The organism is Micromonospora sp. RTBAU3-60, from assembly GCF_054963695.1.
On sequence record NZ_JBUEGB010000033.1, the window covers coordinates 1 to 55191 of the forward strand.

The 55191-nt window shown below is 73.5% G+C and carries 58 protein-coding genes (1 of these 58 only partly in view); 23 read left to right on the forward strand and 35 right to left on the reverse strand.

Annotated elements, in window-relative coordinates:
* Positions 1-225 precede the first annotated feature (225 nt).
* Positions 226-1851, forward strand: coding sequence for a tetratricopeptide repeat protein (locus tag ACY34I_RS26065; protein WP_462757653.1), 1626 nt, complete (start codon positions 226-228; stop codon positions 1849-1851).
* A gap of 46 nt (positions 1852-1897) precedes the next feature.
* Here the strand turns inward: ACY34I_RS26065 and ACY34I_RS26070 are convergent, their stop codons facing one another.
* On the reverse strand, positions 1898-2638 hold the full coding sequence (locus ACY34I_RS26070; protein ID WP_462757654.1) for a hypothetical protein: 741 nt from the start codon (positions 2636-2638) through the stop codon (positions 1898-1900).
* Complete coding sequence (locus ACY34I_RS26075; protein ID WP_462757655.1) at positions 2635-3384, reverse strand: hypothetical protein; 750 nt, start codon at positions 3382-3384, stop codon at positions 2635-2637. Before ACY34I_RS26075 ends, ACY34I_RS26070 begins: the two co-directional genes overlap by 4 nt.
* Positions 3385-3470: 86 nt before the next feature.
* Between ACY34I_RS26075 and ACY34I_RS26080 the strand changes: the two genes are divergently transcribed.
* From ACY34I_RS26080 to ACY34I_RS26090, 3 genes are all read left to right on the forward strand, one after another.
* Positions 3471-4616 carry a sensor histidine kinase gene (locus ACY34I_RS26080; RefSeq protein WP_462757656.1) on the forward strand — a complete coding sequence of 382 codons (1146 nt, stop codon included), beginning with the start codon at positions 3471-3473 and terminating at the stop codon, positions 4614-4616.
* Positions 4613-5269: a response regulator transcription factor gene (locus ACY34I_RS26085; protein WP_462757657.1), complete on the forward strand. Its 657-nt coding sequence runs from the start codon at positions 4613-4615 to the stop codon at positions 5267-5269. The genes ACY34I_RS26080 and ACY34I_RS26085 overlap by 4 nt, the downstream gene beginning before the upstream one ends.
* Positions 5270-5463: 194 nt before the next feature.
* Positions 5464-7299: an ABC transporter ATP-binding protein gene (locus ACY34I_RS26090; RefSeq protein WP_462757658.1), complete on the forward strand. Its 1836-nt coding sequence runs from the start codon at positions 5464-5466 to the stop codon at positions 7297-7299.
* On the opposite strand, the gene ACY34I_RS26095 is transcribed toward ACY34I_RS26090, so the two are convergent.
* Positions 7263-10256 (reverse strand): AfsR/SARP family transcriptional regulator, encoded by a 2994-nt coding sequence (locus tag ACY34I_RS26095; RefSeq protein WP_462757659.1) that lies wholly within the window; start codon positions 10254-10256, stop codon positions 7263-7265. The two genes, ACY34I_RS26090 and ACY34I_RS26095, sit on opposite strands and share 37 nt — an antisense overlap.
* A 163-nt stretch (positions 10257-10419) precedes the next feature.
* Here ACY34I_RS26095 and ACY34I_RS26100 point away from each other — a divergent pair, with 163 nt between their 5' ends.
* Positions 10420-10605, forward strand: a complete 186-nt coding sequence (locus ACY34I_RS26100; RefSeq protein WP_148794309.1) for a hypothetical protein — start codon at positions 10420-10422, stop codon at positions 10603-10605.
* 82 nt (positions 10606-10687) lie between these two features.
* Positions 10688-11275 carry a peroxiredoxin family protein gene (locus tag ACY34I_RS26105; RefSeq protein WP_462757660.1) on the forward strand — a complete coding sequence of 196 codons (588 nt, stop codon included), beginning with the start codon at positions 10688-10690 and terminating at the stop codon, positions 11273-11275.
* On the opposite strand, the gene ACY34I_RS26110 is transcribed toward ACY34I_RS26105, so the two are convergent.
* On the reverse strand, positions 11228-11680 hold the full coding sequence (locus ACY34I_RS26110) for a S26 family signal peptidase (protein WP_462757661.1): 453 nt from the start codon (positions 11678-11680) through the stop codon (positions 11228-11230). The two genes, ACY34I_RS26105 and ACY34I_RS26110, sit on opposite strands and share 48 nt — an antisense overlap.
* A gap of 124 nt (positions 11681-11804) precedes the next feature.
* Here ACY34I_RS26110 and ACY34I_RS26115 point away from each other — a divergent pair, with 124 nt between their 5' ends.
* Complete coding sequence (locus tag ACY34I_RS26115) at positions 11805-12422, forward strand: MauE/DoxX family redox-associated membrane protein (RefSeq protein ID WP_462757662.1); 618 nt, start codon at positions 11805-11807, stop codon at positions 12420-12422.
* Positions 12423-12454: 32 nt separating this feature from the next.
* Here ACY34I_RS26115 and ACY34I_RS26120 read toward each other — a convergent pair whose 3' ends face one another.
* Positions 12455-13801, reverse strand: coding sequence for an ROK family transcriptional regulator (locus ACY34I_RS26120; RefSeq protein WP_462757663.1), 1347 nt, complete (start codon positions 13799-13801; stop codon positions 12455-12457).
* Between the two features lie 159 nt (positions 13802-13960).
* Here ACY34I_RS26120 and ACY34I_RS26125 point away from each other — a divergent pair, with 159 nt between their 5' ends.
* The 5 genes from ACY34I_RS26125 to ACY34I_RS26145 all read left to right on the forward strand — a co-directional run bounded on the left by ACY34I_RS26125 (position 13961) and on the right by ACY34I_RS26145 (position 17436).
* Positions 13961-14569: an ArsR/SmtB family transcription factor gene (locus ACY34I_RS26125; protein WP_462757664.1), complete on the forward strand. Its 609-nt coding sequence runs from the start codon at positions 13961-13963 to the stop codon at positions 14567-14569.
* Between the two features lies 1 nt (position 14570).
* Positions 14571-15029 (forward strand): DUF6069 family protein, encoded by a 459-nt coding sequence (locus ACY34I_RS26130; protein ID WP_462757665.1) that lies wholly within the window; start codon positions 14571-14573, stop codon positions 15027-15029.
* 101 nt (positions 15030-15130) lie between these two features.
* Complete coding sequence (locus tag ACY34I_RS26135) at positions 15131-15889, forward strand: SRPBCC family protein (protein ID WP_462757666.1); 759 nt, start codon at positions 15131-15133, stop codon at positions 15887-15889.
* 234 nt (positions 15890-16123) lie between these two features.
* Positions 16124-16567, forward strand: a complete 444-nt coding sequence (locus ACY34I_RS26140; RefSeq protein WP_462757667.1) for a hypothetical protein — start codon at positions 16124-16126, stop codon at positions 16565-16567.
* Positions 16568-16677: 110 nt separating this feature from the next.
* On the forward strand, positions 16678-17436 hold the full coding sequence (locus ACY34I_RS26145) for a peptidylprolyl isomerase (RefSeq protein ID WP_462757668.1): 759 nt from the start codon (positions 16678-16680) through the stop codon (positions 17434-17436).
* A gap of 76 nt (positions 17437-17512) precedes the next feature.
* On the opposite strand, the gene ACY34I_RS26150 is transcribed toward ACY34I_RS26145, so the two are convergent.
* The 6 genes from ACY34I_RS26150 to ACY34I_RS26175 all read right to left on the reverse strand — a co-directional run bounded on the left by ACY34I_RS26150 (position 17513) and on the right by ACY34I_RS26175 (position 22957).
* The gene (locus tag ACY34I_RS26150; RefSeq protein WP_462757669.1) at positions 17513-18826 is read right to left on the reverse strand and encodes an MFS transporter; all 1314 of its coding nucleotides are present in this window, start codon (positions 18824-18826) and stop codon (positions 17513-17515) included.
* On the reverse strand, positions 18823-19419 hold the full coding sequence (locus ACY34I_RS26155; protein WP_462757670.1) for an ArsR/SmtB family transcription factor: 597 nt from the start codon (positions 19417-19419) through the stop codon (positions 18823-18825). The genes ACY34I_RS26150 and ACY34I_RS26155 overlap by 4 nt, the downstream gene beginning before the upstream one ends.
* Before the next feature lie 71 nt (positions 19420-19490).
* The gene (locus ACY34I_RS26160) at positions 19491-20381 is read right to left on the reverse strand and encodes a DMT family transporter (protein ID WP_462757671.1); all 891 of its coding nucleotides are present in this window, start codon (positions 20379-20381) and stop codon (positions 19491-19493) included.
* Between the two features lie 141 nt (positions 20382-20522).
* On the reverse strand, positions 20523-20834 hold the full coding sequence (locus tag ACY34I_RS26165) for an STAS domain-containing protein (protein ID WP_148794288.1): 312 nt from the start codon (positions 20832-20834) through the stop codon (positions 20523-20525).
* Between the two features lie 127 nt (positions 20835-20961).
* Positions 20962-21612, reverse strand: coding sequence for a hypothetical protein (locus ACY34I_RS26170; protein ID WP_462757672.1), 651 nt, complete (start codon positions 21610-21612; stop codon positions 20962-20964).
* A gap of 313 nt (positions 21613-21925) precedes the next feature.
* Complete coding sequence (locus ACY34I_RS26175) at positions 21926-22957, reverse strand: hypothetical protein (RefSeq protein ID WP_462757673.1); 1032 nt, start codon at positions 22955-22957, stop codon at positions 21926-21928.
* 150 nt (positions 22958-23107) lie between these two features.
* On the opposite strand from ACY34I_RS26175, the gene ACY34I_RS26180 reads away from it, so the two are divergent.
* Both ACY34I_RS26180 and ACY34I_RS26185 read left to right on the forward strand, forming a co-directional pair.
* On the forward strand, positions 23108-23545 hold the full coding sequence (locus ACY34I_RS26180; RefSeq protein WP_148794282.1) for a phage holin family protein: 438 nt from the start codon (positions 23108-23110) through the stop codon (positions 23543-23545).
* Positions 23546-23609: 64 nt separating this feature from the next.
* The gene (locus ACY34I_RS26185; RefSeq protein WP_255471765.1) at positions 23610-24044 is read left to right on the forward strand and encodes a ChaB family protein; all 435 of its coding nucleotides are present in this window, start codon (positions 23610-23612) and stop codon (positions 24042-24044) included.
* A gap of 25 nt (positions 24045-24069) precedes the next feature.
* Here the strand turns inward: ACY34I_RS26185 and ACY34I_RS26190 are convergent, their stop codons facing one another.
* Both ACY34I_RS26190 and ACY34I_RS26195 read right to left on the reverse strand, forming a co-directional pair.
* Positions 24070-24816, reverse strand: a complete 747-nt coding sequence (locus ACY34I_RS26190) for an ABC transporter ATP-binding protein (RefSeq protein ID WP_462757674.1) — start codon at positions 24814-24816, stop codon at positions 24070-24072.
* A gap of 2 nt (positions 24817-24818) precedes the next feature.
* Positions 24819-27653, reverse strand: a complete 2835-nt coding sequence (locus ACY34I_RS26195; RefSeq protein ID WP_462757675.1) for an FtsX-like permease family protein — start codon at positions 27651-27653, stop codon at positions 24819-24821.
* 99 nt (positions 27654-27752) lie between these two features.
* Here ACY34I_RS26195 and ACY34I_RS26200 point away from each other — a divergent pair, with 99 nt between their 5' ends.
* Complete coding sequence (locus tag ACY34I_RS26200; RefSeq protein WP_462757676.1) at positions 27753-28373, forward strand: PadR family transcriptional regulator; 621 nt, start codon at positions 27753-27755, stop codon at positions 28371-28373.
* 134 nt (positions 28374-28507) lie between these two features.
* Here the strand turns inward: ACY34I_RS26200 and ACY34I_RS26205 are convergent, their stop codons facing one another.
* From ACY34I_RS26205 to ACY34I_RS26240, 8 genes are all read right to left on the reverse strand, one after another.
* Positions 28508-29194, reverse strand: coding sequence for a hypothetical protein (locus tag ACY34I_RS26205; protein ID WP_462757677.1), 687 nt, complete (start codon positions 29192-29194; stop codon positions 28508-28510).
* A gap of 104 nt (positions 29195-29298) precedes the next feature.
* Positions 29299-30828 (reverse strand): FGGY-family carbohydrate kinase, encoded by a 1530-nt coding sequence (locus ACY34I_RS26210; protein WP_462757678.1) that lies wholly within the window; start codon positions 30826-30828, stop codon positions 29299-29301.
* Complete coding sequence (locus ACY34I_RS26215) at positions 30825-32486, reverse strand: glycerol-3-phosphate dehydrogenase/oxidase (protein ID WP_462757679.1); 1662 nt, start codon at positions 32484-32486, stop codon at positions 30825-30827. The genes ACY34I_RS26210 and ACY34I_RS26215 overlap by 4 nt, the downstream gene beginning before the upstream one ends.
* A gap of 57 nt (positions 32487-32543) precedes the next feature.
* Positions 32544-33428, reverse strand: a complete 885-nt coding sequence (gene lsrF, locus ACY34I_RS26220) for a 3-hydroxy-5-phosphonooxypentane-2,4-dione thiolase (protein WP_148794275.1) — start codon at positions 33426-33428, stop codon at positions 32544-32546.
* Entirely contained in the window at positions 33421-34440 is a 1020-nt protein-coding gene (locus ACY34I_RS26225; RefSeq protein WP_462757680.1) for an ABC transporter permease, read from the reverse strand. The genes lsrF and ACY34I_RS26225 overlap by 8 nt, the downstream gene beginning before the upstream one ends.
* Entirely contained in the window at positions 34437-35396 is a 960-nt protein-coding gene (locus tag ACY34I_RS26230) for an ABC transporter permease (RefSeq protein WP_462757681.1), read from the reverse strand. Before ACY34I_RS26230 ends, ACY34I_RS26225 begins: the two co-directional genes overlap by 4 nt.
* Entirely contained in the window at positions 35393-36928 is a 1536-nt protein-coding gene (locus ACY34I_RS26235; protein WP_462757682.1) for a sugar ABC transporter ATP-binding protein, read from the reverse strand. The genes ACY34I_RS26230 and ACY34I_RS26235 overlap by 4 nt, the downstream gene beginning before the upstream one ends.
* Before the next feature lie 25 nt (positions 36929-36953).
* Complete coding sequence (locus ACY34I_RS26240; protein ID WP_264998424.1) at positions 36954-38054, reverse strand: ABC transporter substrate-binding protein; 1101 nt, start codon at positions 38052-38054, stop codon at positions 36954-36956.
* Between the two features lie 276 nt (positions 38055-38330).
* Here ACY34I_RS26240 and ACY34I_RS26245 point away from each other — a divergent pair, with 276 nt between their 5' ends.
* Positions 38331-39074, forward strand: coding sequence for a GntR family transcriptional regulator (locus ACY34I_RS26245; RefSeq protein ID WP_462757683.1), 744 nt, complete (start codon positions 38331-38333; stop codon positions 39072-39074).
* Positions 39075-39166: 92 nt separating this feature from the next.
* Positions 39167-40009 carry a S1 family peptidase gene (locus ACY34I_RS26250; protein ID WP_462757684.1) on the forward strand — a complete coding sequence of 281 codons (843 nt, stop codon included), beginning with the start codon at positions 39167-39169 and terminating at the stop codon, positions 40007-40009.
* 74 nt (positions 40010-40083) lie between these two features.
* Here ACY34I_RS26250 and ACY34I_RS26255 read toward each other — a convergent pair whose 3' ends face one another.
* The 3 genes from ACY34I_RS26255 to ACY34I_RS26265 form a co-directional block, all read right to left on the reverse strand.
* Entirely contained in the window at positions 40084-40743 is a 660-nt protein-coding gene (locus ACY34I_RS26255) for a 4'-phosphopantetheinyl transferase family protein (protein WP_462757685.1), read from the reverse strand.
* On the reverse strand, positions 40740-41573 hold the full coding sequence (locus ACY34I_RS26260; protein WP_462757686.1) for a metallophosphoesterase family protein: 834 nt from the start codon (positions 41571-41573) through the stop codon (positions 40740-40742). The genes ACY34I_RS26255 and ACY34I_RS26260 overlap by 4 nt, the downstream gene beginning before the upstream one ends.
* A 78-nt stretch (positions 41574-41651) precedes the next feature.
* Positions 41652-42161 (reverse strand): hypothetical protein, encoded by a 510-nt coding sequence (locus tag ACY34I_RS26265; protein ID WP_462757687.1) that lies wholly within the window; start codon positions 42159-42161, stop codon positions 41652-41654.
* Between the two features lie 132 nt (positions 42162-42293).
* On the opposite strand from ACY34I_RS26265, the gene ACY34I_RS26270 reads away from it, so the two are divergent.
* On the forward strand, positions 42294-42950 hold the full coding sequence (locus ACY34I_RS26270; RefSeq protein WP_462757688.1) for a hypothetical protein: 657 nt from the start codon (positions 42294-42296) through the stop codon (positions 42948-42950).
* Between the two features lie 135 nt (positions 42951-43085).
* Here the strand turns inward: ACY34I_RS26270 and pip are convergent, their stop codons facing one another.
* The 7 genes from pip to ACY34I_RS26305 form a co-directional block, all read right to left on the reverse strand.
* Complete coding sequence (pip, locus tag ACY34I_RS26275; RefSeq protein WP_462757689.1) at positions 43086-44051, reverse strand: prolyl aminopeptidase; 966 nt, start codon at positions 44049-44051, stop codon at positions 43086-43088.
* Positions 44052-44100: 49 nt separating this feature from the next.
* Positions 44101-44475, reverse strand: coding sequence for an SH3 domain-containing protein (locus ACY34I_RS26280; protein ID WP_462757690.1), 375 nt, complete (start codon positions 44473-44475; stop codon positions 44101-44103).
* Between the two features lie 151 nt (positions 44476-44626).
* Entirely contained in the window at positions 44627-46117 is a 1491-nt protein-coding gene (locus ACY34I_RS26285) for a hypothetical protein (protein WP_462757691.1), read from the reverse strand.
* A gap of 233 nt (positions 46118-46350) precedes the next feature.
* Complete coding sequence (locus ACY34I_RS26290) at positions 46351-46602, reverse strand: SRPBCC domain-containing protein (protein WP_462757692.1); 252 nt, start codon at positions 46600-46602, stop codon at positions 46351-46353.
* The gene (locus ACY34I_RS26295) at positions 46557-46826 is read right to left on the reverse strand and encodes an SRPBCC family protein (protein WP_462757693.1); all 270 of its coding nucleotides are present in this window, start codon (positions 46824-46826) and stop codon (positions 46557-46559) included. Before ACY34I_RS26295 ends, ACY34I_RS26290 begins: the two co-directional genes overlap by 46 nt.
* On the reverse strand, positions 46823-47143 hold the full coding sequence (locus ACY34I_RS26300; protein ID WP_187413344.1) for an ArsR/SmtB family transcription factor: 321 nt from the start codon (positions 47141-47143) through the stop codon (positions 46823-46825). The genes ACY34I_RS26295 and ACY34I_RS26300 overlap by 4 nt, the downstream gene beginning before the upstream one ends.
* Positions 47144-47175: 32 nt before the next feature.
* Positions 47176-48252, reverse strand: a complete 1077-nt coding sequence (locus tag ACY34I_RS26305) for a glycoside hydrolase family 26 protein (protein ID WP_462757694.1) — start codon at positions 48250-48252, stop codon at positions 47176-47178.
* 248 nt (positions 48253-48500) lie between these two features.
* On the opposite strand from ACY34I_RS26305, the gene ACY34I_RS26310 reads away from it, so the two are divergent.
* Positions 48501-48959, forward strand: a complete 459-nt coding sequence (locus ACY34I_RS26310; RefSeq protein ID WP_462757695.1) for an N-acetyltransferase family protein — start codon at positions 48501-48503, stop codon at positions 48957-48959.
* A gap of 3 nt (positions 48960-48962) precedes the next feature.
* On the opposite strand, the gene ACY34I_RS26315 is transcribed toward ACY34I_RS26310, so the two are convergent.
* Positions 48963-49478, reverse strand: coding sequence for a 2'-5' RNA ligase family protein (locus tag ACY34I_RS26315; protein WP_462757696.1), 516 nt, complete (start codon positions 49476-49478; stop codon positions 48963-48965).
* Between the two features lie 83 nt (positions 49479-49561).
* Here ACY34I_RS26315 and ACY34I_RS26320 point away from each other — a divergent pair, with 83 nt between their 5' ends.
* The 3 genes from ACY34I_RS26320 (at position 49562) to ACY34I_RS26330 (ending at position 52687) form a co-directional block, all read left to right on the forward strand.
* Positions 49562-50071 carry a mycothiol transferase gene (locus ACY34I_RS26320; RefSeq protein ID WP_462757697.1) on the forward strand — a complete coding sequence of 170 codons (510 nt, stop codon included), beginning with the start codon at positions 49562-49564 and terminating at the stop codon, positions 50069-50071.
* 142 nt (positions 50072-50213) lie between these two features.
* Positions 50214-50588, forward strand: a complete 375-nt coding sequence (locus tag ACY34I_RS26325; RefSeq protein ID WP_462757698.1) for an SCP2 sterol-binding domain-containing protein — start codon at positions 50214-50216, stop codon at positions 50586-50588.
* Positions 50585-52687, forward strand: coding sequence for an amylo-alpha-1,6-glucosidase (locus ACY34I_RS26330; protein ID WP_462757699.1), 2103 nt, complete (start codon positions 50585-50587; stop codon positions 52685-52687). The genes ACY34I_RS26325 and ACY34I_RS26330 overlap by 4 nt, the downstream gene beginning before the upstream one ends.
* 51 nt (positions 52688-52738) lie before the next feature.
* On the opposite strand, the gene ACY34I_RS26335 is transcribed toward ACY34I_RS26330, so the two are convergent.
* The 3 genes from ACY34I_RS26335 to ACY34I_RS26345 form a co-directional block, all read right to left on the reverse strand.
* Positions 52739-53434 carry a Pr6Pr family membrane protein gene (locus tag ACY34I_RS26335; RefSeq protein ID WP_462757700.1) on the reverse strand — a complete coding sequence of 232 codons (696 nt, stop codon included), beginning with the start codon at positions 53432-53434 and terminating at the stop codon, positions 52739-52741.
* Between the two features lie 136 nt (positions 53435-53570).
* Positions 53571-54374 (reverse strand): hypothetical protein, encoded by an 804-nt coding sequence (locus ACY34I_RS26340; RefSeq protein ID WP_462757701.1) that lies wholly within the window; start codon positions 54372-54374, stop codon positions 53571-53573.
* 97 nt (positions 54375-54471) lie between these two features.
* The gene (locus ACY34I_RS26345; RefSeq protein ID WP_462757702.1) at positions 54472-54978 is read right to left on the reverse strand and encodes a DinB family protein; all 507 of its coding nucleotides are present in this window, start codon (positions 54976-54978) and stop codon (positions 54472-54474) included.
* Between the two features lie 119 nt (positions 54979-55097).
* On the opposite strand from ACY34I_RS26345, the gene ACY34I_RS26350 reads away from it, so the two are divergent.
* Positions 55098-55191, forward strand: the start of a protein-coding gene (locus tag ACY34I_RS26350; protein ID WP_462757703.1) for a DUF72 domain-containing protein. Its footprint extends 806 nt past the window's final position; the window shows 94 of its 900 coding nt (coding positions 1-94); it begins with the start codon at positions 55098-55100; the stop codon falls past the right edge of the window.

Below are 55191 nucleotides of genomic sequence, written 5' to 3' on the forward strand. Positions count from 1 at the left end.
CGCTGCGGCTCCTCCCGGCGTACGACTCGGGCGACCATCTGCACCCGAGCGACGCCGGCTACCAGGCGATGGCTGACGCGGTGGACCTGAAACTCCTCCGTCCCGCGCTCTCCTTCCCCGGATAGTCGGCCCGGCCAACGCCGGATCCGGGAGACGACGGCCGGGGCGCCGGTCCACCCACAAGGGCCTCGGTCATCGGCCGGAACACTCGCTTAGGGTGGGCCGATGACGAGGCACGCGGCGTCCGATGCCGGTGTGGCGCGAGCCAGCGCACTGCTGGAGGTCGGCCGGATCGAGGCCGCACGGCGGGGGATCGCGGCCGTGCTGGCCGGCGATCCGGACAACGTCGAGGCGCTGTACGTGTTGGCCCGCGCGTATCAGGCGGAGGACGAGTTCGCCGCCATGCGGGACGTGGCGGCGCGGGCCGTCGCGGTCGCGCCCGGGCAGCACGAGGGCCACCTGCTGCTCGCGTTCGCCCAGATCGGTGTGGAAGATCCGACGGCGGCACGAGCCAGCGCGCTGGAGACCGTCCGTCTCGCGCCCGAGGACTGGCGCGGGTACGGCGCGCTGGCGCTCGCCTCGCTCAGCCTCGGGCAGCCGCGCCACGCGTTCCGGACGATCAAGCGGGCGGTGGGTCTGGCCCCGGAGTCGGCCGGCCCGCACTACATCCGGGCACTCATGTTCCACTCGATCGGCTGGAACCTGTTCGCCAGCCGGTCGTACCGCCGCGCGCTGGCGCTCGACCCGGAGCACAAGGCGGCGCTCACCGGGCTCGGTCGCGTTGCGGCCACTCGAGGGCGGCTGGCGGCCGCCGCCGGGCATGTCAGCGCGGTACTGGCCGCGGAACCGACCAACCATGCCGCCCGTACCGAACTGGATCGGGTGGTCATCGGCGGCCTCGCTGGTTGGGCGATGATGTCGGTCTGGACGGCCGGCTTCTTGGGCATGTTTGCCGTGCTTCCGTGGATGTGGCTGCTGGCGGTGCTGCCGCCCGCGCTGTGGTTGCTGTGGGCCGCCCGGACCTGGCGCGCCCTCTCCCCAGGCGCGCGGGTATACGCCGAACACGTGGTCCGCACGGACATCCGGGCCCGCGTGCGGCTGTTCGGGCTGGCCCTGTGCGTGCTCACCGCGGCCGGGCTGATCGTCACCGCGCTGCGCCAGGATCCGGAACGGCCGCCGTCGGCCGCCATCGTGGTTCCGATGGCGGCACACTTCCTGGCGCTGATCGTCAGCGGGGCGGCGTTCGTCACCGCCGACCGCAAGGTCGCCGGCCCGCCGCCCCTCGCGCCCGGATCCTCTGCCGGGCCGGGCACTTCGCCGGCGGGCGTTCGGCCGGCGGGCGCCTCGGGGCCGGCCCGGGGCACGTTCGGGCAACCGCCGGCCACCGACCTGCTCGCCGAGCAGCGCGAGGCGTCCTATGCGGGCCGGTGGGTGATGCGGCTGGTCCGCGCCGGAGCGCTGTTCGCGGTCGTGCCGCTGGTGATGAACGCCGATCCGCCGGCGCCGTGGCCGGGCCGGGCGGTCGTCGGCACCATCGCGCTGGCCGGCTTCCTCGGTTACGGCGCGTGGTCGCGGCACCGGCTCATCCTCCGCCCCGGCCGGCAGAACGCCGCACTCGGGATGCTGCTCGTCCCGCTGGCCCTGGCCGCGCTGGTGGAACTGGTCGCCATCGCGTTGGCCGCGGCCCTACCGTCCTCCGCGATGCCGCTGCCGGAGATCGTCGCCGTGCCGGCGTTCCTGGTCACCGGTGTGGGCCTGGTGGCCTGGCTGGGTTGGGCGCTCTACGCCGGCACCCGCGGCCTCGCCCGCCTCACCCGCACCTCGCGCCAAGATTCCTCACCTCACTTTTAGGCAGAGTCGGAGGCGGGTGCGGGGGTGATGCCCCCCGCACCGTCCACTATCGCCAGTCGATGTCCGCCGCCTGCTTGCGGCCGACGGCCATCCGCATCGCGATCACGGTGTACGCGCAGAGCACCGCGAGCCCGGCCCACCAAGGAAGTGGGAAGTACCCGGCCGACGGCGCGTAATGCGCGGTGACCTGGGGATACTCCTCCATTGTCTGTTGGACGGCGAAGCCGGCGGCCGGGGTGAGCCGCAGCAGCCACTCGGAGACCGTGTCGGGCAGTAGTGGGAACGCCGTGACGGCGTAGGGCAGGGCGACCAGCGACAGCCCGATGATGATCGCCGCCCAGCGGCGGCGCAGCCACACGCCGACCCCGTACGCGAGGACGGCGCAGAGTGCGAGCACCGCCGGGACGCCGACGATCACTCGAGCGCCGGTCAGTACCGGTATTGGTTGCACCGGGATGCCGTTGCCCTTCAGGATCGCCGTGCCCGCCGGGAGGACGACGCCGACGGCGACCAGACCGGTGACGAAGGTGGCCGCCCCGACGACGGCTGCTCGGGCGGCGATCACCTGGCGGGAGGCCGTCCTGGGAGCTGCGTGGGCGCCGTAGCGGGCCGCGACGATGAGCGCGATGATCAGGGCGACTGCCAGGCCGGGCAGGGTCTTCTCGACGGTACGCGCGCCCTCCTCGCCGAGCGGCCCGATGTCGCCGGTGCCGCTGACCGTGATGACGCCGTTCCTCTCGGCGGCTCCCGAGGCGTTGTGGTACTTCTCCCAGTCGGTGTGGTTCATCTCGCCGACCGGGTCGTTGTCCCACGCGCCGGTGGCGCCGCCCTCGACGGCGACGTTGTCGAATACGCCGACGGCCTGGGTGAACCGGACCTCCTCCAGCGCGCCGCCGAGGCCGACCTTCCGGAGCGTGAGGTCGCCGGGGAGGTGGCGAAGAGGCCGACCTGCACGGTGTCCGGCAGCCCGTCGAGCTTCGCCGCCCCGACGGTGTGCCACTGCTTGCCGTCGGCCGACTCAGAGCCGGTGATGGTGTCGCCCGAGCGGCTCAGGCGCAGCCAGCGGGGGGACTGCTTCGAGACGCCGCCCGCGCTTCCGGCGACGTCGTGCCGGTAGTCGTACTGGAAGCGCACGCCGTGGCTGCCGGTCATCATGACCGCCGCGTACCGCGAGCCCTGCCGCACGTCGTCCTTGACGATGATCCCGGCCTTCGCCCACGGCACCAGCCCGGGCACGATCTGGTCATGGTTCGGCGGAGGGTAGGTGATGGTCCCGGTCATCGAGGTCATCCGGACCGTGATGCTGCCCTCGCGGCCCAGGTCGCGATGCAGGAACCAGAACCTGTCGCTGACGGTAGCGCCGCCGTTGGCCACGGGAGCGACCGGGCACGGCCCGGGGCAGGACGACTGGTTGCCGAAGGCGTACAGCAGGCCCAGCGCGATGACGGTGAGGGCCGCGGCGGCCAAGGCGATCAGGCGGCCCGGGCTGCGGAATGCGGACCATTCCCGCCGGAGGAGTTCGGTGGTCGACATGCCGTCGGTTCTACGGATCGGCACGTAACGCGGCCCGAACCGGCTCTGTCATCCTGTTGTTAGGGTGCCCGGGGCATGCTGGAGACATGATCAGGCTGCCCAGCGGGACCGTGCGGGTAAGGTTCACGCTCCTCTATGCCGTTGTGTTCCTCGTGTCTGGTATCGGGCTGCTGGGCCTGACCTTCCTGCTCTCCGGCGGCAGCATCAGCAGCGTCGCCCCCGCCGGACATCCCCCCGCCCAGGGCACCCCTGCGGCGCAGCAGCGTATCCGGCAGTTGGAGGACCAGTTGGCCGCCGTGCACACGCAGCAGGCCCGCCAGCTGCTGGCCGGCTCGGTGGTGGCGCTGATCGTGATGGCGGTCGTGTCACTGCTGCTCGGTCGGGTGCTGGCTAGGCGCGTACTGCGACCACTGCGGCTCATCACCAGCGCCACGCGGCGCATCTCCGCCGACAGCCTGGATCGGCGGCTGGCGGTAGATGGCCCGGCCGACGAGGTGAAGGACCTCGCTGACACCATCGACGAACTGCTCGAACGACTCGAAGCATCGTTCGCCGCACAGCGCCGCTTCGTCGCCAACGCATCCCATGAGCTGCGTACTCCGCTGTCGACGATACGGGCGTCGCTGGACGTCGCGGTCGCCAAGCCTGACCCGGCCCCCTCGACGGTGGCGCTCGCGGACCGTCTGCGTAGGCAGCTGGACCGCGTCGATCACCTGCTCGACGGATTCCTCGTGCTGGCCCGAGCACAGCACGGCACGCTGGCCGACGCCGCCACGGTCGACCTCGGCGACCTCATCGGCACGGCCCTGCGGGACAGGACCACCGACGTGCAGACGAAGCGGCTGAGCCTGACGGTGGACGTACCACCGGGAACGGCGACCCAGGGCAGCCCGGCGCTGCTGGCGCGGTTGGTGGCCAATGTCGTCGACAACGCCGTGACCCACAACGAGCACGGCGGGTGGATCGGAATCACCGGATCCGCGAGAAAGGGGGAGACGGTGCTGGTCGCCGAAACCGGTGGTCGAGTTCTCGACCAACGGGAGGTCGACCGGCTGGCGCAGCCCTTCGAGCGGCTTGGCGGCGAGCGCATCGGCTCCTCCGGAATCGGACTGTCCATTGTGGCCGCTGTCGCCGCCGCCCACGGCGGCCGGCTCGCCCTACTCGCCCGGCCGGAAGGCGGCCTGCGCGTGTCGATCACGCTTCCGCCCGCGAAGATGCCGGTGGCGGCATGAGGATCCTCGTCGTCGAAGACGATCACGCCCTCGCCGAGGTCATCGCCGAAGGACTACGCGACCAGGGCATGGCCGTCGACCTCGCACACGACGGGCTCACCGCCGCCGCCAAGCTCGACCTCGCCGCGCACGACGTGGTGGTCCTGGACCGAGACCTGCCCGGCCTCCACGGCGACACGCTGTGCCAGATGATCACCGAGCGGGCAAACCGGCCGATGGTGCTGATGCTGACCGCGGCGGGCGCGCCCGGTGACCGGGTCAGCGGGCTGACCCTCGGCGCGGACGACTATCTCGCCAAGCCCTTCCACTTCCCCGAGCTGATCCTGCGTATCCAGGCGCTGGCCCGCCGCAAGCCAGACGCGCGACCCCGGACACTTCAGGCAGCCGGCGTCGCGCTGGACCCGGTACGCCGGACCGCCGTTCGCGACGGGCGGCAACTCAACCTCTCGGTGAAGGAGTTCGCCGTGCTGCAGGCGCTGCTCCGGGCCAGTCCGGGCTTCCTGAGCACCGAGGCCCTGCTCGAGCAGGTCTGGGACGAGAATGCCGACCCGTTCACCAACACCGTCACGGTGACCGTGGGCCGGTTACGGCGCAAGCTCGGCAATCCACCGATCATCGCAACGACGCCGGGAGTCGGCTACCGGATCGCCTGACTCGCCGATTCACAGCTCACGGCCTAGATCAATCCGGCTCCCGCGCCGCAACGGCCGGCGCAGCGGGTATCAAGTGACCGCGATACCCCTACCGGCGTTGCCCGGCAGGGGACGCGCCGCGGCAGAGCTCTGGATCCCGCCACCTGTACCGGCGCTGTAGCTGCTCCTGGAGGTGGCGTCCGTACCCTCTCGCCATGATCAGCATTGCCCGGACCGCGCGGGCCGTCGCGGTGGTCTGGCGAGCCGGGCGGGCCAACCTGGCGGCGTACGTCGTGCTCGCGCCGATCGCGGGCGCGCTTCCGGTGCTGGCGGCCTGGCTCACCAAACTCGTCCTCGACCGTGTCGCGAACGCGTCCGGCGGCGCGATCCTCGGGGTGGCGACCGCGCTGGCGGTGGTCTCCGTCGGCCTCGCCGTCGTGCCGCACCTGACGAACTATCTGCGGGCGGACCTCGCGCGCTCGGCCGCCGTCGTCGCGCTCGACCAGCTGTACGCGGCGACCGACCGCCTCGCCGGCCTGCGCCGACTGGAGGAGCCGGCGTTCCAGAACACGCTCCGGCTGGCCGAGCAGGCCGGGCGGGACGGGCCCAGCCGCTGCGTCGACGGCCTGCTCGGCCTGGTGCAGGGCGCAGTGCTGCTCGCCGGCTTCCTCGGCACCCTCGTGGTGATCAACCCGGTGATGGCCGTGCTGGTGGCGACCGGCAGCGTACCCGCGCTGATCGCCGAGCTCCGGCTGAGCCGGCGACGGGCCGACATGCTCTGGGAGATCGGGCCGGGCGAGCGGCGCGAGATGTTCTACGCCAGCCTGCTGACCAGCTTGTCCGCGGCCAAGGAGGTACGCCTGCTGCGGCTGGGTGGGCTGTTCCGCCGCCGGATGCTCACCGAGTTGGGCGCCGCGAGCGCCGCCCGCCGGGCCCACGAGCGCCGGGAGGTGCGCGTCCAGGCACTGCTCGCGGTGCTGAGCGCGGCGCTGTCCGGGGGCGGCCTGGTGTGGGCCGTCGCCACCGCCCGATCCGGCGGGCTCACGGTGGGCGACGTGGCCGTCTTCATCGCCGCCGTCGCCGGGGTACAGAGCAGCCTGGCCACCCTGATCGACCACCTCGCCGGCATCCACCAGGCGATGCTGCTGCTCGGGCACTACGAGCAGATTGTCACCTGCCCGCCGGACCTGCCGGAGCCGGCCCGACCACTGCCGGTCCCCCCGCTGCGGCGGGGCATCGAGTTCCGCGACGTCTGGTTCCGCTACGGTCCGGACCACCCGTGGGTGCTGCGGGGCGTGGACCTGTTCATCCCGCATGGACAGACGGTGGCCCTGGTCGGCCACAACGGCGCCGGCAAGAGCACCCTGGTCAAGCTGCTGTGCCGGTTCTACGACCCGACCCGGGGCGCGATCCTGTGGGACGGCGTCGACCTTCGCGAGCTGGCCGTGGACGACCTGCGGGCCCGGATCGGCGCGGTGTTCCAGGACTACATGACGTACGACCTGACGGCCGCGGAGAACATCTGGCTCGGCGATGTCGACCCGGCCGGCCCGGACCACGTACGCGCCGAGGACGCCGCCCGGATCGCGGACGCCGCCCGCCGGGCCGGCATCCACGAGACCATCGAGGGCCTGCCCCGGGGGTACAAGACGATGCTGTCCCGAGTGTTCGAACTGGACGGCGATCCGGCGGATGCCGGCGTACTGCTCTCCGGCGGGCAGTGGCAGCGGGTGGCGATCGCCCGGTCGGTGCTGCCCGCGGCGCGGGACCTGCTCATCCTCGACGAGCCGAGCGCCGGCCTGGACGCCGAGGCCGAGGCCGACATCCAGCTCAGACTGCGCCACTACCGGGCCGGCCGAACCAGCGTCCTGATCTCCCACCGGCTGGGTACGCTGCGGGACGCCGACCTGATCGTGGCGCTCTCCGGCGGGCAGGTCGTCGAGGCGGGCCGGCACGAAGACCTGCTGGCGGCCAACGGCACCTACGCCACACTGTTCCGGATGCAGGCGGCAGGCTACGTCCCGGCCGAGGCGGAAACGCCGGCCGGCTGATCCGCGCGGGCAAGGAACGTTTCGAGCACGCCGTCCCGCCGGCCGGGCAGGTCGGCGAAGATCCGATTGGCCCGCCGCGCGTACCCGTCCGCCGTCGCGCGCTCGCCACGGCGTTCCCGCACCCGGCCGAGCTGCCGGAGCGCGGCCGCCTCGCCGTACCGATCGCCGGCCGCGCGGGCCAGGGCCAGCGCCTCCTCGCCGTCCCGGTCGGCCAGCGCCACGTCACCGATCCGAAGGTGCACCTCCGTGCGGCTGAGCAGCGCCTCCCACTCGTCCTCCCGGTTGCCGGTCCGCCGGCACAGCCGCAGGCCGGCGGTGAGTGCCGTCAGCGCGTCCAGGTGCCGCCCGAGTTGGCTCTGCGTCCGGCCGAGAGCCACCAGCGTCATCGCCTCGCCGACGGCATCATTGTGTTCGCGCCGCATCGCCAGGCAGCGAGTGAGGTGTTCGCCGGCGGCCGGGAAGTTACCCAGCTCGAACTCGATCTCGGCCAGGTTGTGCAGTGCCATCGCGAGCCATACCGGGTTCGCGCCAGCGAGGAGCCCGACCGCCGCCCGGACGAGGTCTGCCGCCCGACGCGGGGCCCCCGTACGGTGGTGGAACCAGCCGAGGTTCTGCAGCGCCCGCCCCTCGCCTTCGCGATCACCCAGCCGGCGCCACAGCTCCAGCGCCGACTCCAACGCGCCACATGCCGCCTCCGGGGAGCCGGTACGCCAGTGCAGCGTCGCCCGCAGCGCGAGCACCTTGGCCCGGGCGGCATCGTCGTCGGCGAGCGTCGCCGCCTGCTCACAGACGGCGACCAGGGCATCGGCCTCCGCCCACCGGTTGCGCTTCTGCAGCCACACGGCCACGGACGGAATCGCCTCCACGCACAGCCGGCTCAGCTGCGGGGCCGCATCGCAGGCCTGACGGGCGGCCGCGATGATCCCGGCCAACTCGCCGTCGACCCAGCGTACGGCGTCGTCGAGCGTGCCCAGCTCGACGACGGTGGGTCCGGTGGCGAGTTCGGCCGCCCGCTGCGGGCGCAACAGCTGACCCGCGCGCAGCACCGTGGTCAGGTACGCGGTGAGCCCGCGGCGTACCGCGCGCTGGCGCTCGGCGGCCGGATCCGTCTCCTCGGCCAGCTCCGCGCCGTAGAGCCGGAGCAGGTCGTGGAACCGGAACCGGGTCGGCCCGATCGCGTCCAGCAGGTGCGTCTCGGTGAGCCGGTCCAGCAGCGCCAGTGCGCGCCGTTCCGGAACACCGATCGTGACCGCGGCGAGCGGCGCCGGTATCTCCGGCACCCGCAGCAGCGACAGCGACCGGAAGGCGGCCGCCGCCGTGCGGTCGTCCGGATCCGCGCTGTCGAGCAGCTGGCGGTAGGTGTTCCAGAAGCTGGAACGGATGGCGAGGTCGTCCGCGCGCAGTTCGTCGAGCCGTTCCCGCTCGTCGTCCAGCCGGTCCGCGAGCACCGAGACGGACCAGTCGGGGCGGGCCGCGAGCCGGGCTCCGGCGATGCGCAGCGCCAGCGGGTGCCCGTCGCACAGCATCGCCAGGCGGTCCGCCGCGTCGGGGTCGGCCGCCCCCCGCCCGTCGCCGCAGAGGGTGTCGAGGAGTTGGCGCGCTTCGGCGTCGCTGAGCCGGTCCAGCCGGAGCCGCAGCGCGTCGAGGGTGCTCGCCGGTCGGCGGCTGGTGATGAGGACGGCGCAGTCCTGGCCAGCCGGGAGCAGGAGCCGGATATGCTGCGCGCCGGCCGCGCCGTCCAGGACGATAAGCAGCCGCCGGCCGGCGGTCTCCGACCGGAACCGCGCGGCCGCCTCGGCCAGGTCGAGCGGCACGTCCCTGGCCGGTACGCCGAGCGCGCGCAGTAGCTGACCGAGCGCCGGCAACGGTTCGACGCTGGACATGCCGGGGGCCCCGCCCTGCAGTTCGAGGTACAGCTGTCCGTCGGGATAGTGGGCCGCGAGTCGGTGCGCGGCGCGTACCGCCAGGGTGGTCTTGCCCATCCCGCCCGGGCCGTGCAGCACGACCACCGACGGACCGGTCCGTGGCCGGTTCGCGGCCGTGCAGGCCCGCTCGATGGTCCGCAGTTCATCGACCCGGCCGACGAACGCCGCCGGGTCCGGCGGCAGCTGACGCGGCGGTTCGGCTAGGCCGGGCGGGTTACCGGACCCGGGGTCCGGTTGCGGGTCGGCGGGCTCCGCGGCCGCGTCGGGTGTGGACAGCTCCGGGGCCCGGCGCAGGATGGCCTGGTGCAGCCGGGACAGTTCCGCTCCGGGTTCGAGGCCGAGCTGGTCGGCGAAGACCGCGCGGGTCTCCGCGTACGCCGAGAGGGCCGCCGGTGCGTCGCCGGACCGGTACAGCGCCAGCATGAGCTGGTGACGCAGCCGCTCCCGGTACGGGTGGGCGGTGATCAGCAGCCGCAGGTTGCCGGTCACCGAGGTGTGCTCGCCGAGCGCGAGGCGCGCCTGGATCAGGTCCTCGACCAGCGACAGGTGCTGCTCCTCGAGCAGGGTGATCCGGGCAGCGAGTTCCGGCCCCGGCCGTACGTCCTCGGCCGGTCGGCCCCGCCACAGGTCCAGCGCTTCCCGGAACCGGGCGGTGGCGGCGGCATGGTCACCGTGGGCGAGGGCCGCGCGGCCCAGCTCGATCGCGGTCTGGAAGCGGTGCAGGTCCAGCTCTTCCGGGTCGACCCGCAGCTGATATCCGGCGACGCTGGCGACCAACCGGTCGCCGGCGGGTCCGCCGTCCAGCTCGCTCAGCAACCGGCGCAGCCCACTGGCGTAGGTGCGCAGGTTCGCCACGGCCGAGCGGGGCGGCTGGTCCCACAGCTCACCGATGAGGCGGTCCAGAGACACCCGCTCGTTGGTCGACAGCAGGAGGGTGGCCAGCATCGCCCGCTGCTTCTGCGGCCCGACGGGGACCGCCCGGCCGGCGGCGGTGATCCGAAGTGGGCCGAGCAGCTGGTATCGCAGGCTCAAGGCACCTCGGTTCTGGTTCGGTCCACCACGGCCAGCACCCTAGGAACGAGGTACGAAGATCCGCAACACGTCACGGGTAACAGTTGTATCGATGCTGTAGGTCGCCGTGTAGCCGGTCCGCCTACCGTCCGCGATCAGTCTAGATCCAGATTGGAGGTACACGATGACCCGTCACGTCGGCGCACTGGCGGACCGGTTCCTGGCGCTGATGCTGCCCAAGACCACCGCCTCGGCCGTCTGCCAGCCGTCCTGCACCAACACACCGATGTGCTGCCGGTACACCACCACCCGGTTCAAGTGGCGCACCTGTAACAGCTCGTGCCAGTGCTGGTGGGGTACGGACTGCTGAGCAACGCCCCGTGAAAGCGTCGCGGCCGGACACCCCCCCCGGCCGCGACGCGCACGTGCCCATTCCCGTCAGGAGCAAACCGATGCCCATTGTCGTCGCCGTACTCGTCGTACTCACCACACTCACGCTGCTGAACCTGCTGCTCACGTTCGGCGTCATCCGGAAGCTGCGCGAGCACACGCAGGAGTTGGCCGCCGGCCGGCCGCCGGTGACCCTCTCGGTCGGCGCGCAGGTGCCGGACTTCACCGCTTCGACCGCCGACGGGGACGTGGTGTCCATCGCCTCGCTGCGCGCGTCGGGTGGCCTGGTGGCGTTTCTCGCCCCTGACTGTTCGGGGTGCCAGGAGCAGCTGCCCTCGGTACGGTCGGCGCTCGTCGAAGCGCTCGACACCCCGGCGGCGGTGCTCATCGTGCTCACCCGGCTGCAGCCGGCGCCGGACCGGGAGGACCGCGAGCGCGCCGAGCTGGTGGCGGCGTTGGGCGTGCTCGACAGTCGGGCGACCATCGTCCACGAGCCGCTCGACGGGGCGCTCCAGTCGGCCTTCCAGATCGCCGCGTTCCCCGCGTTCTACCTGGTCGACACCGACGGCCGGGTGGCCGGCGTCAGCAACAACGCCAGCCAGCTACCCGACCTGTCCCCGGGGCGCGACATCGTGCCCGCCGGGCGATGACCGCAGGGCGGCCCGTAGCCGTCGGATGACCACGCCCCGCACCAGCTCCGACGGGAGCGCGCCGAAGGCCCGCGAGTCGAGGCTGTGCCGCGGCGCGTCCCCGAGGACGTAGACCTGTCCCGCCGGCAGCGCCGCCACCCGCTTGACCATCAACTGGGTGGCGGCGTCGACGTCGCCCGCGGTGATCCTGACGCCGGGTGGCGGCAGACAGACGACGACGGCGCCGACCCGCAGCCGGCGCCGGAATCCCCGCCTGAGCACGAGGAGCTGGTCGCCATCCTGGTACGTCGGGGTCATGCTGTCGCCGTTGACCCCGACCACCTGGAGCAGGGCGCGGGCAACCAGCACGGCGATCCCGACCGCCACGAACGAGCCGACCGCGATCAGCAGAGTGGGTCGATCCACCGCACCACCGTAGCGGAGCGGCAGCAGGGGAACGCCGGGCTCGTTGTGTCGCCGACGGCGAGCGAATCAGCCAAGCATGCTCACCGCCTCTCAGAGGCGAGCAACGACAAGGAAGCAGGAGAGCATGTCGTACCTGTTTGTGTTCAGCCGGTGCCTGCTCGCGCTGGTCTTCCTGGCGTCGGCCGCCAGCAAGCTACGCGGGCGGCCGGCGTTCCGGGCGTTCGCCGACTCGCTGGGGACGATGAACGTGCTGCCGGCGCAGCTGGTCGTCCCGGTGGCGGCCGCGGTGGCGGCGGCCGAGGCGACGGTGCCCCTGCTGCTGGTGCCGCTGCCCGGCGCCGCGGTGGCCACGGTCGGGTTCACGGTGGCGGCGGCGCTGTTGGCGGCGTTCACGGTGGCGGCGGCGCTGTTGGCGGCGTTCACGGTGGCGATCGCGGTGGTTCTCCATCGTGGTGTGCCGGTGTCCTGCCGGTGCTTCGGCGAAGCCGCGGCGGCCCCCTTCGGCCGGCACCACCTCGCCCGCAACGTCGTGCTGACCGTGGTCGCCGGGATCGGCGCGTACGCCTCACTCGGCGATCCCGGGGTGACGATCCGGGCCGCGGTGCTGGCCGTACCGCTGGGCGCGGTGGGCGCGCTCATCGTCGTCCGCCTCGACGATCTCGCGGCCCTGTTCTTGCCGGTCACCCCGTCAGGAGGCGCGGCCCAGCGGGGTGGCGACCTCCGGGGCGGCCGGGGCGGCTGAGTCCACCGCTCAGACGCCGACCGGCGGGAGTGTCAAGGACCTGCCGGCGGGGTCATCCGAGGTGACCTGACTCCGGGCGCGTCGGGCGGGCCGTCCGGCGACGGTACGGGTTGGCGTTGCCGCGGGCACCGGGCACCGGCCGCCGGTTGGGCCGCCGTGTCGGCGAGCGTACCCAGTGGATCGGCCAGCAGGCCCGAGAAGCCGAGTTCGGCGGCGCCGACCAGGGTGGCGTCGTCGCCGAGCGCCGAGGTGTGCAGCCGTACGCGCTCCTTGGCGACTGGCAGCACGTTGGCCGCGATACGGGCGCGGACCTGGCCGGCCGCGCCCGGGTACACGTCGCGCAGCATCCCTCCGAAGATCACAATGCCCGGGTTGAACAGGTTGATCAGGTTCGCCACCCCGATGCCGAGCCAGTCGCCGATGCGGTGCAGGGCGTCGCGGGCCACCGGGTCACCGCGGCCGGCGTCGTCGACCACGGCGCGCAGGGCGTCGCGGCCGAACAGTTCGGCGGGCCGTCCGGCGGCGTCGAGCAGGGCCCGCTCGCCGACCTCCGCCTCCAGGCAGCCGCGGGAGCCGCATCCGCAGGGCCGCCCGTCGTACGGGTTCACCACCATGTGCCCGAGCTCGCAGGCGTATCCGCCCTCACCGTCCAGCAGTTTGCCGCCGACGATGATCCCGCCGCCCACGCCGACGTCGCCGTGTAGGTAGATCAGGTTCTGGAAGCCGACACCCGCCCCTCGTTGCTGCTCGGCCACCGCCCCGAGGTGGGCCTCGTTGCCGACCGACACGGGCAGGCCGAGCCCGAGCCGGCGGCTGAGTTCGGCGCCGAACGCCTGGTCCACCCAGCCCATGTCGGGTCCGAAGCGGACCATGCCGTCGCCCGGCCGGATCATCCCGCAGTACGAGGCGCTGGCTCCGACGCAGACCGAGTCGGGCGCTGCCACCTCGTGCAGTTGCCGACCGAACCAGGCGAGGACCTCGACCACTCGGTCGAGGTCGGCCCCGGCGCGCGGTCGGGGTGCCCGCCGGCGGTCCAGGACGACCCCGCCCAGCCCGACCCGGGCGGCGACGAGCCAGTCCACGGCGACGTCGAACGCCAGCACGTACACCTGGTGGGACTCGGGGCGGACCAGCAGCGACGGTCGACCCGCTCGCCCGGTGTCGGTCGGCGCCTCCTCACGGACCAGACCGGCGGCGCTGAGTTCCGCGGTCAGCCCCATGATCGTGCTGCGGTTCAGACCCATCCGCTCGGCCAGCACGGCGCGGGAGGCCGAACCGCCCAGGTGAACGTGGCGCAGCAGGGTGCCGAGATTGCGTCGGCGGATCTCGTCCTGGACCAACCCGACCTCCGGCGGTGCGGCGACGTCGCGGCGTCCCATTATTCCGGCGCCCGGCGGTGCGGGCGTACCTCCTGTGCCGGGCGACTGGTGGCAGTGCGGTGGATCGCGGTGTTCCGCGAGCCGGCGGGGCGATGCGGGCGGCATGCCGAAAACTAGATCTGTCTTGACAAAAAAATTTGTCGGTGGGAAGGTGGGGTCATGTTCGACATCGCAGTGATCGAGGACCCGGCGGCGGCCGAGGCGTCGCTGGACCCGATGCGGGCCCGGCTGCTGGCCGCGCTCGCGGAACCGGCCTCGGCGACGATGCTCGCCGCCCGGGTCGGCCTGCCTCGGCAGAAGGTCAACTACCATCTCCGCGCGCTCGAGCAGCACGGCCTGATCGAGCTGGTGGAGGAGCGCCGCAAGGGCAACGTCACCGAACGGGTCATGCGGGCCACCGCGGCGTCGTACGTGATCTCGCCGGCGGCCCTCGCGGCCGTGCGGCCCAACCCGTCCGACGCGCCGGACCGGCTGTCCGCGCGGTGGCTGCTCGCGGTCGCCGCCCGGCTCGTGCAGGACGTCGGCGCGCTCATCACCGGCGCGGACCGGGCGAAGAAGCGGGTGGCCACGTTCGCCATCGACGCCACCGTCCGGTTCGCCTCCGCCCGCGACCGGGCCGCGTTCGCCGAGGAACTGGCGTCCACGGTCAGCGCCCTGGTCAGCAGGTACCACGACGAGAACACCCCCGGCGGCCGCGAGCACCGGGTGGTGCTCGCCCTGCACCCCAGCGTCAACCCCACGTCCGGCAACGAATCCGAGGAGTCCTGACATGACCACCACGACCAGCCCGATCATCGCCGCGGCCCGCCCGACCGCCCGTACCGTCAGCGCCGCCTCGCGCCGCCGTCGCCGGCGCGCGCTCGGAGTCGCCGTCGCGGTGGGCGCGAACAGCCTGCTCTACCTGGTCGCCCGCGCCGCCGGCGTGGACTTCACGCTCACCGACCCCGGGTCCACCCAAGCGCACCCGCTGATCCTGCCGGAGATCGCCGTGTTCAGCCTGGTCTTCGGGCTGCTCGGGTGGGGCGCCCTGGCGTTGCTCGAACGCTTCACGCGGCACGCCCGGCCGATCTGGGGCGGGCTCGCCGGGACCGTGCTGGCGGCCTCCTTCGTCCCGATCTTCATCGAGCGGGCCACCGTGGACACCCGGCTGATGCTCTGCGTGCTGCACGTCGTGGTGGCGGCCGCGCTGCTGCCGATGCTCCGCCCGGCCGGCACGGCCGCCCGCTGACCCGACCCGCGACCTCCCGGCCACCGCCGGCCAGCCGGCGCCGGCCACCGCCACTTCACCCGATTCTCGACGACACCGATCACCGGAAAGGACTTCGCATCATGGGACACCACTTCGAGCTGCAGAAGGACATCGAGCTGGCCGCCACCCCCGAGCAGGTGTGGGAGGCGATCGCCACCGGACCGGGTATCGACTCCTGGTTCATGGGCCGCAGCGAGGTGGAGCCGCGCGAGGGCGGCCGCAGCAGCCTCACCATGGCCGGCCACACCGACGAGGCGACCGTCACCGCCTGGGAGCCGGGCAAGCGGTTCGCCATCCGCTCGGAGTTCGGGCAGGAGGGCGGCTTCAACGCCATCGAATACCTGATCGAGGGCCGTGACCAGGGCGCCACGGTGCTGCGGCTGGTCCAGAGCGGCGTCCTGGGCGACAACTGGGAGACCGAGTACGAGGCGATGCAGGCCGGCTGGGACATGTACCTGAGGACCCTCGCGGCCTACCTCACTCACTTCGCCGGCCGGACCGGTGCCCCGGTCGCCGCGTTCCGTCCCGGGGCCGGGACCCCGGAGCAGGTCTTCGCGGCGGTGGCCGGTGCCTTCGGCATCACCGGCCCGATCACCGAGGGGCAGCGGGCCCGGCTCACCGTCGACGGCCTGCCGGCGATCGACGGGGTCGTCGACATCGCCGGTCTGCCCACCTACTTCGGCGTTCGCACCGACGACGCGCTCTACCGCTTCCTGCACTCCGGCACCGAACGCGGCAACACGTTGGTCCTCGGCCACCACATCTTCGCGCCGCAGCAGGACCCGGCTCGGGCCGAGCAGGCCTGGCAGCAGTGGGTGAACGCCCTCCCCATCGGCTGACCGGCCGGCGGAACCCCGCCGACAGCGACGATCAGCAGCGGCCGCTTCCCGGACAAACCGGGGAGCGGCCGCTTCCGTCGCCGGCCGGGAAGCCCGTCGAAGCCGACGGTCCACTTTGGGAGGATGTGCCGCGCGGGGCCGACAGGAACGCCGAGACATGCGGTAATTGCCAGACGGCACGTTTCCGGGTTACCGCCCGGTGGCCGTCTTGTCTCACGCAGAGAGGGAACGGGGATGCGGAAATCCTGGCGTCGGGCGGCTGCCGCGGCCGCTCTGTCGATCACCGGTGTGCTCGGTGGACTGGTCACCGCCACGCCGGCGCAGGCCGAGCCGGTGGCGCTCACGGTCGCCGTGGACACCGACGGCACCGTCAGCACGGTGAGCGGCAAGGCGACCGTGCACGGCACGGTGACGTGCACCAAGCCCACGCCCGTGAACGTCACCGGCTCGGTCTTCCAGGTCGTCAAGAAGGTGCTGGTCCGTGGCACCTTCGCTGCCCGGGTGGACTGCACGCCGGGCACGGCGGTGGCGTGGACCGCCGTGGCCACGCCGAACGGCACCACCCCGTACGGGAAGGGCGATGCCGAGGTGAATGCCGAGGCGAACGCCTGGGACGACGAGTCCTACGGGTACGTCACCGTCTACGGCACGTCGATCGTGACCCTGGCCAGGTCCTGACCGTCGACGCCCGGCGGCCGGCCATGGTCCGGCCGCCGCGGCGTCATCGACATCGGGTCACCGGCTCCATAGACTCCGGTCTCTGCTACCACAAGTCCAGGGAGGACCACGTGTCGAGGAAAACCCGACCGCACGCCATCCCGCAGCTGCTGCCCCGCCTCGCGGGCGTGGCGGTGGTGTCCGCCGCGCTGGTCGCCGCCGGTGGCGCCGCGGCAACCGCGGCGCCGGCCGCCGCGCCCGCACCCACGAACGGCCCGTGCGCGTACACGCCGACGCCGGACGAGCCGGCGGCCCGGCCGGTGCCGCTGCCGCCGGACCCCCGGCACACACCCGACCACGGCACCGTGCGGGTCACCCTGCGGACCAGCCAGGGCCCGATCGGGCTGACGCTCGACCGGGAACAGGCCCCGTGCACCGTGCAGAGCTTCCTGCACCTGGCCCGCCACAAGTTCTACGACCGGACGCCCTGCCACCGGCTCACCGCGTACCCGACGCTGAAGGTGCTGCAGTGCGGCGACCCGTCCGGCACCGGCGAGGGCGGGCCCGGCTACCGGTACGCCGACGAACTGCCCACCGACCTGCCGCCGGCGCCGACCGACCCGACCGGGGTCCGCCGCCTCTACGCCCGGGGCACCCTGGCCATGGCCAACGCCGGCCCGGACACCAACGGCAGCCAGTTCTTCCTGGTGCAGTCCGACTCGGCGCTGCGCCCCAACTACACCGTCTTCGGCACAGTCGACGAGGCCGGACTGGCCACCCTGGACCGGATCGCGGCCGGCGGGATCGCCGCCACCCCTGAGGACCCGGCGCCGGTCGACGGTGCGCCGGCCCTGCCGGTGGAGATCTCCCGGGCCACCCGGGCGCGCTGACGCCCGACCCGGCGGGGCGGATCCCCACCCCGCCGGCGAGGTCCCGGGGGCTTCGTCGCCTGCCGCCATGGTGGCGTCACCCCGCCGATGCAGCTTCCGGCAGGGCGCGGCCGTCGGGACTCTCCGCGGCCGCCGCGGCAGCTTCGTCGTCGAGCGTGGTGATGCGTCGTACCGGTGACAGGATCAGCCACAGGGCGGCGGAGGCGCCGGCGACGCCGGCGAGGACGAGGGTGGGACGCAGTCCGATGGCGGTGCCCAACCAGCCGCCGATCAGCGCGCCCAACGGCCGGATCCCGTAGTTGACGGTGCTGTACGCGCCGGCCGTCCGTCCCCGGGCGCCGTCGGGCGTGACCTTGGCGATCAGGGCGTTGAGGTTGATGTCCATGAGCATGACGCCGACCGAGGAGACGAACTCCACGCCGGCGAGCAGCGCGATCTTCGCCCCGGTCGGGCCGCTGCCCAGCGCCAGCAGCGCCAGCGGCGCCGGGAAGAGCGCGGTGCCGATGACGGCGGTGCGGCCGACGCCGATCGCCCGGGTCACACGTGGGGCCAACGCCGCACCGGCCACGCCGCCGAGGGCACCGGCCCCCATGCCCAGCCCGATAGCGCCCGCCGACAGGCCCAGTTCGCGGCTGGCGTAGAGGACCAGCAGCGCCGTCGCGATGAACGTGAAGAAGTTGACGGTGGTGGTGGCGCCGAGGGCGGCGCGCAGCACGCGGTGCCGCAGCAGCAGCGCCAGCCCGTCCCGGATCCGTGCGCGGGTCGACGACCGGGTCGGCGCCGGCGGCGCCCCGTCGGTCGGGATGCGCCCGATCAGCAGCGCGGATCCCAGGAACGACAGGGCATCGGCCGCGAGCGCGACGGGCGCGGTCAGGAGCTGCACGAGCGCGCCGCCGAGCGCGGGACCGGCGACGAACGACCCGGCTCGACTCAGGCTGAGTTTGCTGTTGGCGTCGATGTAGGCCGTGCTCGGCACGAGCGTGACGAAGAACGACGGGTACGCCATGGCGAACAGCACCGCGCCGGCACCGGTGAGCACCGCGACGACGAACAGCTGGGCCAGGCTGACCACGTCGAGCAGGTAGGCGACCGGCAGGCTGACCAGCACGGCCGCGCGGATCAGGTCGGCGACGACCAGCAGCCGCCGCTTGTGCGTACGCTGATCGACCCAGGCGCCGAGGAAGACGCCGAACAGGTACGGCAGCCAGATCAGGGCGGTGAGCACGCCGACCTGGCCGGGTGTCGCGGCCAGCATGGTGACCGCGATGAGCGGAAGGGCGAGTTCGGTGATGCGGTCGCCGAACTGCGAGATCGCCTGGGCCAGCCAGAACGTGCGGAAGTGCCGGCTGGTGCCGACCGTGCCGGCCGGGGCCGCGGTGACCGCGCTCATCCCTCGCTCCGCTCGTCGCCGCCGGGTTCCGGCAGGACGTACTGCAGCAGCCGTACGCCCCGCGCCCCGGCCGGCGCGTCGGCCTCCGGGCGCTGCACGTATCTGGCGATCAGGGCTTCGACGTCGTCGTTGAGCTGCTGCAACTCCTCGGCGGTGAGCATGATCCGGGTGTTGGCCAGGCCGGCGGCTCGCCGCCACTCGGTGTCCAGCCGCGGCTCGTCGTGCAGCAGCCACTGCTGCGGCAGTTCGGCGCTCTGGGCGAACATCTCGCCCTGGAGTTGGCGTGCCGCGTTCTGCCCGTCGGCGTCGTCGGGGAGGTTGAAGCGGAACCCCTTGGCCGCCGCCTGCCACCAGCGCTCGCGCCGGCTGGTCGCCCCGTCCCAGTCGGTCACCAGCCCGAACGAGGCCAGGTGACGCAGATGCCAGCTGACCACCGAGGGGGTGGCACCCACGTGCGGCGACAACTGGGTCGCGGTGGCCGGGCCGTGGCGTTGGAGATGGCCGAGCACGGCCAGCCGCACCGGATGCGCCAGGGCACGCAGCGCCTGCGGGTCGGTGATCTCGAAATCCCCGTACGGATTCTTGAGAGACATGTTTCGAAAGTAGTCTCTCACGTCCTCCTTGGCAACGGTCGAGCTCCCTGCGCCGTCTGTCGGATCCCCGGCTACGAGCCGTTCTCGCCACGCTTCTTCGCCGGCTGTTCGTGGTGGTGGCCGACGATGTGCGGCGAGGCGGCCAGCAGATACACCGCCAGCGTCATCACGATCAGGCCCATGGCCTCGACGGTGAGCGCTCCCGGGGCCAGCCGCAGCGTCCCGCCGAGCACGCCGATGCCGACCGCGATACCGGCGAGCGGCTCGGCCGCGGCCAGCGGCGGGTAGGCGACGGACAGCGGGGCGAGGTCGTACGCGCTCTGCGCGAGCAGCGTGCCCAGCAACCCGATCAGCACCACGGCGTACGGCTGCCAGCTGGTCAGCAGCGCCAACAGCCCCTCGGTGAACAGCCGGTGCGAGGCCGACTGGGTCAGCGCCGACTGGAGCCCGAACAGCATTCCCGCCCCGATCGACAGCATCGGCGCTTCCTGATTGGGGCGCAGCCGGCGCGCGGCACGTACGAGCATCCAGGTCAGCGCGCCGATGGCGGCCGCGGCCACGGCCCACTCCCAGGCCGCTACGCCCTCCGGGTTTCCTGGTCCGGGCTGACCCGCCACCAGGAAGGCGACCATGCCGACGGTGACGGCCGTGGCCACCGCCCAGTCGCGGCGTCTGAGCGGGCGCCGGGTCCAGAGCGCCGCGACCGACAGGGCGAACAGCAGGCGCAGCACCAGGACCGGCTGCACCAGCACGACCGAGCCTTGACCCAGGGCGAGGCCACTGAGCCCGCCACCCAGCAGGGTCGCCGCGAGCCCCAGCAGCCACAGCCGCTGCCGGGCGAGATGCCACAGCAGCCCTACGTGCAGCGCCAGGCCGTCCGGAGCCTGGAAGGCGACCCGCTGCTGGATGACCGAACCGGTCCCGAGCAGCAGGGCGGCGCCGAGGGCAAGGATGAAGACCACCGAAGGTGGTACCCCTTCCGCGCCCTCCGAAGCACCGCTCTCGGCCGGAGCTGCGCGGAACGACTGGCGTGCGGAGTGATCTCACCCATCACGCGTGCGAAGAAGCCGACGAGGCGTCGAGCGGCCGCCTGGCTGACGGGATCAGGTGAGGATGTCGTAGATGCCGGCCACCCGCAGCTGCTGCTGCACAAAAGCGCTGAGCTCGCGCACGACCAGCGTCGTGCCGAGCTGCTGGGCGGCCCGGTGGGCGGAGAGCAGGGTCGTCAGGCCGGTGGAGTCGAGGAACGTCACATGCAGCATGTCCACCACCAGCTTCGGCGGACGACGTCGGGTGACCTCGTTCACGACAGCGGACAGCAGTTCGGCGGAGGTGGAGACATCGATCTCGCCGCGAACGTGGAGCAGCGTGGTGCCGTCCGCCGCGAATGACGTACTGATGGTGAAGTTACTCACGAGTCACGTGTGCTTTCATCCCTGTCGACTGCCCCCACTGCTAGCCGTTGTCCCAGCACCCTATGCGCCTGACAGGCCGCTGAGAGATTGTCATCCGGCAACTACCAACCGCGGGACGCCGCGCCGCCTAGGCCGCCGAGGCGGCCCGGTACGGGCAGACCGCCGGGGTGAGCGAGCGGTGGCCGACCCGCCACCGTCCCGGGCTGCGCCACATCGGGTAGGCAGTGGTGCCGTCGGGGAGCGGAAACGGCCGCTCTGCGACGTAGCCGTGCCGCGCGTACAGGTCTCGCTCCGCGACCGTGGTCGCCTCCGTGTAGGCAGGGAGCAGGGCCTGACCCATGCGGGCGTTGCTCATCGCCATCAGCGTGGCGGCGCGCCTGATCCGGTGGGGATTCGGCGCGACCGTGAAGAACGCCAAATGGTTGTGCGGGTCGGCGGGCCGGTGCGTGTCCAGCACGTCGTCGAGGTGGAGGAACCGGTCCAGGTAGTCGCCGCAGGCGACGGCCAGCCGCTCGCCGTACTCGGTCGGGGCTGGCACGAGACCGTACCGGTGCAGCCAGACCGCGGCGGCGGACTGGTCCTGCAGGAGATATGCCTCGCCGCAGAGGAGGGCGTGCTCGATCCAGACGCGGATGACGGCGGTGAGCACGTGACGCCGGTGGCGTTCGTCCGGTACGAGCCAGGCGCCGACGGCGCTGCCGGCGAAGGGGCCGACGACGAGGTCGACGATGTCGGGGATGTCCTGCCACCGGGCGCGGCGGACGGGCGGTGTGTGCACGAAGTTCTCCTGGTTGCTGATGGTCGGCGGCGTTCGGGTGCTGGGCGTGGCCGTCAACGCGGCCCGGAGCACCGGGGGGATGCCTGACTTTCGGGGCCCGTCGGCGAGGCCGTCCGGCTCGCCGCCGTGATGGGACGAACGCTCCCGAAGGCGACCGGGACGGGCGTGGCCCGCCGATGCGGGGCCTCGGGCGGCAGCGGCTGCTCCGTCGGTGCGGTAACTGGTGCTCGCGGCGGCGATCAGAGAGCGGACGCGTACCCGCGCACAGGCGAGTTCACGCCCGGTCCCGCTCCGCCGGCGGTGACCCGGGTGTTCAGGCGGGCCTGGGGTCCGGTTGCTGCGCGCGCTCCGCGAGCGCGTCGCACCCACCGACGCACAGTTCGAGTGGGTGCAGGTCCGGGGCTCTGACGGACGGGTCGGCGTCGGCCGGGGCGCCAGGGCCTGCGTTGGCGGAGCCGCTGGCGGCGGTGCGGGCCGGACCGGCAGGCGCCACGCCGGGGCCATGGCCCGGCTCGTCCGGCCACCACGCCTGCGCCGCCGCATTCCCTGCCGGCTCGCCGCGACCCGCTGACGGCGATCTCCGTTCCGGCGACGGGGGCACCGGGGAACCGGCGACCACGGGCGCCTCCGGACGGGCGATCGTGGCGGGCGCGGTGACCGGCGGCGCGCCGGCGGACGCGGTCGGCGGCGTGGTCGCGACCGGATCGCCGGGCGGCGTGGGTGCGGCGGGTGTGCCGATGATCGGCCGGGTCAGGTCGAGCACCGGGTCCAGGGCGGGAGGCAGGACACCCACGATCGGCTCGGCCACCGGCCCGACGACACTGCGGACCGCGTCCAGCAGCCCGGTCCCGGAGACCGCCGCGACGACGGGCGAGGCCAGGTCCACGACCGGACCCGTCACCGGCGCGGCCGCCGCGACGACCGGGTCCACGGCCGGACGGACCGTGGCCTGGGGCACGCGGCGCACCGGCGGCACCGCCGGACGGTCACGCACCGGCGTCTGCCGGGCGGCCGGCCGCTGGTGTCTGCCCGGGATGGGCGCGTCAGACCGGGTGCGCCGCTTCGCCAGGTGGTCGGCCCTCGGGTCGCTCGCGCCGCCGACGCGGGCCGCCTCACCCTCGGGGCGTGAGCCGGGCGGCGAGTGCGACGGGCCGACCGGGAAGATGCTGAGGATGCGATCCGCGTCGTCGAGCAGGTCGCCGAGGAGGCACGGCCGAGCCGGCGCGGCAGCCTGAGCCGGATCGTCCGCGACCGTGTCGCCCAGGCCCCAGGCGGCCAGCACGCCACCGAGCAGGAGGATGCCGCGCAGCGTCCACCGGGTCAGTCGACCTCGACACCGCGACAACGGGCACCTCCGGAGGGAGCAGCTCTGCTCACGCCAAGGCCCGATTGTGCCTGGCGTGACCGTCCGGACACCGTCCGACACACGGGATGGCTGATTGCCGTGGCTGTATCCGGGTACGCAGGCGGGTCTTGACGAGTCGAGGGAGGCCCGATGAGTGACACCGGCGGAGGCCGTGCGGGCGGGCGGGGCGCACCGGCCGAACGCCTGGCGGCGGACGTTACCGAGGTGGTCCGCGAGGAGGTGCGGGCGGTCCGGGCGCAACTGGCGGACGCCGCACGCCCGGCGGGTGTCGGTTTCCTGCTGCTGGCCGCCGCCGGTGGGTGCGTGGTGCTGGGGATCGGGGCGGCCTCGACCACCACGCTGCGCATGCTGGAGGCGCTGCTGCCGCGCAGGTTGGCGGCGGCGGGACTGACGGCCGGCTACCTCGCGGCGGCCGCGTTCCTCGGCAGCCTCGGCCTGCAGCGGCTGCGGGCGGCCGGCGGCAGCTCCGCCCGGCTGGCCGACCAGGTCGGGAACGCCGTGTCGAGCACCGCCGGTCGGGTGATGCCCGCCGGGACCGCCGCCGTCCGGGAGGGTTGGGAGCGGTGAGACGCGCGATGCCGTGAACGCCGGGAGCGGCCGTCGATTGGCTGACGCAGGGGAGGGAGCTGGCATGGGGGACAAGCACGAGCAGGCGGAACAGATGCGGCCCGAGGTGCCGTCGACCGTCGCCCGCTCCGACGACAAGGCGGTGCGGACGTACAAGAAGACCCTGGAGTCCGCCGAGGAGACCTACGGCGACGGGGAACGGGCGCACCGGACCGCGTTCGCGTCGCTGAAGCACACCCACGAGAAGGTCGGTGACCACTGGGAACCGAAGGAACACAAGGGGCCGTCGGACCCGCAGGCGGCGCTGGGCACGCCGGTGTCCGCCGAACGGCGGCGACCCACCGCGCAGGGCGTGGACGTCAACGCCAGCAAGGGCCACCTCGACGAGGTGGCCCGAAAGGTCGGCATCGAGGACCCGGAGAACCTGAACAAGGACGACCTGGTCCGGGCGATCGAGAAGGCGAACGCCCGCGCCACCGCCCGGGCCCGCAAACGCTGAGCCGTGCGGCGGGAGGCCGGCCGGGCTACAGCCGCAACCGGGTGGCGCGGTCGTACGTGTCGGCCGGGTCCTCGCCCTCGGTGAGGTCGAGGTCCTCGACAACCCGTCCGTCGTTGAGGCGGATCAGCCGGTCGCAGCGGGCGGCGATGGCCCGCTCGTGGGTGGCCAGCAGGATCGTCATGCCGTGCCGGTCGCGCAGGTCGAGCAGCAGGTCGAGGATCTGGCCGCCGGTCGTCGAGTCGAGGTTTCCGGTCGGCTCGTCGGCCAGCAGCAGCCGGGGCGCGCCCATCAGCGCGCGGGCGATCGCCACCCGCTGCTGCTGGCCGCCGGAGAGCTGGGCGGGCAGGGCCCGCTCCCGGCCGGCGAGCCCCACCGCGTCCAGGAGTTCCCGGGCCCGCGCGGCGTGATCGCCCCGCCCCCGCAGGGGCAGCACCGGCGCGATCACGTTGTCCAGCACGGTGAGCGCCGGCAGCAGGTGGTAGCGCTGGAAGACGAAGCCGACCCGCTGCCGGTAGCGGGCCAGGGCGGCGCGGCGCAACGCGGTGACCTCGACGTCGTCCACCGTCACGGTGCCCTGGTCGGCCTGCTCGATCGCGCCGATCATGTGCAGCAGGGTGGACTTGCCGGAGCCGCTCGGCCCGGTCAGCGCCACCACCGAGCCCGGTGCGATCTCCAGCGACACGTCGTCGATCGCGGTGAGCCGCTCGGCGCCGGTGCGGAACTGCCGGACCAGCCCGGACGTCCGGACCGCGCTGCCGGTGGTCGCGTCCATGTTCACTCCTCTGCGAGTAGTCGTGCGGTGGGGAGGCGGTGCAGCAGCGCTGCCGGGACGAGCGCGGCGAGGCAGGTGACCAGCATCCCGGCCAGCGCCACGGCGGCCGTCACCAGCGCCAGCGACGACGGCAGCTCGCCGACCAGCCAGGCCGCCCAGCCCAGGCCCAGGCCCGCGCCGGCGAGCGCGCCGAGCGCGCCGAGGAACAATCCCTCGTAGCCGACCAGGCGGCGCAGCGCGGCGTCGGTCCAGCCGGTGGCGCGCAGCGTGGCCAGTTCGGCGGCGCGGTCGCGGATGTTCAGGTAGAGCACGTCGGCGACCGCGGCCGCCCCGAGCAGCACCGTCGCGACCGCCGCCATGGCGTCCGCGCCACGCACGCTCAGCGACACGGTGTCGCCGAGCAGGCTGCCGACGATGGCGCCGCGAAAGGCGTACGCGGCGGCGGCGACCACGGTCAGCGCGGCCACCCCGATGGCCAGCGCGCCCGCGCCGAGCAGGGTGCGCCCGGGCGTGCGCACCAGGTTCACCAGGGCCAGGCCGGGCAGCGAGCGGGGTCGGCGTACCCAGCGGGCGGTGGCCACCGGCGGGCGCAGCGCGGCGGCCGGGTGGGCGCGTGCGGCCCGCAGCGCCGGCGCCAGGCCCGCGACCAGCGCCAGCAGCAGGGCCACCGGTACGGCGAGCAGCGCTCGCCGCCAGTCGACGGCGATGTCCAGCGCGGCCCCGAGCGGGAACGCCAGGCCGATCGAGAGCAGCCCGGCGGCCAGCCCCAGCGCGGTGACCTCACCGAGGATCAGCGCCCCGATCCGGCGCGCCGGCCAGCCGAGGCAGGCGAGCACCGCCAGCTCGGGCCGGCGGTCCCGGACGGCGGCGGAGACCGCGTTGCCGAGGAACAGCACGCAGACCACCAGCACCAGCACGAAGAGCGCGGCGCTCTTGCGGTCCACCGCCTTGACGATCGCGGAGGCCACCCCGAGCGCGGACCAGTTCTCGGTCAGCCGCAGCTCCGGCCGGCCAAACGCGCCCGCGGGCAGCTCCACCGTCTGCGGGGCGGGCGACGAACCGAGGGTGATGTCCACATCGAGGCCGGTGGCCTGGGCGATCCGCTCGGCGATCAGGCGGACCCGCTCGGCCGAGCGCTCGCTGTAGCCGTGCACGTCGGCGACCCGGACCCGGATCGCGCTGATCGGCGCCGTCAGCTGCGGGCTGCTGCTGCCCTTGAGCAGCTCCGGCACGCTGGCCAGGTTGGTGAGCAGCAGCGGCGGTGCCGAGAGGTAGCCGGCCGGGTTGCCACTCGGCTCCAGCGGCTGCCCGCCCAGCGCGGCGCGGCTGCGCGCGTCGGCGCCCTCGGCCACCGGCGGCTCGTACGTCTCCAGCGGCACCGTGCCCAGATCGCTGAACCCGGCCAGCTTCTCCGGATCGAACGCCCCCACCGCCCGCCAGAACCGGAACGGCGTCACGCTCCCTCCGTTCGGTAACGGGAGAGCGCGCAGGGAACGGATCGGGGTGTCGTCGGACAGCCAGGGCCGGGGGAGCGGACTGAAGTCCATCTCGTCGCCGTACACCTTCGGATCGATCGGCGGCAGCGCGCGGGCCCGCAGCGTGCCGTCGGGCAGACGTTCGTATTCCACCGCGCCGGCCTGCAGCACCGACTGGACCTGGCCGAAGCAGCACGCCGTCTCCGAGATCCCCTCGGCCTGCTGGGTCCGGAACCCGTCGGCCAGCTCGGACCGGCCCGATCCCACCCGCACCCCGGTGGCCCGGCCCAGGGTCTGTTCCAGATCCTCGGCGGGGATCCCGGCGGCCCGTAACCCGGGAACGCGGGTCATGGTGGTGCGCAGCGCCCCGTCGAGGAACGGCCGGCTGGTGGTCAGCACCGGGAGGGTCCGGTTGAGCGCGGTGCCGCGGGTGACCTCGGTGATCGTGTCATCGGACCGGAGCGCCCGGCCCTGCACCACCGCCTCGCCCAGCCCGACCAGGCGTTCCTCAGCCGCGGGGTCGATCGCCGCCAGCAGGAACGGCACGATCACCTGATGGGTGAGCACCAGCCGGTCGGCGGTCGCGGCGAACCCGTCGCCGTCGGAGAGCACGCCGCTGCGGGCCTCGAACCTTCCGTCGGGCAGCAGCCGGACCGTGTCCACCTGCCACCTGTCCCGCTCGTTGAGGAACGGGTTGTAGTTGGTCAGGTTCCCGAATTCCGGGTCGCAGACCGGCGCCGTCCGGCCGTCCGGCAGTACCTCCCGGGGGACGAGTCCACAGATACTTGCCCACGGGTAGGAGCGGCCATCGGAGTATTCGAGCGGCTGGTCGGGGGTGGGGATGACGTCCAGCCGGGGGTAGATCACCGGCCGTTTCGTGACGTACACGAAACGGGGCTTGCCGGTGGCCGTGGAGAGCCCGCGTTCGGCGAAATAGGTGGGATCCACCCGGATCACCTGCCGCTCCAGCGACCGGTCCACCGCGTCGGTGGCGTCGAACCGGACGGGCACCGGTGTGGTCGAGTAGCCGAGCATGGCGATGGGCGCGGCCACGTCCACCCCGTCCACGGCCTTCACCTGCTCGTACTGTGCCGGGGTGATGCCGCCGAAGAGGCCGGAGAGGTAGTTGGGGCGGACCAGCCCGCGTTCGGCCTCCAGGGGTGTGCGGGTCCCCTTCGGACGGACCAGGATGTCGTACGCGGCCCGGGTGCTCCGCTCCACCGTGCCGGTGACGTTCAGTCGGGAGGTGGTGGTGGCGCCGGTCAGGACGACGAAGCCGGTGGTGGCCACCAGCACGCCGACCAGCAGCGCCACCGACCGTCCCGCACGGCCGCGCAGCTGTCTCCAGACGAAGTTGAGCATGTCGCGCCTCCCCGTGTGCTGCTCCACACTCTGCGCGATACATTGTGACAATGCAAGACCCGACGGGCCGGACACGTCCGGACCGGATTGGAGGCAACGGTGGCGATCCAGCACGCCGTCCTGGCCCTGCTCGCCCGAGGCCCCAGCTACGGCTACGAGCTGAAGGGGGCCTTCGAGGCGGCGGTCGGCCCACAGTGGGGGCCGCTCAACATCGGCCACCTCTACCAGATCCTCGACCGGCTCTCCCGCGACGGTCTGGTGGTCGCCGAGCGGCAGCCCCAGCCGGTCAAACCCGACCGGGTCGTCTACGAGATCACCCCGGCCGGCCGCACCGAGCTGGACCGGTGGCTCACCGAGCCCAGCCCCCGCAGCGGCGGGTTCCGCGACGACTTCTTCCTCAAGGTCACCGCCGCGGGCCGCTCGGGTGACGCGGGGGTCGTCCGGACCGTGCTCGGCAACCAGCGCGGCCACCTCATGCGGGAGCTGCGCAACCTGGACGGGCTGCGCCGCAAGACCGACGACCCGGTGGTCCGGCTGCTCCTCTCGGCCGCCACCCGGCACGTCGAGGCCGACCTCGCCTTCGTCGACGACGCCGAGTCGGCCCTGCTCGGCGACGGCGGGGCACTGCTCGCCGCGCTGGCCGCCGAACCCGTCCCGACGCCCGCGACCGGGACCGGGACGCGGGCGGACGGCGCCGGCGAGTCCCGCGCCGCCGGCTGAGCTCGACCGTCAGCGGATCGCCACGGACCACCGTTGCGTGCCGTCCGCCCACAATGGGGTCGAGAGGTGGACATCTGCCGGCACCTACCTGGCCTTCGACGAGCTGGAGTCCACCCGGTAGGAACGGCCGACCGTCAGGCGAGGCGTTCGATGGTGGCGGGGATCAGGCCGTGGCCGCGCGCCACCCCGATGAGCTGGCGCAGCACCCAGGGCAGCCCGTCGCCGCCGGCCGGCTCGGCGGTCACGTCGAGACACCAGGCGATGCCGCCGCCGACACGGCGCAGGTCCCAGCGGACGTTCGTGTCGTTGACCCGAAGCCGCCCGGTGCCGACCACGCCGGGTCGCGCCCCGTCCGGGTCGTCCAGCCGGAGCAGCGCGCCCAGGCGGGCCAGCCGGCGGTCGTCCAGCTCGCCGGCGAAGAGGATCCGGTGCACGTCCGGGCCGGCGCTCAGTCGCAGCGGCGCGCCGGTGGCCAGCGGAACGTCGTCGCGGAACCGGTCGCGCAGCTCCTCCTCGTCGGGCAGGTTGCCGCCGCCGAGCCGGCGGTAGGTCGCCTCGGCGGTGGCCCGGTCGACCGCCGCCAGCCGGGCGCGCAGCCGCGGATCGGTGCGGACCGCCCGGGCGTACGCGGCCGAACTCCACCAGCCGCCGTCGGCCGGCGTCCAGCCGGCGCTGCACAGCCGTGCCGCGGAGAGGTCGTCGGCCAGGACGAACTCCTCGACCAACAGCCCCGTCGCCTCGACCTCGTCCGCCTCGGCCTGCAGCAGGTAGTAGTCGAGCGTGGCGCTGCCGGGGTGCCGGAGGGCGGTTTCGGTGGTCATTTCGGGACCGTATCCGCTGCGGCAGCCGATCGCGGGCAGGACACGACGGCACACCGGCAGCCCGTCCCCGCGACGCGTCGCCGCAGGGACGGGCTGCCGGTGGGTCAGGAGCTCTCGCCGGCGGTGCGGTAGCGCTCGACCTCGGACCACACCGACGACATGCCGGCCAGGCAGCGGTCGAACACCCGGGCGTGCTCCAGGTAGGCGGCCCGGTCGGGCCCCGGGTGCACGCACAGGTCGTCCTCGTCGTTGACCGTCCACGGCGGCACGTCGTGGCCGAGGGCGCCCGGCAGCAGCGAGGCGACGCCACGGGCGCCGAGTTCGCTGGTGAGCTGCCGCCGGACCGGACGGCCGAGCACGTCCGCGAAGATCTGCGCCCACACCGTGGAGCGCGCGCCGCCACCGGCCAGCCGCCACGGCCGGTCACCGACGTCCGCGCCGCTGGCCAGCACCCGGTCGAGCTGCACCCGGTGGTACTGCGCGACCCCCTCGATCACCGCGCGGGTCAGGTGCCCACGGCGGTGGTTGCTGGAGATCCCGAGGAAGGTGCCGGACGCCGACGGATGCTCGGGCGAGCCGTTGACGAACGGCAGGAACAGCAGGCCGTCCGCGCCCGGCGGCACCGCGGCCGCCTCCTGCAGCAGCTCCGCCGCGGCGACGCCGCCGGTCTGCTGGTGCGGGACCCCGGCGCAGGCGAGCCACTCGAGGTTCGCCGCCGACGTCGGGGCCACCTCCATGGCCAGCATCGTGGCCGGGTCGGGCATGAACGCGCTGAGCGTCACCTCCGGGGCGGGCGTGCCCGCGGGCACGACCACCCCGTTGATCGCCCAGGTGCCGACGATGATCGTCCCGTCGCCGAGTTCCCGGCCCCCCGCGCCGAGGGTGGCCGCCACGCAGTCCATGCACCCGGCGATCACCGGCAGGCCCTCGGGCAGTCCGGTGCGGGCGGCGGTCGCCGCGCTCAGGCCAGCGACCACCTCGTCGGAGCGGCGCAGCGGCGGGAACCGGTCGAGGTCGGTGGCGGGCAGGCCGACCAGTTCGAGCGCGGTCGGCGTGTAGGCGCGGGTGTCGAGCGCGACCATGCCGAACGCGCTGGCGTCGCTGTAGTCCGCGCTGGCCACCCCGGTGAGCTGCGCGGTGACCCAGTCTTTGCAGGACAGCACCCACCGGGTGGCCGCGTAGCTGGCCGGCTCGGCGTCCCGCAGCCAGCGCAGCAGGACGGCGGGCTGGGCGGCCCACAGGATCGAGCCGGTCTCCCGGGCCAGCCGGCGGGCCCCCTCCGGCGGGATCGCCTGGACGATGTGCTGCGCCCGGCTGTCCGACGAGGCGATGGCCGGCCCGATCGGACGCAGGGACCCGTCGACCGGGTAGATGCCGTTGCCGTGCGCGGCCACGCCGATGCCCGCCGGGGCGTACCCGTCGGCGGCCAGCTTGCCGCCGACCTCCGCGAGCAGCGCCAGCACCGTGTCCGCCAGCGCGGTCATGTCGACCTCGTGGCGGTGGGCGGTCACGCTGGTGCGCGGGGTGCGGGCGTGCACGACGGCCAGCTCGTTCCCGACGACGTCGAAGGCGGCCACCTTGGTGGCGGTGAGACCGACGTCGACCCCGAGGTAGCAGGTGTGCGGAATCGTCACGACGTCCTCCTGTCGCTCGTTCCGGTCGCCGGGGCGAGGTCCAATCCGCGGGGGCGGAAGCGCCGCAGCTCCGCCCGGTAGGCGGCCACCTCCGCGTCGGCCCGCTCGCGGTCCCAGCCGAGGTGCCGTACGGCGACGTCCGCGCAGGTCAGGGCCGCCGACACCGCCATGTCGGGGCCGAGGCCGACCAGCGTACGGCGTAGCAACACGTCGGCCAAGGTCACCGCCCGTTCCTCGCGGAAGGCCATGACCACCTCGGCGGCGACCGCCCCGGTCCGCTCGTCCACGACCTCGGCCAGGGCCGGGTCGGCGACGGCGAGTTCGAGCACCCGGCGGGCCCGGACTCCGTAGATGTCCAGCAGCCGGGCCGACTGGGCCGGGGTGAACGGGGTGGCCGACCGCGGGAAGTCCGCGCGGAAGGCGTACCAGTCGGGGGTGTCGGCGCCGGGCAGCGGCTGGCTCCGGGTGGTGCACCGCTGCCGCGGCCGGCCGAGCAGCTTCAATGCCTCGTCGGTGGCGTCCTCGGCGAGGGCGCGGTGGGTGGTCAGCTTGCCGCCGATGATCGTCAGCAGTCCCTGGTACGCGGGCGCGTGGTTGAGCACGGTGTGCCCGCGGCTGATCTTGGCGTTGTCCGACACGCCGGCCGTGTAGGGCAGCGGCCGGATCCCGGCGACGCTGTAGAGCACGTCGTCCGGGGTGAGGCCGGCCTGGGGGAACAGCCGGTTGGCCTCGGTGAGCAGGTAGTCGATCTCGGCGTCGCTGGCGACCACCTCGTCCAGGTCCCCGTCGTACGTGAGGTCGGTGCTGCCGAGGACGTACCGGCCCTCCCAGGGGAAGATGAAGATGGGTCGCTGGTCCGCGGCGGCCTCGAAGAAGATGCAGGTGTCCGGGGCGCCCGGGAACGGGTCGATGATGATGTGGCTGCCCTTGGTGCCGCCGTTGAGGCGCCGGCTCTCGACCTGGCCGTCGAGGATCCGGTCGATCCACGGCCCTGCCGCGTTGATGGTGAGCCGGCCCCGGATCTCCCCTGCGCGCCCGGACCGGTCGTCCCGGGTACGCACCCCGTGCACCCGCCGGTCCTCGACGATCAGCCCGGTCACCGTGGTGTAGGTCAGCACCCGCGCGCCCAGCCGCTCGGCGTCCAGCAGCAGCTCGACGCAGAGGCGCTCGGCCCACGGCACCTGGGCGTCGTTGAACAGCACGCCGCCGCGCAGACCGGTGCGGGACAGGTGGGGCCAGCGCCGGCTGATCGCCCGGGCGGACAGGCCCCGGCTGCGCCCGCGCCCCCGGCCCGCGGCCAGCACGTCGAACGCGGCCAGGCCGAGGCGGATCAGCGGTCCCGGCCGGCTGTCCCCGGCGTAGAACGGGATGAGCATGGGGTAGTCGTGCACCAGGTGCGGCGCGGTGCGGAACAGCAGGTGACGTTCGCGGATGGACTCGTGCACCAGGGTGAAGTCGTAGCGTTCGAGGTACTTGAGGCCGCCGTGGATGAGCCGGCTGGAGGTGGCCGTGGTGCCGGCGCCGATGTCCCCGCGGTCGACCACGACGACGCTCAGGCCCCGGCTGGCGGCGTCTCGGGCGATGGCGAGGCCGTTGACGCCGGCGCCGATGATCACGAGATCGACGATGTCACCGGCGTCGGTCTGGGGGTGTGACATGAGGAGCTCCCGGAGATGCGGGGTGCGGGCCCCGGGGACCCGCACCCCTGGCGATGATCAGGACGCGGAACCGGCCGACCGCTCCCGGAACAGCTCGTAGGCGTCCTCGGGCTTGGCGTCGTCGTGCACCACGGCGCGGATCGCGGCCAGCATGGCGGCCGGGTGCTCGCTCTGGAAGATGTTGCGGCCCATGTCGACGCCCGCGGCGCCCTCCTGCATCGACCGGTACGCCATGGTCAGCGCGTCGAGCTCGGGCAGCTTCTTGCCGCCGGCCACGATGATCGGCACCGGGCAGCTGGCGGTCACCGACTCGAAGCCCTCGTTGACGTAGTACGTCTTGACGATGTGGGCGCCCATCTCCGCGCTGATCCGGGTGGCGAGCCGGAAGTAGCGGGCGTCGCGGACCATGTCCTTGCCCACGGCGGTGACGCCCAGCACCGCGATCCCGTGCCGCTGCCCGGCGTCCACCAGCGCGGCCAGGTTCGCCACCGACCGGGACTCGTGCTCGCCGCCGATGAACACCTGGATCGCCAGCGCCGCCGCGTTGAGCCGCACCGCGTCCTCGATGTCCAGGGCGATGTGCTCGTCCGAGAGGTCCTTCAGCACGCTCGGGCCGCCGCTGGCCCGCAGCACGATGCCGGCGCTGCTGTGCGACGGGATGCTGGTACGCAGCGCGCCGCGGGTCATCATGATCGCGTCGGCGTCCGGCACGAGCGGGGCGATGTTGGTGTCGATCCGCTCCAGGCCGGCCATCGGCCCGAGGAAGTAGCCGTGGTCGAAGGCCAGCATCACGGTACGGCCGTTGTCGGGTCGGAAGATCCGGGACAGCCGGTTCTGCAGGCCCCAATCCTGGGCGTGGGCTCCCTTGACGTGGAAGCCGGTGGCCGTGGGGGCGGTCCCGCCGAAGTCGCGGGCGTCGAGCAGACCGTCGGTGTCAGCCATTGCTGTTCTCTCCTGTGCTAGTTCCAGCGGTGGTCGCGGCCGCGGGTCGCAGCCGTCGACGGGATCGGGTGGTCGCGCCGGGGTTGCGGAGCGTTCCGCCCCCGGCGAGGAAGAGGACGAAGAGCACCAGGCCGCCCTTGAGCAGGTTCTGCGCGGCCGTGCTCCAGCCCACGAGGTTGACGAGACCGTCGAGCAGGATGAAGAAGAGCGCGCTGCCCCAGATGCCGACCGGCACCGCCCGGCCGCCCGAGATGAGCGTGCCGCCGATGACCACGACGGCCACCGAGTCGAGCAGGTAGCGCGTGCCCAGGTCGGGCGAGGGCGCGATGTAGGCGGCGAGCAGCGCGCCGGCCAGCCCGGCGAGCGCGCCGCTGGCCAGGTAGGTGATGGCGATGACCCGGGCGACCGGGATGCCGGCGCGTTCCGCGGCCGGCCGGCTCTGGCCGACCGCGAGCAGCGAGCGCCCGTAGGTGGTGCGCCGGAGCAGGGCCACGACCAGCGCGGTCAGCGCGGCCACCGCGACGGCCAGCACGGGTACGCCGGCCGGGCGCAGGTTGAGCAGCCGGCGCAGCCCGTCGTCGGGCACCGCGGTGAAGCCGTCGGCCAGCGACAGGGTCAGCGACGAGGCGATCAGCCCGGCGGCCAGGGTGGCGATGATCGGCGGGACGGACAGTCCGAGGATCGCCACCACGCTGACCACCGCGACCGCCAGCCCGGTCCCGATGCCGGCCAGGATGCCGACCGGCACCGATCCGGTCGTCGCGGTCACCTGGACCGCGACGAACCCGGCGAGCGAGATGATCGGCGCCACCGACACGTCGATGTTGCCCGGCCCGGCGGTGATCACCAGCATCTGGCCGAGGCCGACGATGACCAGGTACGGGGCCAGGGACAGGGCGAGCGAGACGGTCTGCCCGCCGCCCTGGTTGGAGATGGCCAGGATCAGGACCCAGACCAGCGCGGCGGCGGCGAAGCCCCAGATCCAGGGGCGGGCGAGCGTACGGAGGGTCATCGGAGCACCTTTCCGACCACGACGCGGCCGGCGAGCACGGCCAGCACGATCACGCCCTGCACGGCCGACTGCATGTTCGACGGCACGTCGAGCAGGCTGAGGACGACACTGACCAGGCCGAGGGTGATGCCGCCGATGGCGACGCCCCACGGCACGGCGGTGCCGCCGGCGAAGGAGCCGCCGCCGAGGATCACCGCGGCGACCGTGATCAGCGTGTAGCTGCTGGCGGACGAGACGTCCCCACCGCCGGTCTGCGAGGCGAGCACCAGCCCGGCGAGCACGCCGAGCCCCCCGGCCACGGCGTACGCGACGACCCGCGCGGCCAGCGGCCGCAGGCCGGCCCGTTGCAGCGCGACCGGGTTGCTGCCCAGCGCGCGGACCCGCACCCCGACGGAGCTGCGGGCGGACAGCAGCCAGACCAGCGCGGCGACGGCGAGGATCGGCAGCAGCGGGGCGGGGAACCCGGCCGGCTGCCAGGAGCCGAAGCTGGCCAACCACTCCGGGGTGCTCCCACCCGGGGTGGGCAGGATGAACAGCCCCAGCCCCAGCCAGACGAACGAGGCGCCGAGGGTGGCGATCAGCGACGGCACCCGGCGCAGGTGGATCAACGCGCCGAGCACCGCGTACGCGGCGACGAGGCCGAGCAGCAGCAGCGCGCCGGTGCCGGGGGAGGAGACCAGCTTCGTGGCGGTGATGACGGTGACCAGGCCGACGAAGTTGCCGATGCCGAGGTCGATGTCGCCGACCGCCATCAGCACCATCTGGGCCTGGGCCGCGATGACCAGGGGAACGGTGGTCGAGAGGACCAGCGCGAGACCGGGGACGGTCAGCACCTCGGACTGCAGCGACGAGCAGACGGCGATCATGGCCACCATGGCGACCGCGCTGACCATGGCCGGTCCGGTACGGCGCCACCCGGCCCGCGAGGGCAGTGCGGCCGCGACGAGGTTCGTCATCGCTGTGCTCCTGTGGACTCGGATTCGGCGAAGGAGACGGCGATGATCCGTTCCTCGGAGATCTCCGCGCCGGTCAGCTCGGCGACGACCCGGCCGGCGCGCAGCACGTACACCCGGTCGCAGTGCGCCATCTCGGCGTTCTCGCTCGAGTACCAGACCACGCTGCGGCCACCGGCCGCCTCCTGCCGGATGAGCGTGTAGAGATCGGTCTTGGTGTGCACGTCGACCCCGCGGAACGGGTCGTCGAGCAGGACCAGGTCAGCCGTGGAGGCGAACGCCCGGGCCACGATGACCTTCTGCTGGTTGCCGCCGCTGAGCTCGGTCATGCCGGCGTCGGCGCCGCCGCGGATGGCCAGCCGGTCCACCCAGTCGCGGACGGCGGCGTCCTCCGCGCCGGAGCGGCGTACGCCGTACCGGGCCAGGCCGCGCATCCCGGTGACGATGAGGTTCTCCGCCACGGACCACAGCGGCAGGACGCCGGAGCGCTGCCGGTCACCGGGCACGTACGCGCGGGTGCCGGCGACCGTGGTGTCCCGCCGCACGGGGCGCCACAGCCGTTCCAGCACCTGCTGCTGGCCCTGGCCGGCGAGCCCGGCCAGGCCGACGACCTCGCCCCGGCCCACCGTGATCGCCACGTCGTGCAGGCCGTGGCCGGTGGCGCCGCGCAGGGTGGCGACGACCGGCCGCTCGCCGGCGGCCCGGGCGGGCGCGGGTGTGGCGGTGGGTTCCACCACCTCGGCGCCCATCAGGGCGAGCACGTCCTGCTCGCCGAGGCCGGCCGCCGGGCGCTCGGCGACGACCGCGCCGTCGCGCATCACCGCGACCCGGTCGGCCACCGAGAGCACCTCCCGGATCCGGTGCGAGATGAGCAGGACAGCCGTGCCCTGGGCGGTGAGCCGGCGGACGTACGCGTAGAGCGACCGCGCGGCGTCCGGGCCGAGCGACTCGGTCGGCTCGTCCAGGATCAGCAGGTCGAGCCGGTCGACCAGGCTCGCCCGGACGATCTCCACCATCTGCCGCTGGGCGAGCGAGAGGTCCTCGACCCGGTCCCGCGGCGCCACCCCGTGGCCGGGGAACATCTCGTCGAGCCGGCGGGCGACGGCCCTGCTGGCCGCCCGCCGCCAGCCCAGGCGGGGCAGGCAGTGGCGGGAGGAGACCCAGATGTTCTCGGCGACGGTGAGGTCCGGGCAGAGCGACGTCTCCTGGTAGGCCATCCGCACGGCGCGGAACGGGCCGGCGCCCGGCGCCACGTCCCGCGGCGCCGCCTGCCCGCCCACGGTGACTGTGCCCTCGTCGCAGGCTTCGAGGCCGGCGAGGACGCGCATCAGCGTGCTCTTGCCGGCGCCGTTGTGGCCGACGAGGCCGAGCACCTCACCGGCGCGGACGTCGAGGTCCACGCCGGTGAGGGCCCGGGTGCGCCCGTACGTCCTGGTCACCCGCCGTGCGGTGACGACCGGGGGCGCCGGGGGCGGCGTCCGGTCGCCCTGCGGCGGGGCCGCGTGCGACCCCACCGGCAGGTTGTCGACGTGCATGATGCGCTCCTTGGTCGCGGTCGGGTCAGCCGGCGGCCGTCGGGATCGGCGGCTGCACCGGGGCCGCGCCGCTCTTCACGGCCTCGACCTGCTGACGGAACAGCTCCTGGGTCCACGGCCAGGCGGCGTACTCGTCGGGCTTCAGCACGCCGGCCCACGCGGCGACGTCCTTCTGCTCCACCAGCACGATCGGGAAGGTCATCTCCTTCGGGACGTCCTTGCCGTCGAGCAGGTCGATCGCCTCCCAGAGCGCGGCGACCGACTGGCCCGGGTCGGACATGACCGCGACCGAGCCGTTGTCGAGCTTGCTGTCCTGCCAGTACTTCAGCGCGCGGCCGTTGGTCTCGAAGGTGACCGCCGGGACCGGCTTGCCGGCGGTGGTGAAGGCCTGGGCGACGCCGTAACCGTCACCGCAGCCGATGACCCCGTCGACCTTCGGCACGCTCGACAGCACCCCGAGCACGGCCTTCTGCGCCTTGGCGCCGTCGCACATCCCGTTGACGGTCGCGGCGACCTTGACGTCCGGGTTCTTGGCCAGGATGTCCTGCGTGGTTTGGTACATCTCCGCCTCGGGCTGGGAGCCGACCACGCCCCGGCTGACGATGACCGTGCCCTTGCCGCCGATGCCCTTGACCAGCGGCTCGGCCGCAGCCGTCGCCCAGTCCTTGAAGCTGTTGAGCAGCACGTGGGCGCAGGGGGCGTCGATCGCCGAGTCGAAGACGACGACCTTGATGCCGGCGTCGCAGGCCTGCTGGATGACGGGCTTGAGCGCGGTCGGCGACGCCGGGTCGATCAGCAGCGCGTCCGGCTTCTGCAGCAGCAGGCTCTTGATCTGCGCGACCTGCTCGGTGGCGGAGTTCTCGCCGGGGGCGTTGACGACCTTGAACTTGCTGATCAGCCCGTCGTTCTGGGCCTTGGTGGCGGCGGCCTCGAACTTGGCGATCATCGTCTGCCGCCAGCCGTTGCCGATGAATCCGTTGCTCAGCGCGATGAACGGCTTGTCGCCGCTCTTGGCGTTGCCGCCGCTCGCGCCGGAGCCGCAGCCGGTCGCGGTGACCGCGACGGCCGCGACGAGCGCGGCCGCGACGGCGGTGCGCCGTCGCCGGGACGGGGGATGGGTACGCATGGTGGGGGCCTCCAGAGAGAGCGAAAACCCGCCGGGGCGGGAGTGGACGTGCTCAGTCAGCCGACCGCGGCGGGGGGCTGCGGTGAGGTGCAGTCATTACAGACCTGTAGTGACAGGTGCGCTAGAGCTTGATGACAAACGTGTTCCAAGTCACAGTGATGGTGGTTACGTGCCCGTATCGATCTGGCGCTCGGCCTGGCGACTCGCCCCGATGCCTGTCATGACAGGAACGGATGGCCGTGGCATGCTGTATCCGGTCGATGGGGAAGGAAGTCCATGACGATGACCTACCGGCGGCTCACCCGGGACGGGAGCGAGCCGCTCTGGATGCAGCTGATGCGGGAGCTGCGCGGCCAGATCGAGGCCGGCGAGATCGCGCCGGACCAGCCGTTGCCGTCCGAGGCCGAACTGACCGACCTCTACGGCGTCTCCCGCACGGTCGTCCGGGAGGCGCTGCGCGAACTCGTCCAGCAACGGATGATCTACAAGGTCAAGGGGCGGGGCGCCTTCGTCGCCCCCCGCAAGACCGAGCTGCGGTTCGTCGGCTCCGTGTCCGGCTCCGCCGACGACCTGCGGGAGTCGGGCCGCCGGGTCACCACCCACACCATCAGCCAGAGCCTCGGCGCGGCCGACCAGCGCGAGGCCGACCTCCTGCAGATCCCGGCGGGCGAGCCGGTCGTGCGGATGCGCCGACTCCGGCGCGTCGACGGCCAGCCCTGGCTGCTCGTCGACACCGCGCTGCCGGCCCGGCTGGTGCCCGGGCTGGACCGCACCGTGCTGGAGAACCAGTCGCTGTACGACGTGCTGCGCCGCCGGTACGGGTTGGAGCCCGTCGGGGCCGACCGCTGGATCGAAGCCGTCTTCCCCGAGCCCGAGGACGCCTCGCTGCTCGAAGTCACCACCTCGACGCCCCTGCTCGGCATCGAGTCCGTGGCCTGGCTGCGGGACGGCACCCGGTTCGAGGCCTACTACGCGCTGCACCGCAGCGACCAGACCCGCTTCTTCGTGGGCATCCGCTGAGCCGCCGGCGCCGTTGACGGGGGCTTGCCTGGCGGGCGGTGCCGGCGGATGCTGGACGCGCATCGATCCTCGACGATGGAAAGAGGTCCCGGATGCGTCGTCTGCCGCTCGTCGCGCTCCTCCTGACCGCTCTGCTCATCGGCACCCCGGCCGCCGCCCAGGCCCGGCCCGACCCGGACCACGCGTCCGCGGTGCTTGCCGGGGTGCGTACCGCCGGCACCGCCTGGCTGGTCGACCCGGCCAGCGGCCGGCTGACCCTCACCGTCGACGAGACCGTCGGCGCCGCCGAGCTGGCGGCGCTGCGGGACACGGCGGCCCGCGCCGGTGCGCTGCTGCGCCGGGAGCTCGGGCGGTTGCGCCCTCTGATCGCCGGCGGCCAGGCCATCTACGGCGGCGGCGGTCGCTGCTCGCTCGGTGCCAACGTGCGCAGCGGCAGCACCTACTACTTCGTCACCGCCGGACACTGCACCAACCTCGCCGGCACCTGGTACGCCGACAGCGCGCAGACCACCGTGCTCGGCGCCCGGACCGGCAGCAGCTTCCCCGGCAACGACTACGGCGTGGTGCGCTACACCGGCACGGTCACCCACCCCAGCGCCGTCTACACCCATCCGGGCCTGCTCACCATCAACGGCGCCGGCAACGCGTACGTCGGTCAGGCGGTCTGCCGCAGCGGCGCCACCACCGGCGTGCGGTGCGGCAGCGTCACCGGGCTGAACGCGACCGTCAACTACGCCGAGGGCACGGTGTACGGGCTGATCCGGACCAACATCTGCGCGGAGCCCGGCGACAGCGGCGGCCCGCTTTACGACCCCTCGACCGGCACGGTCCTCGGCATCCTTTCCGGTGGCAGCGGGAACTGCACCAGCGGTGGCACCAGCTACTACCAGCCGATCGGTGAGATCCTCGCCGCGTACGGGCTGACCATCCCCTGAGCCTCCGCCGGGTCGCCGATGTGGTGGTGTCGGCGGCGGGCCGACACCGCCACATCGGCGAACCGGCACCATGGTCAGCGGGCCACCGCGACGGCGGTGACGACCAGGCCGCGGGCGACCAGATACCGGCCGCGCAACTCGGTCAGCGGTCGCCCCCCGTCGGTACGCGTCCCGTCGACCAGCAGCCGCGCGGTGAAGGTTCCGGTGGCAGGTTCGACGGACAGTTCGGCGTCCTCGAAGCCGAGCCAGCGCCCGGTCAACGGGTACCACGCCTTGTAGACCGACTCCTTGGCGCTGAACAGCAACCGGTCCCAGTGCACGCCCGGGTCGGCGTCACCGAGGCGGCGCAGCAGTTCCGGCTCACCCGCGACGGTCACCACCTCGGCCACGCCGTCCGGCAGGGGAGCGTGCGGTTCCGCGTCGATGCCGAGGCTGGCCAGCTCGGTGTCCCGGCCGACCGCCGCGGCCCGGTAGCCGGCGCAGTGGGTGATGCTGCCGACCACGCCCGCCGGCCACACCGGTTCCCGCCGCGGGCCGGAGCGGATCGGGGCCGGGGCGTGCCCGAGGCGGGCGAGGGCCTCGCGGGCGCACCGGCGAGCGGTGACGAACTCCCGGCGGCGGGTCTCCACCGCCCTCGCGACAAGGTCCTCCTCGCCCGGGTACGGGGCCTCGTCGGCGAGGTCGGAGAACGCCTCGACGGGTACGGCCACCGGCGGCAGCAGCGCCTCGATCACGCCGCACCGCCCAGGATCCGCCGCATCGGCCGCGGCTCACCGGCGCGCCGGGACCACTCGCGCGGGTAGCCCAGCGACACCTCCTCGAAGCGCACCCCGTCGTAGTGGGTGGTGCGCGGGATGTGCAGGTGCCCGTAGACCGCCACGGCGGCGCGGTGGCGAACGTGCCAGTCGGCGGTCCGCTCGGTGCCGCACCACTGCGCGAACTCCGGATACCACAGGACCTCGGTGGGTTCGCGGACCAGCGGCCAGTGGCTGACCAGCACCGTCGGCAGCGCCGGGTCGACCGCGGCCAGGCGCCGATCGGTCTCGGCGAGCCGGTCCCAGCACCAGGACTCGCGGTCCGGGTACGGGTCGGGGTGCAGCAGCATCTCGTCGGTGCAGACCACCCCGGCGTCGTACGCCCGCCGCAGCGACTCCTCCTTCGACGTCGTGCCAGGCGCCCGGAACGAATAGTCGTAGAGCAGGAACAGCGGCGCGACGGTGACCGGCCCGCCCTCGCCGCGCCACACCGGATAGTCGTCCTCGGGGGTCAGCACGCCGAGGTCGCGGCACATCCGGACCAGCGCGTCATAGCGGTCCCGGCCGCGCAGTTGCACCGGGTCGGACGGGTGCGTCCAGAGCTCGTGGTTGCCCGGCGCCCAGATCACCCGGGCGAACCGGTCGCGCAGCTGGCGCAACGTCCGCTCCACGTGCCCGAACAGCTCGGCGACGTCGCCGGCCACGATCAGCCAGTCGTCCGCCGACTCCGGTCGCAGGCCGTCCACGATCCGGCGGTTCTCGGCGTACGACACATGGAGGTCACTGACCGCGAACAGCGCACCCGTCACCCGATCGATCTTGCCACCGTCGATCGTGACTGGACAGACCACGCGGGGGCGTAGGGGCGACGGAAACCCGACCGGCGGCTACGCGTCGGCGCAGGGGAGGAACGAGTACGACCGGCCCGCGTCGGTCGGCCCGTCGTACGTCGACATCGCCAGGCCACGTCCGTTCCGCTCCACCCGCAACTCGTCGCGGAACGGGATCCGCTCCGGGGACTCGGGGTCGCGGTCGTCCGGCCGGCCGTCGCGTACCCCGAAGTCGAGCCGCGCCCACGGCCAGTCGCGGCGGGTGGTGAGCGACCAGGTGCCCTGCGCGGACGACGGAGGGCGCCCGTCGAACCAGTTCCGCCAGATGTACTCGTCGGTCCAGGTCTCCCGAAGGTCGGCCAGGAGGTGGGCGAGGTAGTCCTCGGACACCCCGGACAGCCGCGCGGAACCGTCGGCGCTCAGGTCGAGCCGCTCGCCCGGGGAGCCGCACCACGCGCCGACCAGGTCGGCGACCGTGGCCGACGGGGGAGCGGGCTCCGGGTCGCACGCCGCCGCGCTGATGACGAGCGTCAGCAGGGCTGCGCCAGCGACCCCCGTGATCTGCATACCGATCATCCTAGAGGCGCTTGAAGGGCGGCCGGCGCGCCGGCCAGAATGGGCCGCATCGGTGTCGCGACCCCGGCGGCGAGCAGGGCCGTACGGGCTGAAACGTCGACTCTTCACGGAAGGGACGACGGCATGCACCCGATGCTGCGTCGACTCGACGACCTCGCCGCCCACCTGGCCACCCGGCCGGACACCGTGGCGCTGCTCGGCCTCGGCTCGGCCGGCGCCGAGCACGACCGGCTGGACGCCCACTCCGACCTGGACTTCTTCCTCGTCGTCGCGGACGACGCCGCGGTGCCCCGCTACGTCGAGTCGGTCGACTGGCTGGCCGCGCCCTGCCCGGTGGCGTACAGCTTCGCCAACGAGCGCAACGGCCGCAAGGCGCTGTACGCGGACGGCATCTTCGTCGAGTACGCGGTCTTCACCGTGGACGAGTTGCGGCGCCTGCCGTTCACCGGCGCCCGGGTGGTGTGGCAGCGACCCGACGCACCTGCCGGGCTGGCCGAGTGTGGACCACCGGCGCGCCCCGCCACGCCGTACGACACCGTCGAGTTCCACCTCAACGAGGCGCTCACCAACCTCTACGTCGGACTGCACCGCGAGCTGCGCGGGGAACGGCTCACCGCGGCGCGGTTCAACCAGTCGTACGCGGTGGACCGGGTGCTCGCCCTGCTGCGGCTCACCGTTCCCGAGCCGGCGCATCGGCGGGACCCGTTCGACCCGAGCCGCCGGGTGGAGCGGGCGTACCCGCCGGAGGTGCTGCCGCTGGCCGAGATGGTGCCCGGCTAGCGGGGCAACCGGGACACGGCCCGGGTGACGCTGGGCTGGCTGGCGGCGCGGTTCCCGGTCGACCCGGTGATCGCCACCGCCATCCGGGCGCTGCTGGCCGCCGAGCAGGAAGGTTGACGGTCTTCCGGGCGCGGCTCAGGCGAGCAGGTCGGCGAAGTGGTCGGTGGCGCGGAGCAGTTCCCGGGCGATCGCCGGCTCCGCCGCGGAATGGCCGGCGTCGGGCACGATCCGCAGTTCGGCCTCGGGCCAGCGCCGTGCCAGGTCGTACGCCGACACCGGCGGGCAGCAGAGGTCGTAGCGACCGTTGATGATGACGGCGGGGAGGTGGCGGATCCGGTCCACCCCGTCGAGCAGTTGCGTCTCGCTGGTGAAGAAGCCGCCGTGCAGCGCGTAGTGGGAGAGGATCCGCGCGATCGGCAGCGCGTGCTCGTCGGCGGTGAAGTGCGCGAGCAGGCCGGGGTCGGGGCGCAGCGAGGAGTTCACCGCCTCCCACCGCCCCCACGCCGCCGCGCACGCCCGGGCCTCGGCGTTGTCGGGCCCGTGCAACCGCCGGTGGTACGCGGCCAGCAGGTCGTCCCGCTCCGCCGCCGGGATCGGGGCGATGAACCGGTCCCACTCGTCCGGCTGGAGGTGGCGCAGCCCGCCCTGGTAGAACCAGTCCCGCTCGCTGCGGCGCAGCAGCAGGACGCCGCGCAGGATCAGGCCGGTGACCCGGTCCGGGTGGGTCTGCGCGTACGCGAGGCCGAGGGTGACGCCCCACGAGCCGCCGAACACCAGCCAGGAGTCGATGCCGAGCCGCTCGCGGATCACCTCCAGGTCGGCGACCAGGTGCCAGGTGGTGTTGGCGCGCAGCTCGCCCAGCGGGGTGCTCCGGCCCGCGCCCCGCTGGTCGAACAGCACGGCCCGGTAGCGGTCCGGGTCGAAGAACTGCCGGGCCGCCGGGACGAGGCCGCCGCCGGGCCCGCCGTGCAGGAACACCACGGGTACGCCGTCCGGCCGGCCCACCTCCTCTACGTACAGCTCGTGGCCGTCGCCGACGGTGATCCGGTGGGTGGCGTACGGCTCGATCGGGGGGTAGAGGCGGGGCTCCGGGGTGCTCATGCCGACCCATCCTGCCCGCCTGCGGCGGGCCGGTGGGGGCGGGCGGCGGTCAGCAGGCGTAGTTGCTGCCGAGGTTGTCCAGGAGGGCATCCGCCACCCAGCCGGACACGCCGGTCGTGCTGTCCTTCAGGTAGGTCCAGGTGTAGGTGGTGTGCCCGTTCGCGGTGACCTTGTCGCCGTTGGTGAAGCACCAGAAGTCGACGTTGTGGGTGTACTGCCCGTACCCCAGCGAGGCGCAGCTGGTGTGCGGGCCGGAGCGGATGTTGACGTTGCTGGCGTTGAAGAGCTGGCCGCCCGCGACGTCCACGTTGGCGCGGTAGTGGCTGCAGGACGCGCTGGCCGGCGCGGCCGCGCTGACGACGGCGACACCGGTGCAGGCGGCGGTCAGCGTGACGGTCGCCGCAAGAGAGGTAACCTTCCGCACGTTGATCAACCCTTCGAAGTCGGAGGGGTACGCAAAGTGATCAGAATATTTGCATGCTTCAAGATGCGGATCAAGGGGTCTCCGGCCGCAGTTTCCGCGGCCGGCTCCTGACCGGCGCCACGGCGGGACGCCGGTCAGGAGTGGCCGGTGCTCAGGCGTTGGCCGGGATCCCGGCGTCCGGGTCCGTCGCCGGGTGCTCGGCGGTCCGCTCCGCGGACTCCGCTTCGGGGGCGGTGCGTTGCGCCGGCGTCCGCACGGCGAACGCGTCGAACGGCTGCCCGTCCAACGACGCCCGCTCGGCGAACGCCTCCGCGGCGGGCCGTTCCGGACCCTCGGTACGCGCCGGCGCCGGCGCCGGCCGGTCGGCCGCGTCGGGGCCGGCGCCGGCGCTGACGGGGCGGGGGGAGACCTGCGGATACTCGGCCGTTGCCGTGCCCCCCGCGGCCGCCGCCATGACCGCCGCGGCGGCCAGATCGGCCACCCGCTTCGCCTCGCGCTGCACTCGCGCGCGGGTCTCCTTCGCGTGCTGCTCGGCGAGGTCCGCCGCCCGCCGGGCCTCGTCGAGCCGCTTGGTCTCGGCGGCCAGGTCCCGGCGCACCTCGACCAGGCGCTCCTCCAGCGCGGCGCCCTCCTGCTCGACCGTGGCGATCTCCTGGCGGCTCCGCTCCAGCTGCTGGCCGACGGTCCCCAGCTCGGCCTGGAGCTGCGCGAGGGCCTCCTGCCGCTGCTGGATCTCCTGCTGCACCGTGGAGAGCTGCTCCTGGTATGCCGCCGTCTCCTCGTCGGCCCGCTCGCGGACCTCGGTGGCGTACTGCTGGGCCTCGGCGACCAGTGCGGCGATGTCCCGTTCCGCGGCGCTGGCCCGGTCGGCCAGCTCCTGCTCGGCGGCGGCCCGCCGCTCGTCCAGCTCGCGGGCCATGGTGGTCTGCCACTGGGCCAGCTCCTGCTGGGCCTTGCTCCGGTTGGCCTGGACCTCCTGCTGGATCTGGGTACGGGCCGCCTTCACCAGCGCCTCGGACGCGGAGCGGGCCTGGTCGACCTGCTGTGCGCTCTGCTCGGCGATCCGTTTCGCCTCCTGCTGCGCCCGGTCGTGAGCGGCCTGGCCCTCGACGCGCAGTTTCTCGGCCGTCTCCCGGATCGCGGTGAGCTCCGCCTGTGCGGCGGCGCGCCGCTCCTCGTGCGCCTTCTCCTGCTCGGCGCGGCGCGCCGACAGCTCGTCCTCCAGCTCCCGCAGCTGGCGGACGGCCTCCTCCTGCGCCAGGGCCAGCGCCTTCTCCGCCTGGGCCTGCAGGTCGGTGGCGTGCTTGGTCGCGGTCTCGGTGATCTGCGCGGCCTGCCGCTCGGCCAGGTCAAGGATCTGCTCGACCATCGGACCGAGGTCCCGGAAGGACGCGCGGTCCACCTCGGCCGGTCGCTGCCGCAGTTCCGCCGCCTCGGCCTGGGTCCGCTGCACCTGCGTGGTCAGCTCCCGCACCTGCGCGTACGCCCGGTCCCGAGCGGCCGTCAATGCGGACAGTTCGGCGTCCATCTGCTCGACGTACCGGTCCACCTGGCGTTTGTCGTAGCCGCGCAGCGCCGGGTCGAACCTCGGCCGTGCGGACACGTCGTCGTGGGATGCGAACGGATCCTCGCCGTTGGACATTGCGCCATCCTCCGTCAGGTTCGCCGGCATTGGGCCGGCGGACGACCGCCCCGCAAGGGCATGATGAGGCGCAACGGTACCGCCGTCGGTGGGCGGGTCCCGCCCCACCCCGGCCCTCGGCCGCGCGGTGGGCGAGGGCCGGGCCGCAGGAGCCGGTCGGGCGCGATCACCACGGCCGACGGTGCGGCTCCGCGGGCCCCGGCCCGGCGTGCTGACCGGGCCGGGGCACGAGGTCAGACGGTCTTGGCGTATTCGCGCAGCAGGCCCGGCCAGCCGCCGTCGCTGCCCACCCCGTCGCGGACCTTCTCCCAGCCGGCGCCGTGCGCGTCCAGCCGGTCGTGCACCAGGTCGACCCGGGTGCCGTCCGCGACGGGGGTGAAGGTGACGGTGACCCGGCTGCCGGCCGCGTCGGGGTCGGGCACCTGCCAGTCCGAGCCGATCAACCAGGCGAAGACGAAGGTGCCCGGCGGGTCCCAGGTGAGCACCCGACCCAGGTGCAGGTCTGGCCGGTCACGCTCTCCTCCCGGATGGCCCCGCCGGCCCGTGGCTCGACGGTGACCCGCTTCAGGTCGTCGGGGAGCAGGTGGTGCGAGCGGATCCACCAGCGGTCGAGGCCGGCGGTGAAGACGTCGAAGGCGTGCTCGGGGCTGGCACCGACCACCACGCTGGTGCGTACGGCGGTGCCCGGGTCGGTCTCTGCGCTGGTCATGGCTTCTCCTCGGGCGGGTTCTCGACGGCGTCCTTGAACGCCGCCAGGGACTGCTGCCAGAACGTGTCGAAGTAGTCGCGTACGGCCGCGAGGGCCCGCGGGTCCAGCGCGTAGACGCGACGGGTGCCGACGGCCGTCGAGGAGACCAGGGCGGCGTCCTTGAGCACCTTGAGGTGCTGGGACACCGCCGGCCGGCTGACCGGGAGGTCGGCCGCGATCTCGGCGACGGAGCGTGGCCCGGCGGCGAGAAGCTCGAAGACCGCGCGTCGGGTCGGGTCGCCCAGCGCGTCGAGCATCCGTCCTTGGTAAGTGGCCACGAACGGTAAGTCTAGACTTCCCGAGTCGCCTGTCAACCGTTCTGGAGGTCCCGCCACGCCGTCGCCTCCGGCGACGGGTAGGCCAACTGGAACTCGGCCCAGTTGTTCCAGTACGCGACCGCGTCCACGTACGCCTGCTGGCGGAGCCAGGTGACGTGGTCCTTCAGCGCCTGCGCCCGGCCCGTCCCCGTCTTGTCGGCGGTGGTCCGGACCAGGCCGTACTCCGGCACCAGCAGCCGGACCCCCGGGTAGGCTGCCCGCACCTTGCCGAACGCCGTGCCGAAGATCCGCGACGCCGGCCAGTACGTCGCGGTGTCCCGCGAGTAGCAGTCCACCCCGTAGTGGGTCATCCCCGGATAACCCCAGTCGGTCGGGTTGCCGCCGCCCTCGTCCAGCCAGTAGCGGGTGACGATCGGCCCGTGCCCGAGCACCCACTTCCGGTTCGGATGGGCGGCGACGATCTGCGACAGCCGGGTCCCCGTGGTCCGGTACGTCGCCGGGGTCACGTCGCCCATCGGCTCGTGATACCAGGTCAGGTAGACCGGTCGGGTCAACCCGTTCAGCCAGGTGCTGAGCTGCTCGACGCTGTCCTTCCAGGACACGTGCATCACGGCCGACGGTGCGTCGACGAACTTTCCCGCGTTCAGCGGAGGCAGCTCCGGCAGTCGATCCCCGTCGGTGTCCACACCGTAGTCCCGCATGTAGCGGATGTTGGGGTAGTTGGCCACGATCTGCTGGGTCGGCGCGCCCTTCTCGGTGCTCATCCCGACCAGCAGCGGCACGGTCACGGTCACGCTGGCGGTCGCGGTCCGGCCGGCCGGGTCCCGGACCGTGGCGGTCAGGGTGACCGTGCCCCGGCCGGACAGCACGGTCACCGTGAACCGGGTCGGGTCGGTGGGGTTCGGCGTGACGGTCACCCCGAGCGCGGCGGTGGTGAGCTGCACGGTCAGCGGCACGCTCAGGTCGACCCGCACGGAGCTGTCCCAGACGGCGCCGGTGGGGTTACCGACCCGGCCGGCAAAGGCCAGCGACTGCGAGTCGGGATGGTAGGCGTCCACCGCTACGGAGGTGGACATTCCGGGGAACAGGACGGCGGGGTTGGCAGTCACGGAACGGATGACGGGAGCGGCCATGGATGCCTCCGGGGTGTGCTCCAGGGCCCCGGGACGCGCGTCACTGGGCGCCCAGGACGGCCCTGACCTGCGTATTTACCAGATTGCGTCGGGGTTGCGGCATCGCCATCGGCGGGGGCAGATGGCGAAAGACCCGAGTTCTGTCCGCGTTCACCTCAGCGGCTGGATCGGCCGGTCGGAAACTGGCTGGCCGGCAGCCGCCCGCGGCCCGCATCCTGGCCGGCGTGACGATCGACGTACGGGAACTGACCGCCGCCGACTGGCCGCAGCTGTGGCCGATGCTGCGCGACATGGGCGTCGGCGACGAGCCCGCCGAGGCCCACCGGGAGCGCTTCCTGCGCCTGCTCGCCGACCCGCGCTGGGCGCTGCTCGGCGCGGTGGACGCCGGCGGGCTGACCGGGTACGCCGCCGCCCAGGACCACGGGCCGCACCTGCGCTCCGGCGACGCGCACCGGACCGCCCGCCTGCACGACCTCTACGTACGGCCGGACGTGCGCCGGCACGGCGTGGGGCGGGCGCTGCTCGCGGCGGTGACGCGGTGGGCGGCCGGGCGGGTCCGCTATCTGGAGTGGCAGGCGCACCGGGAGCGGGCGGCGCCCTTCTACGAGCGGCTCGGCCACCGCGGCGAGCCCTGCCCGCAGCCCGAGTACCCGACCTTCATCGTCGACCTCGGCCGGCGCTGAGCCTCACGGGAGCGGGTGGGAGATACCCCGGGCGTGGTCGGTGATGGCCGCGCCGACCACGGTGGCGGTCAGCGGCAGCACCTCCAAGCAGCGGCGCACCGCCGCGCCCATCAGCGGGTTCGGCACTCGCATGGAGAGCGTGCAGTGCGGCACCCAGCGCCCCGGCTGGTAGTGCTCGACCAGGCCGATCCCGGCCCGGGCCAACCGGTGGTGCACCTGGGCGTGGTGGGCCAGCAGTTCGGCGGTCGGGGCCGGCCCGAGCCACAGCACCCGGCCGACGAACTGGCCCGCGTGCTGGAACTCCAGCCGCAGCGGGGCGGCCACCACCATCCCGGCGAGCGCCTCGGCCACCCGCTCCGGGTCGAACCGGGGCGCCACCGCGAGCGAGACGTGGGGCCGGTGCCGCTGCTCCAGCAACGATCGCATGCTCTGCACGCCCTCGGACTCCAGCGCGTCCCAGAGCACCCGGATCCGCCGGGTGGCGTCCGTGTCGAGATACAGCTCCAGCGCCGCGACCACGCGATCACCCTAGAGGTGAGGTTTGTCCGGCCCCGTGGGCGGTACTGCCTCCGGTGGCGGCGCCAGCGGAGGAGGGTGGACGAGTGGACGTGAACGACCTGCTGACCGAGGCGTACGACCGGCTGCCCGAGCTGGTGCGGTCGGCGGTCGACGGGCTGAGCCCGGAGCAGCTGCGCCAGGCCCCGGCGCCCGGGGCGAACACGGTGGGCTGGCTGGTCTGGCACCTCACCCGGATCCAGGACCACGGCGTCGCCGGCCTGCTGGGGGAGGAGCAGGTCTGGCTCACCGGCGACTGGGCGCGGCCCTGCGGGATGACCGCCGACCCGCACGACACCGGCTTCGGCCACGGCCCCGAGCAGGTCGCCGCGGTAAGGCCGGAGAACGGCCAGGTGCTCCTCGACTACCACGCGACGGTGATCGAGCGGACCCGGCGGTACCTGCGCGGGTTGCGCCCCGCCGACCTGGACCGGGTGGTCGACCCGAGCTGGGACCCGCCGGTCACCCTCGGGGTGCGGCTGGTGAGTCTGCTGGCCGACGACCTTCAGCACGCCGGTCAGGCCGCCTACGTGCGCGGGCTCATCCAGCGGGCCTGACCGTGGCTCGGGCCCGACGCGGCACGGCGTGGGCGAACAGGAGCGCCCGGTCGTCCGGCCCACCGTTCACCCGGATCGGGTGAGTTGGACTCACCTTCCCGTCGGCGATCCTGCGGGGACGACCCGGAGACGGGAGGGACCGATGGGCACCTCGGCAGTGGAGCACCTGGAACGGCGGGTGGCCGGCCGGCACCCTGACCTGCCGGAGAACACGGCCGGCAGCCTCCGGCTCGACCTGCACGACGGCGGGCGCACCGAGCACTGGTATCTGACCATCGACCAGCAGAACGTCCGGGTGTCCCGCTCCTCCGACAACGCCGAGCTGGTGGTCGGCGGCGACCGGGAGGTCTTCGACCGGCTCGCCGAGGGCGGCTTGAACCCGGCGGCGGCGGTGCTGCGCAACGACCTCACGGTGCAGGGCAACCTGCGGCTGCTGCTGACCCTGCGCCGGCTCTTCCCGGGCCCGCCCGGGGCCCGGCACCCCCGCGAGGCCGCGTGCGGCGGGGGCGGCCGATGAAGCAGGAGCTGCTCCACGTCCTTGCTGGCAACTCCTTCGCCATGGGCGACGGGCAGGGCGACATGGAGGTCGACCCGTACGCGCCGATCGGCCTGTGGTCCTTCGACACCCGGTTCGTGTCCCGCTGGGTGCTCACCGTCGGCGGGCAGCGGCTGCACGCCCTCTCCCGGGACGAACTGGCCTCCTTCGAGACCCGGTTCGTGCTCGTTCCCGGCACCGCCAGCCACTACGTGGACGCCGACGTGTCGGTGATCCGGCACCGGTCCATCGACGACAGCTTCAACGAGCGGATCACCGTGCTCAACCATTCGGCCGAGCCGGCCGACCTCACCGTCCGGATGGAGATCGGCAGTGACTTCGCCGACACCGCCGAGATCCTCCGCCCCGCGCCGCGCCGGCCGGCCGTCACCGTCGACCCGGTCCGTCGGCAGCTGCGGCTGTGCTACCAGCGGGAACGATTCACCCGGGAGACCCTCGTCACCAGCACCGAACCGGTGGAGATCGACCAGCACGGGATGACGTTCCGGATCCGGGTCGCGCCGAACGGTGAGTGGCAGAACGACCTGCACGTCGCCATGATCATCCACGGTGCCAGCGGCCGGGACCTGCGGTCCAGCCTGGAATCCCACCGGCACCACGTCCGCACCGACATGCGCGAGGACCTCGCCCGGTGGTTCGACCACGCCCCGCAGCTCGTCGCCCACCGCGATTCCCTGGAGTCGGCGTACACACAGGCGCTGACCGACCTGGCCGCGCTGCGGTACATGCCGCTGTCGTACAGCGAACGGGTGCCGGTGGGCGGCCTCCCCTGGGCGATGTCGCTCTACGGCCGGGACGCCATGATCACCTGCCTGCAGACCCTGCCGTTCACCCCCGAGCTGACCCCGGCGACGCTGCACCTGCTCGCCCTGCTCCAAGGCGGCCAGCTCGACGACTACCACGATGAGGAACCCGGGAAGATCCTCTCCGAGCTGCGCTACGGCGAGGCGGCCGCGTTCGGCGAGCAGCCGACCGCGCTCTACTACGGCGCCGCCGACACCACCCCGCTCTTCGTGGTCCTGCTCGACGAGTACGAGCGCTGGACCGGCGACACCGACCTGGCCCGGGAGCTGCGCCACCCGGCCCGGATGGCGCTGGACTGGATCGACGCCTACGGCGACCTGTGCGGCGACGGCTACCTGCGCTACCAGTCGCGCAACAGCGTCAACGGGGTGGCCAACCAGACCTGGCGGAACTCGCCGGACGCCGTCGTGGACCGGCACGGCCACGAGCCCGCGTTCCCGCGGGCCACCTGCGAACTCCAGGGGTACGCCTACGACGCGAAGCTCCGGGGAGCCCGGCTGGCCCGGGAGATCTGGGGCGACCCGGCGTACGCCGACCGCCTGGAGGCCGAGGCGGCGCGACTGCGCGAGCGGTTCAACCGGGACTTCTGGCTGCCGGACCACGGCTACTACGCGTTCGCGCTGACCCCGGACGGGGAACCCGTCGACGCGCTCACCTCGAACCTCGGCCACCTCCTCTTCACCGGCATCGTCGAGCCGGAGCGGGCGGACGCTCTCGCGGCGCACCTGTGCGGGCCGGAGCTCTTCTCCGGCTGGGGCGTGCGCACGTACGCCGCCGGACAGCGGCCCTACAACCCGGTCGGCGCGCACCTGGGGGCGGTCTGGCCGTGGGACAACGCCATCATCGCGGCGGGCCTGCGCCGCTACGGCCACGACACCGAGGCGGCCCGGATCGCCGCCGGCATCTTCGCCGTGGCGGAGACGCTCGGCGGCTCGGTGCCCGAGGTGGTCGCCGGCTATTCCCGCGAGGTGACCAAGTACCCCGTCCAACTCCCGGCTGCCGGGCGGCCACAGTCGTGGGCCTCCGGGGCGCTGCTCATGCTGCTCGCGACCATGCTCGGGCTGCGCCCGTGCGACGACAACCTGCTGGTGGATCCGCAGATCCCCGAGGGCTACGGCCGGATCGAGCTGCTGGACGTGCCGGGCCGCTGGGGCCGCGCCGACTGCTACGGCCGGGAGCGACCCGCCGACCGACGCCGTTCCCGGCGGACGGCCCGGGGCGCGGAGCCGTACCAGCGCAACGGGATCGCCCGGTAGGCGGCCGACACGCCACGGCCAGCCCGGTGACGGCCGCCGCGAGGTCGTCGCTCACCGTGGCCCGGCCGTGGTGTCCGCAGGCTCGGCGGTGCCGCCAGCGGTGGGGGCCGGGACGATCCGGGTACGCCGGGTCAGTCCCCTGTCGACGCCGACGAACAGCAGCCCGAGCAGCCAGAACGCGAACGCGAAGCCGAGCGAGCTGAGCCCGACCCCGTCGTAGCCGAGCTGCCCGGCGTCGACGAACGGGTACGGGTAGCGATGCACGATCAGGCCGCGCACCAGGGCGAACCCGAGGTACGCCAGGGGGAACGCCAGCCACCAGGCCGCGTACCGGAGGCGCAGCCGGCCGCGCTGGTCGAACAGCACCCAGTCCGCGACCGCGAGCAGCGGCACGACGGTGTGCAGGAACTGGTTGCCCAGCGCCTCGCCGAGCGCCCGGTCGGGCTGGGCCATCGCGAACGGGCTGGCCGGGTTCGCCAGCACCAGGTGGTAGACCACTCCGGTGATGGTGATGTAGAGGGTCACCGCGCCCTTGACCGCGGACCGCGGCTCCGGGCGGTCCTGCCCGCAGCGCCAGGCGGCGTATCCGGCGAGGACGCCGACCGCCACGTTGCTCTGGATGGTGAAGTAGGGCAGCAGCCCGGCCACCGTGGCCGGGCCGAGGGCGGTGAGCACGATGCCGGCCACCACGCTGAGCACGGTGGCCAGGCGAAGGAGGATCGCCAGTCGGCGACGCCGCGGGGTCACCGGGGCAAGCTACCAGCCCGCCCGGCGCAGGTCACCGAGTCGGGACCGGCGTCGGCGCCGGGCCGCACGGCGCATGCCGGGCGTGCTCAGCGCACGGCCGGGCCCCCGGACGGCCCGTGCTGGGGCCGGGGCGTGCTCAGCGCACGGCCGTGCCGGCCGCGGCGGACAGGCGCACCGACGGCGCGGCCGGACGGATCGTCGACGGCACCGTTGCGGCCGGAGTGGCGGCAGTCGCCTGGCCACCCGCCGGCTGACGGTTGCCCCCTCCGGTGGGCGGGCTGCCGGGCCGCCCAGTCGCCCCGTCCTGGCGTTCTCGCTCGTCGAGCAGGCGTTCGCAGTAGCCGGTGACCTTGTCCCGGCCGCCGGCGGTCGACAGCAGGTCGGCGAAGCGCGGCGTCTCCAGCGCGCGCCGCCGGTTCTCGTCCGCCTTCGCCAGGTAGGCCGTGCAGAGCCCGGCGAGGAGGGACGAGCTGCTCGGCTGGCCAGTCGGATCGGCGGTCGGGCGGGGCGAGGCGCCCGGCGCGGTCCGGCCGGGCGAGGCGTCCGGGCCGGTGGCCGGCGAGGTCGGCCGCGCGGTGCCAGAGCTCGGCGTCGTGGTGGTGCCGCCGCCGTTGGTGAGGGGGTCCGGCAGGGTGCCCGTGGCGGCGGCCAGCGCCACGCCGCCGGTGGCGGTGGCGAGCAGCGCGGCGAGTGCGATCTTCGCGCTGAGCAGGCTGGCGACGAACCGTCGTTCGGTCCGGGACGCCGCCGGGAGCAGCCCGGCGCGCGCCGTGCGGAACGCCTGCACGGCCGCCCCCTCGCCGCCGAGCTCGTGCGGCCGGGGGGCGGCGCGGACGGCGGCGAGGAGTCGGATGAGCACCTCGGGGCCGTCCTGCGCATCTGCGACCGGACCGACGAGCAGTCGCTCGGCGGTCTCCTGGTCCATCCGGTGAATGGTCATCTCGTGTCCCTCAGCGCCGCCACCCGCCGTGACGTCACATGGGAAGGCCCAGCCGTGACCCCGACCGGGTGGTGAGACCGCTCACCGCCGCGGATGGTCAGCCCATCGTCTTCGCCCCGTCGATCGACTCGCGGATGATGTCCGCGTGGCCGGCGTGCTGCGCGGTCTCGGCGATGACGTGCAGCAGGACCCGGCGCACCGACCAACTCGCCCCCGGCTCGAACCACGGCGCGGACGGCAGCGGGTGCGACCGGTCCAGGTCGAGCGTGGCAACCAGGGCGTCGGTCTCGGCGGCCACCCGGTCGAACTCGGCGAGCAATCCGGCCAGGGTCTCGCCGTCGGCCATCCGGAACTGCCCGACCCAGTCGATCGGCTCACGCTCCATCGCCTCGGCCCCGCCGACGGCGAAGCGCAGCCACCGCTCCTCGACGCACGCCACGTGCTTGATCAGCCCGCCGAGGCAGAGCTCGCTCACCGTGCTGCGCCGGGCCGCCTGCTCGTCGGTCAGGCCCTGCGCCGTCTGCCGGAGGAACCCGCGGTGCCGGCGCAGGCTGGCGAGCAGATCCGCCCGCTCACCGGTGATGACCTGGTCTGAGACGCTCATGCTGTCCGCCTTTCGCTTGACGACCGCCGACAGCGTACGACCGGCCCCCGGCAGTCTCCGGCCTCCACGCGGGACCCTCCCGGTTGCCGATTCGTCCGGTTGGCAGTGCACTGAATGACATGGGTGTCATTAGAGTGGGCACGTCCTCCTGGGCCGACCAGATGCTGGTGCGCTCCGGCTGGTATCCCCGCGCGGTCAACACCCCCGCCGGCC

Bases quoted from the DNA above. Each gene is read 5' to 3' on its own strand.
- ACY34I_RS26270 (WP_462757688.1), top strand. From the start codon at position 42,294: ATGCACCCGATGCTGCGTCGACTCGACGACCTCGCCGCCCACCTGGCC.
- ACY34I_RS26250 (WP_462757684.1), top strand. From the start codon at position 39,167: ATGCGTCGTCTGCCGCTCGTCGCGCTCCTCCTGACCGCTCTGCTCATC.
- pip (WP_462757689.1), bottom strand. From the start codon at position 44,051: ATGAGCACCCCGGAGCCCCGCCTCTACCCCCCGATCGAGCCGTACGCC.
- ACY34I_RS26285 (WP_462757691.1), bottom strand. From the start codon at position 46,117: ATGTCCAACGGCGAGGATCCGTTCGCATCCCACGACGACGTGTCCGCA.
- ACY34I_RS26195 (WP_462757675.1), bottom strand. From the start codon at position 27,653: ATGCTCAACTTCGTCTGGAGACAGCTGCGCGGCCGTGCGGGACGGTCG.
- ACY34I_RS26080 (WP_462757656.1), top strand. From the start codon at position 3,471: ATGATCAGGCTGCCCAGCGGGACCGTGCGGGTAAGGTTCACGCTCCTC.
- ACY34I_RS26070 (WP_462757654.1), bottom strand. From the start codon at position 2,638: ATGAACCACACCGACTGGGAGAAGTACCACAACGCCTCGGGAGCCGCC.
- ACY34I_RS26115 (WP_462757662.1), top strand. From the start codon at position 11,805: ATGTCGTACCTGTTTGTGTTCAGCCGGTGCCTGCTCGCGCTGGTCTTC.
- ACY34I_RS26130 (WP_462757665.1), top strand. From the start codon at position 14,571: ATGACCACCACGACCAGCCCGATCATCGCCGCGGCCCGCCCGACCGCC.
- ACY34I_RS26150 (WP_462757669.1), bottom strand. From the start codon at position 18,826: ATGAGCGCGGTCACCGCGGCCCCGGCCGGCACGGTCGGCACCAGCCGG.
- ACY34I_RS26240 (WP_264998424.1), bottom strand. From the start codon at position 38,054: ATGCGTACCCATCCCCCGTCCCGGCGACGGCGCACCGCCGTCGCGGCC.
- ACY34I_RS26245 (WP_462757683.1), top strand. From the start codon at position 38,331: ATGACGATGACCTACCGGCGGCTCACCCGGGACGGGAGCGAGCCGCTC.
- ACY34I_RS26155 (WP_462757670.1), bottom strand. From the start codon at position 19,419: ATGTCTCTCAAGAATCCGTACGGGGATTTCGAGATCACCGACCCGCAG.
- ACY34I_RS26075 (WP_462757655.1), bottom strand. From the start codon at position 3,384: ATGTCGACCACCGAACTCCTCCGGCGGGAATGGTCCGCATTCCGCAGC.
- ACY34I_RS26105 (WP_462757660.1), top strand. From the start codon at position 10,688: ATGCCCATTGTCGTCGCCGTACTCGTCGTACTCACCACACTCACGCTG.
- ACY34I_RS26330 (WP_462757699.1), top strand. From the start codon at position 50,585: ATGAAGCAGGAGCTGCTCCACGTCCTTGCTGGCAACTCCTTCGCCATG.
- ACY34I_RS26140 (WP_462757667.1), top strand. From the start codon at position 16,124: ATGCGGAAATCCTGGCGTCGGGCGGCTGCCGCGGCCGCTCTGTCGATC.
- ACY34I_RS26340 (WP_462757701.1), bottom strand. From the start codon at position 54,374: ATGACCATTCACCGGATGGACCAGGAGACCGCCGAGCGACTGCTCGTC.
- ACY34I_RS26120 (WP_462757663.1), bottom strand. From the start codon at position 13,801: ATGGGACGCCGCGACGTCGCCGCACCGCCGGAGGTCGGGTTGGTCCAG.
- ACY34I_RS26230 (WP_462757681.1), bottom strand. From the start codon at position 35,396: ATGACGAACCTCGTCGCGGCCGCACTGCCCTCGCGGGCCGGGTGGCGC.
- ACY34I_RS26295 (WP_462757693.1), bottom strand. From the start codon at position 46,826: ATGACCAGCGCAGAGACCGACCCGGGCACCGCCGTACGCACCAGCGTG.
- ACY34I_RS26325 (WP_462757698.1), top strand. From the start codon at position 50,214: ATGGGCACCTCGGCAGTGGAGCACCTGGAACGGCGGGTGGCCGGCCGG.
- ACY34I_RS26085 (WP_462757657.1), top strand. From the start codon at position 4,613: ATGAGGATCCTCGTCGTCGAAGACGATCACGCCCTCGCCGAGGTCATC.
- ACY34I_RS26225 (WP_462757680.1), bottom strand. From the start codon at position 34,440: ATGACCCTCCGTACGCTCGCCCGCCCCTGGATCTGGGGCTTCGCCGCC.
- ACY34I_RS26215 (WP_462757679.1), bottom strand. From the start codon at position 32,486: ATGTCACACCCCCAGACCGACGCCGGTGACATCGTCGATCTCGTGATC.
- lsrF (WP_148794275.1), bottom strand. From the start codon at position 33,428: ATGGCTGACACCGACGGTCTGCTCGACGCCCGCGACTTCGGCGGGACC.
- ACY34I_RS26190 (WP_462757674.1), bottom strand. From the start codon at position 24,816: ATGGACGCGACCACCGGCAGCGCGGTCCGGACGTCCGGGCTGGTCCGG.
- ACY34I_RS26090 (WP_462757658.1), top strand. From the start codon at position 5,464: ATGATCAGCATTGCCCGGACCGCGCGGGCCGTCGCGGTGGTCTGGCGA.
- ACY34I_RS26125 (WP_462757664.1), top strand. From the start codon at position 13,961: ATGTTCGACATCGCAGTGATCGAGGACCCGGCGGCGGCCGAGGCGTCG.
- ACY34I_RS26065 (WP_462757653.1), top strand. From the start codon at position 226: ATGACGAGGCACGCGGCGTCCGATGCCGGTGTGGCGCGAGCCAGCGCA.
- ACY34I_RS26265 (WP_462757687.1), bottom strand. From the start codon at position 42,161: ATGCAGATCACGGGGGTCGCTGGCGCAGCCCTGCTGACGCTCGTCATC.
- ACY34I_RS26180 (WP_148794282.1), top strand. From the start codon at position 23,108: ATGAGTGACACCGGCGGAGGCCGTGCGGGCGGGCGGGGCGCACCGGCC.
- ACY34I_RS26205 (WP_462757677.1), bottom strand. From the start codon at position 29,194: ATGACCACCGAAACCGCCCTCCGGCACCCCGGCAGCGCCACGCTCGAC.
- ACY34I_RS26185 (WP_255471765.1), top strand. From the start codon at position 23,610: ATGGGGGACAAGCACGAGCAGGCGGAACAGATGCGGCCCGAGGTGCCG.
- ACY34I_RS26345 (WP_462757702.1), bottom strand. From the start codon at position 54,978: ATGAGCGTCTCAGACCAGGTCATCACCGGTGAGCGGGCGGATCTGCTC.
- ACY34I_RS26100 (WP_148794309.1), top strand. From the start codon at position 10,420: ATGACCCGTCACGTCGGCGCACTGGCGGACCGGTTCCTGGCGCTGATG.
- ACY34I_RS26135 (WP_462757666.1), top strand. From the start codon at position 15,131: ATGGGACACCACTTCGAGCTGCAGAAGGACATCGAGCTGGCCGCCACC.
- ACY34I_RS26235 (WP_462757682.1), bottom strand. From the start codon at position 36,928: ATGCACGTCGACAACCTGCCGGTGGGGTCGCACGCGGCCCCGCCGCAG.